This is a genomic window from Ruixingdingia sedimenti, from assembly GCF_031432425.1.
GTDB lineage: Bacteria > Pseudomonadota > Alphaproteobacteria > Rhodobacterales > Rhodobacteraceae > Ruixingdingia > Ruixingdingia sedimenti.
In genome coordinates this window covers 1-55,498 of sequence record NZ_JAVKPH010000009.1, presented here as the reverse complement: position 1 = coordinate 55,498, position 55,498 = coordinate 1, and the positions used below count along the sequence as shown (strand labels likewise).

General features: G+C 69.5%; 55 protein-coding genes (1 of these 55 cut by a window edge). 25 read left to right on the top strand and 30 right to left on the bottom strand.

All coding sequences use genetic code 11. The features are described from left to right. The 3 genes in view from RGD00_RS10005 to RGD00_RS09995 are tightly spaced (at most 3 nt apart) and all read right to left on the bottom strand, a layout consistent with a single transcriptional unit that may run on beyond the window. Nucleotides 1-73: the beginning of an ABC transporter permease gene (locus tag RGD00_RS10005; protein ID WP_310457185.1), read on the bottom strand. The gene continues 1,136 nt to the left of window position 1, outside the view; the window shows 73 of its 1,209 coding nt (coding positions 1-73); its start codon is at nt 71-73; its stop codon lies beyond the left edge, outside the window. Between the two features lies 1 nt (nt 74). Beyond that, nucleotides 75-782 (bottom strand): ABC transporter ATP-binding protein, encoded by a 708-nt coding sequence (locus tag RGD00_RS10000; protein ID WP_310457184.1) that lies wholly within the window; start codon nt 780-782, stop codon nt 75-77. 3 nt (nt 783-785) lie between these two features. Then, nucleotides 786-2,051, bottom strand: a complete 1,266-nt coding sequence (locus tag RGD00_RS09995) for an efflux RND transporter periplasmic adaptor subunit (RefSeq protein WP_310457183.1) — start codon at nt 2,049-2,051, stop codon at nt 786-788. 224 nt (nt 2,052-2,275) lie between these two features. On the opposite strand from RGD00_RS09995, the gene RGD00_RS09990 reads away from it, so the two are divergent. Beyond that, nucleotides 2,276-2,518 carry an HP1242/YdcH family protein gene (locus RGD00_RS09990; protein WP_310457182.1) on the top strand — a complete coding sequence of 81 codons (243 nt, stop codon included), beginning with the start codon at nt 2,276-2,278 and terminating at the stop codon, nt 2,516-2,518. A gap of 88 nt (nt 2,519-2,606) precedes the next feature. Here the strand turns inward: RGD00_RS09990 and RGD00_RS09985 are convergent, their stop codons facing one another. Further along, entirely contained in the window at nt 2,607-3,725 is a 1,119-nt protein-coding gene (locus tag RGD00_RS09985) for an anhydro-N-acetylmuramic acid kinase (protein WP_310457181.1), read from the bottom strand. 64 nt (nt 3,726-3,789) lie between these two features. Between RGD00_RS09985 and tyrS the strand changes: the two genes are divergently transcribed. Next, nucleotides 3,790-5,040 (top strand): tyrosine--tRNA ligase, encoded by a 1,251-nt coding sequence (tyrS, locus tag RGD00_RS09980; protein WP_310457180.1) that lies wholly within the window; start codon nt 3,790-3,792, stop codon nt 5,038-5,040. A 156-nt stretch (nt 5,041-5,196) separates the two neighbouring features. Here tyrS and RGD00_RS09975 read toward each other — a convergent pair whose 3' ends face one another. The 4 genes from RGD00_RS09975 to RGD00_RS09960 form a co-directional block, all read right to left on the bottom strand. After that, the gene (locus RGD00_RS09975; protein WP_310457179.1) at nt 5,197-6,441 is read right to left on the bottom strand and encodes a multidrug effflux MFS transporter; all 1,245 of its coding nucleotides are present in this window, start codon (nt 6,439-6,441) and stop codon (nt 5,197-5,199) included. A gap of 133 nt (nt 6,442-6,574) precedes the next feature. After that, complete coding sequence (locus RGD00_RS09970; RefSeq protein WP_310457178.1) at nt 6,575-7,213, bottom strand: DsbA family oxidoreductase; 639 nt, start codon at nt 7,211-7,213, stop codon at nt 6,575-6,577. A 114-nt stretch (nt 7,214-7,327) separates the two neighbouring features. Beyond that, nucleotides 7,328-7,444 (bottom strand): entericidin EcnA/B family protein, encoded by a 117-nt coding sequence (locus RGD00_RS09965; RefSeq protein ID WP_310457177.1) that lies wholly within the window; start codon nt 7,442-7,444, stop codon nt 7,328-7,330. 53 nt (nt 7,445-7,497) lie between these two features. Next, nucleotides 7,498-9,315 carry an extracellular solute-binding protein gene (locus RGD00_RS09960; protein ID WP_425603401.1) on the bottom strand — a complete coding sequence of 606 codons (1,818 nt, stop codon included), beginning with the start codon at nt 9,313-9,315 and terminating at the stop codon, nt 7,498-7,500. A gap of 261 nt (nt 9,316-9,576) precedes the next feature. Between RGD00_RS09960 and RGD00_RS09955 the strand changes: the two genes are divergently transcribed. After that, nucleotides 9,577-10,350: a 3-hydroxybutyrate dehydrogenase gene (locus RGD00_RS09955; protein ID WP_310457176.1), complete on the top strand. Its 774-nt coding sequence runs from the start codon at nt 9,577-9,579 to the stop codon at nt 10,348-10,350. Between the two features lie 105 nt (nt 10,351-10,455). On the opposite strand, the gene RGD00_RS09950 is transcribed toward RGD00_RS09955, so the two are convergent. From RGD00_RS09950 to RGD00_RS09920, 7 genes are all read right to left on the bottom strand, one after another. Continuing rightward, nucleotides 10,456-11,757, bottom strand: coding sequence for a branched-chain amino acid ABC transporter permease (locus RGD00_RS09950; RefSeq protein WP_310457174.1), 1,302 nt, complete (start codon nt 11,755-11,757; stop codon nt 10,456-10,458). After that, nucleotides 11,754-12,764 (bottom strand): branched-chain amino acid ABC transporter permease, encoded by a 1,011-nt coding sequence (locus RGD00_RS09945; protein WP_310457173.1) that lies wholly within the window; start codon nt 12,762-12,764, stop codon nt 11,754-11,756. The genes RGD00_RS09950 and RGD00_RS09945 overlap by 4 nt, the downstream gene beginning before the upstream one ends. Then, nucleotides 12,764-13,291, bottom strand: coding sequence for a hypothetical protein (locus RGD00_RS09940; RefSeq protein ID WP_310457172.1), 528 nt, complete (start codon nt 13,289-13,291; stop codon nt 12,764-12,766). The genes RGD00_RS09945 and RGD00_RS09940 overlap by 1 nt, the downstream gene beginning before the upstream one ends. Continuing rightward, nucleotides 13,291-13,650 (bottom strand): hypothetical protein, encoded by a 360-nt coding sequence (locus RGD00_RS09935; protein ID WP_310457171.1) that lies wholly within the window; start codon nt 13,648-13,650, stop codon nt 13,291-13,293. Before RGD00_RS09935 ends, RGD00_RS09940 begins: the two co-directional genes overlap by 1 nt. A 4-nt stretch (nt 13,651-13,654) precedes the next feature. Further along, nucleotides 13,655-14,365 (bottom strand): ABC transporter ATP-binding protein, encoded by a 711-nt coding sequence (locus RGD00_RS09930; protein WP_310457170.1) that lies wholly within the window; start codon nt 14,363-14,365, stop codon nt 13,655-13,657. 107 nt (nt 14,366-14,472) lie between these two features. Beyond that, nucleotides 14,473-15,255, bottom strand: a complete 783-nt coding sequence (locus tag RGD00_RS09925; RefSeq protein ID WP_310457169.1) for an ABC transporter ATP-binding protein — start codon at nt 15,253-15,255, stop codon at nt 14,473-14,475. Nucleotides 15,256-15,358: 103 nt separating this feature from the next. Then, a complete protein-coding gene (locus RGD00_RS09920) occupies nt 15,359-16,543 on the bottom strand; it encodes an ABC transporter substrate-binding protein (RefSeq protein WP_310457168.1) in 1,185 nt (394 codons plus the stop codon). A gap of 134 nt (nt 16,544-16,677) precedes the next feature. Between RGD00_RS09920 and RGD00_RS09915 the strand changes: the two genes are divergently transcribed. Continuing rightward, nucleotides 16,678-17,820 (top strand): PQQ-dependent sugar dehydrogenase, encoded by a 1,143-nt coding sequence (locus RGD00_RS09915; protein ID WP_310457167.1) that lies wholly within the window; start codon nt 16,678-16,680, stop codon nt 17,818-17,820. Nucleotides 17,821-18,050: 230 nt separating this feature from the next. Then, nucleotides 18,051-19,430: a class II 3-deoxy-7-phosphoheptulonate synthase gene (locus RGD00_RS09910; protein ID WP_310457166.1), complete on the top strand. Its 1,380-nt coding sequence runs from the start codon at nt 18,051-18,053 to the stop codon at nt 19,428-19,430. A gap of 4 nt (nt 19,431-19,434) precedes the next feature. On the opposite strand, the gene RGD00_RS09905 is transcribed toward RGD00_RS09910, so the two are convergent. Next, on the bottom strand, nt 19,435-20,118 hold the full coding sequence (locus RGD00_RS09905) for a PAS domain-containing protein (protein ID WP_310457165.1): 684 nt from the start codon (nt 20,116-20,118) through the stop codon (nt 19,435-19,437). 170 nt (nt 20,119-20,288) lie between these two features. Here RGD00_RS09905 and RGD00_RS09900 point away from each other — a divergent pair, with 170 nt between their 5' ends. Genes RGD00_RS09900 through RGD00_RS09890 form a run of 3 tightly spaced genes read left to right on the top strand, consistent with a single transcriptional unit; the run spans nt 20,289 to nt 22,362 of the window. After that, nucleotides 20,289-21,200: a YicC/YloC family endoribonuclease gene (locus RGD00_RS09900; RefSeq protein WP_310457164.1), complete on the top strand. Its 912-nt coding sequence runs from the start codon at nt 20,289-20,291 to the stop codon at nt 21,198-21,200. Nucleotides 21,201-21,202: 2 nt separating this feature from the next. Next, nucleotides 21,203-21,841 carry a guanylate kinase gene (gene gmk, locus RGD00_RS09895; protein WP_310457258.1) on the top strand — a complete coding sequence of 213 codons (639 nt, stop codon included), beginning with the start codon at nt 21,203-21,205 and terminating at the stop codon, nt 21,839-21,841. Beyond that, complete coding sequence (locus tag RGD00_RS09890) at nt 21,838-22,362, top strand: gamma carbonic anhydrase family protein (protein WP_310457163.1); 525 nt, start codon at nt 21,838-21,840, stop codon at nt 22,360-22,362. Before gmk ends, RGD00_RS09890 begins: the two co-directional genes overlap by 4 nt. Before the next feature lie 4 nt (nt 22,363-22,366). On the opposite strand, the gene RGD00_RS09885 is transcribed toward RGD00_RS09890, so the two are convergent. Further along, nucleotides 22,367-22,750 carry a hypothetical protein gene (locus RGD00_RS09885; RefSeq protein ID WP_310457162.1) on the bottom strand — a complete coding sequence of 128 codons (384 nt, stop codon included), beginning with the start codon at nt 22,748-22,750 and terminating at the stop codon, nt 22,367-22,369. A gap of 119 nt (nt 22,751-22,869) precedes the next feature. Between RGD00_RS09885 and RGD00_RS09880 the strand changes: the two genes are divergently transcribed. From RGD00_RS09880 to RGD00_RS09865, 4 genes are all read left to right on the top strand, one after another. Further along, nucleotides 22,870-23,904 carry a sensor histidine kinase gene (locus tag RGD00_RS09880; protein WP_310457161.1) on the top strand — a complete coding sequence of 345 codons (1,035 nt, stop codon included), beginning with the start codon at nt 22,870-22,872 and terminating at the stop codon, nt 23,902-23,904. Nucleotides 23,905-24,052: 148 nt separating this feature from the next. Next, nucleotides 24,053-24,751 (top strand): ribulose-phosphate 3-epimerase, encoded by a 699-nt coding sequence (gene rpe, locus RGD00_RS09875; protein ID WP_310457257.1) that lies wholly within the window; start codon nt 24,053-24,055, stop codon nt 24,749-24,751. A gap of 98 nt (nt 24,752-24,849) precedes the next feature. Continuing rightward, entirely contained in the window at nt 24,850-26,610 is a 1,761-nt protein-coding gene (locus RGD00_RS09870) for a SulP family inorganic anion transporter (protein WP_310457160.1), read from the top strand. A 152-nt stretch (nt 26,611-26,762) separates the two neighbouring features. Then, a complete protein-coding gene (locus tag RGD00_RS09865; RefSeq protein WP_310457159.1) occupies nt 26,763-27,548 on the top strand; it encodes a helix-turn-helix transcriptional regulator in 786 nt (261 codons plus the stop codon). A 752-nt stretch (nt 27,549-28,300) separates the two neighbouring features. On the opposite strand, the gene tsf is transcribed toward RGD00_RS09865, so the two are convergent. The 3 genes from tsf to RGD00_RS09850 all read right to left on the bottom strand — a co-directional run bounded on the left by tsf (nt 28,301) and on the right by RGD00_RS09850 (nt 31,239). After that, nucleotides 28,301-29,209 (bottom strand): translation elongation factor Ts, encoded by a 909-nt coding sequence (gene tsf / locus RGD00_RS09860; RefSeq protein WP_310457158.1) that lies wholly within the window; start codon nt 29,207-29,209, stop codon nt 28,301-28,303. A gap of 77 nt (nt 29,210-29,286) precedes the next feature. Beyond that, a complete protein-coding gene (rpsB, locus tag RGD00_RS09855; protein WP_310457157.1) occupies nt 29,287-30,042 on the bottom strand; it encodes a 30S ribosomal protein S2 in 756 nt (251 codons plus the stop codon). Between the two features lie 324 nt (nt 30,043-30,366). Further along, on the bottom strand, nt 30,367-31,239 hold the full coding sequence (locus RGD00_RS09850; RefSeq protein ID WP_310457156.1) for an NAD(P)-dependent oxidoreductase: 873 nt from the start codon (nt 31,237-31,239) through the stop codon (nt 30,367-30,369). Nucleotides 31,240-31,315: 76 nt separating this feature from the next. Here RGD00_RS09850 and RGD00_RS09845 point away from each other — a divergent pair, with 76 nt between their 5' ends. Continuing rightward, on the top strand, nt 31,316-33,775 hold the full coding sequence (locus RGD00_RS09845) for a penicillin acylase family protein (protein WP_310457155.1): 2,460 nt from the start codon (nt 31,316-31,318) through the stop codon (nt 33,773-33,775). 192 nt (nt 33,776-33,967) lie between these two features. Here RGD00_RS09845 and hflX read toward each other — a convergent pair whose 3' ends face one another. The 7 genes from hflX to RGD00_RS09810 form a co-directional block, all read right to left on the bottom strand. Beyond that, a complete protein-coding gene (hflX, locus tag RGD00_RS09840) occupies nt 33,968-35,227 on the bottom strand; it encodes a GTPase HflX (RefSeq protein WP_310457154.1) in 1,260 nt (419 codons plus the stop codon). 25 nt (nt 35,228-35,252) lie between these two features. Then, a complete protein-coding gene (gene hfq, locus RGD00_RS09835) occupies nt 35,253-35,486 on the bottom strand; it encodes an RNA chaperone Hfq (RefSeq protein ID WP_096432537.1) in 234 nt (77 codons plus the stop codon). A gap of 270 nt (nt 35,487-35,756) precedes the next feature. Beyond that, a complete protein-coding gene (locus RGD00_RS09830; RefSeq protein ID WP_310457153.1) occupies nt 35,757-37,274 on the bottom strand; it encodes a potassium transporter TrkG in 1,518 nt (505 codons plus the stop codon). A 3-nt stretch (nt 37,275-37,277) separates the two neighbouring features. After that, entirely contained in the window at nt 37,278-38,654 is a 1,377-nt protein-coding gene (gene trkA, locus RGD00_RS09825; RefSeq protein WP_310457152.1) for a Trk system potassium transporter TrkA, read from the bottom strand. Nucleotides 38,655-38,757: 103 nt separating this feature from the next. Then, nucleotides 38,758-39,240 carry a CinA family protein gene (locus RGD00_RS09820; RefSeq protein WP_310457151.1) on the bottom strand — a complete coding sequence of 161 codons (483 nt, stop codon included), beginning with the start codon at nt 39,238-39,240 and terminating at the stop codon, nt 38,758-38,760. Beyond that, entirely contained in the window at nt 39,237-39,734 is a 498-nt protein-coding gene (locus RGD00_RS09815; RefSeq protein WP_310457150.1) for a phosphatidylglycerophosphatase A family protein, read from the bottom strand. Before RGD00_RS09815 ends, RGD00_RS09820 begins: the two co-directional genes overlap by 4 nt. After that, the gene (locus tag RGD00_RS09810; RefSeq protein WP_310457149.1) at nt 39,731-40,870 is read right to left on the bottom strand and encodes a bifunctional 2-C-methyl-D-erythritol 4-phosphate cytidylyltransferase/2-C-methyl-D-erythritol 2,4-cyclodiphosphate synthase; all 1,140 of its coding nucleotides are present in this window, start codon (nt 40,868-40,870) and stop codon (nt 39,731-39,733) included. The genes RGD00_RS09815 and RGD00_RS09810 overlap by 4 nt, the downstream gene beginning before the upstream one ends. Nucleotides 40,871-41,293: 423 nt before the next feature. On the opposite strand from RGD00_RS09810, the gene dusB reads away from it, so the two are divergent. From dusB to ntrX, 5 genes are all read left to right on the top strand, one after another. Next, nucleotides 41,294-42,286, top strand: a complete 993-nt coding sequence (gene dusB, locus RGD00_RS09805; RefSeq protein ID WP_310457148.1) for a tRNA dihydrouridine synthase DusB — start codon at nt 41,294-41,296, stop codon at nt 42,284-42,286. Next, nucleotides 42,286-43,389: a two-component system sensor histidine kinase NtrB gene (locus tag RGD00_RS09800; RefSeq protein ID WP_310457147.1), complete on the top strand. Its 1,104-nt coding sequence runs from the start codon at nt 42,286-42,288 to the stop codon at nt 43,387-43,389. The genes dusB and RGD00_RS09800 overlap by 1 nt, the downstream gene beginning before the upstream one ends. After that, nucleotides 43,389-44,756: a response regulator gene (locus RGD00_RS09795; RefSeq protein WP_310457146.1), complete on the top strand. Its 1,368-nt coding sequence runs from the start codon at nt 43,389-43,391 to the stop codon at nt 44,754-44,756. Before RGD00_RS09800 ends, RGD00_RS09795 begins: the two co-directional genes overlap by 1 nt. Nucleotides 44,757-44,903: 147 nt before the next feature. Continuing rightward, nucleotides 44,904-47,201 carry a sensor histidine kinase NtrY-like gene (locus RGD00_RS09790; protein ID WP_310457145.1) on the top strand — a complete coding sequence of 766 codons (2,298 nt, stop codon included), beginning with the start codon at nt 44,904-44,906 and terminating at the stop codon, nt 47,199-47,201. Beyond that, the gene (ntrX, locus tag RGD00_RS09785) at nt 47,194-48,609 is read left to right on the top strand and encodes a nitrogen assimilation response regulator NtrX (RefSeq protein WP_310457144.1); all 1,416 of its coding nucleotides are present in this window, start codon (nt 47,194-47,196) and stop codon (nt 48,607-48,609) included. Before RGD00_RS09790 ends, ntrX begins: the two co-directional genes overlap by 8 nt. Here ntrX and RGD00_RS09780 read toward each other — a convergent pair. Then, entirely contained in the window at nt 48,606-49,064 is a 459-nt protein-coding gene (locus RGD00_RS09780; protein ID WP_310457143.1) for a type II toxin-antitoxin system RatA family toxin, read from the bottom strand. The two genes, ntrX and RGD00_RS09780, sit on opposite strands and share 4 nt — an antisense overlap. Before the next feature lie 69 nt (nt 49,065-49,133). Here RGD00_RS09780 and hpt point away from each other — a divergent pair, with 69 nt between their 5' ends. From hpt to RGD00_RS09760, 4 genes are all read left to right on the top strand, one after another. Beyond that, nucleotides 49,134-49,673 carry a hypoxanthine phosphoribosyltransferase gene (gene hpt / locus RGD00_RS09775; protein WP_310457142.1) on the top strand — a complete coding sequence of 180 codons (540 nt, stop codon included), beginning with the start codon at nt 49,134-49,136 and terminating at the stop codon, nt 49,671-49,673. Beyond that, complete coding sequence (locus RGD00_RS09770) at nt 49,670-50,167, top strand: mismatch-specific DNA-glycosylase (protein WP_310457141.1); 498 nt, start codon at nt 49,670-49,672, stop codon at nt 50,165-50,167. The genes hpt and RGD00_RS09770 overlap by 4 nt, the downstream gene beginning before the upstream one ends. Beyond that, nucleotides 50,164-50,343 carry a hypothetical protein gene (locus tag RGD00_RS09765; protein WP_310457140.1) on the top strand — a complete coding sequence of 60 codons (180 nt, stop codon included), beginning with the start codon at nt 50,164-50,166 and terminating at the stop codon, nt 50,341-50,343. The genes RGD00_RS09770 and RGD00_RS09765 overlap by 4 nt, the downstream gene beginning before the upstream one ends. 85 nt (nt 50,344-50,428) lie before the next feature. Further along, on the top strand, nt 50,429-51,319 hold the full coding sequence (locus RGD00_RS09760) for a c-type cytochrome (protein WP_310457139.1): 891 nt from the start codon (nt 50,429-50,431) through the stop codon (nt 51,317-51,319). 188 nt (nt 51,320-51,507) lie between these two features. Here the strand turns inward: RGD00_RS09760 and lipA are convergent, their stop codons facing one another. After that, entirely contained in the window at nt 51,508-52,458 is a 951-nt protein-coding gene (gene lipA / locus RGD00_RS09755) for a lipoyl synthase (RefSeq protein WP_310457138.1), read from the bottom strand. A gap of 146 nt (nt 52,459-52,604) precedes the next feature. Here lipA and RGD00_RS09750 point away from each other — a divergent pair, with 146 nt between their 5' ends. Further along, nucleotides 52,605-53,288, top strand: coding sequence for an aquaporin (locus RGD00_RS09750; protein WP_310457137.1), 684 nt, complete (start codon nt 52,605-52,607; stop codon nt 53,286-53,288). A gap of 60 nt (nt 53,289-53,348) precedes the next feature. On the opposite strand, the gene RGD00_RS09745 is transcribed toward RGD00_RS09750, so the two are convergent. Further along, nucleotides 53,349-53,837: a hypothetical protein gene (locus RGD00_RS09745; protein ID WP_310457136.1), complete on the bottom strand. Its 489-nt coding sequence runs from the start codon at nt 53,835-53,837 to the stop codon at nt 53,349-53,351. A gap of 90 nt (nt 53,838-53,927) precedes the next feature. Between RGD00_RS09745 and moaA the strand changes: the two genes are divergently transcribed. Beyond that, on the top strand, nt 53,928-54,932 hold the full coding sequence (gene moaA, locus RGD00_RS09740) for a GTP 3',8-cyclase MoaA (protein WP_310457135.1): 1,005 nt from the start codon (nt 53,928-53,930) through the stop codon (nt 54,930-54,932). 1 nt (nt 54,933) lies between these two features. Further along, entirely contained in the window at nt 54,934-55,362 is a 429-nt protein-coding gene (locus RGD00_RS09735) for a DUF1810 domain-containing protein (RefSeq protein ID WP_310457134.1), read from the top strand. Nucleotides 55,363-55,498: the final 136 nt, after the last annotated feature.

Genomic DNA, 55,498 nt, shown 5'->3' with positions numbered 1-55,498 from the left:
GAACGGTCAGGAACGACCGCAGCGCGTTGCGCGCGATGGTCTGGGCGGCAAGGCGGATGGTTTCGCGCAGCATCTCAGGCCCCCGTCGTCCGGTCGCTGACCACGCGGCCGTCGGTGAACACCACCAGCCGGCTGGCATAGGCGGCCATGTCGTCCTCATGCGTGACCATGACGATGGTCATGCCCTCGGTGCGGTTGAGTTCCACCACCAGCTGCATGATCTCATGCGAGCGGTGGGTGTCGAGGTTGCCGGTCGGCTCGTCGGCGAGGATCATCATCGGATCGCCCGCCAGTGCCCGGGCGATCGCCACGCGCTGCTGCTGGCCGCCCGACAGCTGCGAGGGATGGTGGCCCTCGCGCCCCTCCAGCCCCACGCGGGCCAGCGCCGCGCGCGCCCGCGCCGCGCGTTCGGGCCGCGGAATGCCCTTGTAGATCAGCGGCAGTTCCACGTTTTCCAGCGCCGAGGTGCGCGGCAGCAGGTTGTAGCCCTGAAAGACGAAGCCCAGATATTCGCGCCGCAGGATTGCGCGCTGGTCGCGGTCGAGCCCCGCGACCTCGACCCCGTTGAAGAGGTACCGGCCCGATGTGGGCCGGTCGAGGCAGCCGATGATGTTCATCGCCGTCGACTTGCCCGACCCGGACGGGCCCATGATCGCGACGAATTCACCCTGCCGGATCGTCAGGTCCACCCCGTCGAGCGCGCGCACCTCTGCCTCGCCGGTGCCGTAGGTGCGGGTGATGCCGCGCAGGTCGATCAGCGGCGGGGGGGCGGCGGCGGTCATGGGTCAGGCCCCGCCGGTCTGTTCGGTGATGACCTGATCGCCCTCGGCCAGATCGCCTTCGAGGATCACCGTGCGCCGCCCGTCGCTGTCGCCGGTGCGCACCGTCACCTCGACCGGCGCGCCCGCGCGCAGCACCCAGACCGACCGCGCGGCGCCGCGGCCCGCGACCGCGTTGCGCTGTGCGCGCGGCATGCGCGGCATGATCATCCCCACCAGCCCCCGCCCGCCGCCCGCCGGGCCGGCCGCGGTTTGCGCGGGCGGCGCATAGCGCAGGGCGGCATTGGGCACCAGCAGCGCCTCGGTCTCTTCGGCCACGGTGATCGTGGCGGTGGCGGTCATGCCGGGGCGCAACAGCAGGTCGGCGTTGCCGACGGCCAGCACGCCCTTGTAGGTCACGACGCCATCGGTGGTTTCGGGGGCAAAGCGCAACTGCACCAGTTCGGCGTCGAAGGCGCGGCCCGAATAGGCATCGACGGTGAAGCGCCCGGCATTGCCGACGCGGACCCGGCCGATGTCGGCCTCGTCGATGTTCACCTGCACCTGCATCCGCGTCAGATCGCCCGCCAGCGTGAACAGCGTCGGCGCCTGCAACGTGGCGGCCACGATCTGCCCCACCTCTGCCTGCCGGTTCAGCACCACCCCCTCGATGGGCGAACGGATCACCGCCTTGTCCAGATCGGTCCGCAGCATGGCGAGGCTCGCCTCCGCCTGCGTCAGGTTCGCCCGGCCCAGTTCGACCGAGGCCTGCGCGCGTTCGTGCGCGGCGCGCGCCATCACCAGATCGCGATGCGTGCCCACCCCGCGCTGGTCCAGTTGCGATTGCGCGTCGAAGGTGAACTTCGCCTCGGCCAGCGTCGCCTCGGCATTGGCCAGTTGCGCGCGGGCGGCATCGACGGAGGCCTGCGCATTGATCAGCTGCGCCTTCAGCCGCGTGTCGTCGAGCCGCGCCAGAACCTGCCCGACCGTCACCTGGTCGTTGTAGTCGACCTCGACCGTATCCAGCCGGCCGGAGATTTCCGACGACACCTCGACGGTGGTCGTCGGCTCGACCGTGCCGGTGGCCGTCACCGTCACCGTCAGCGTGCCGCGCGCCACGGGTTCCGTGACATAGCGCACCGCGGTTCCCGCCTGCCGCCCGGCCATCCAGTACCAGCCCCCCGCGCCCGCCGCCGCCAGCACCGCGACCAGCACCAGCCAGACCGGCCAGCGCCGTTTGCGCCCCGCGCGGCTCAGCGTGCGGGCGATGTCCTCGGTCGTCTCGCGGGGCATGTGGGTCCCTTCCCTGGGTGGCACTCGTCCTTCTACGCGCGGGCGGGCCGTTTCCGTCGCGGCTTTTTCGCGGCCCCAGTCCGCCACGCCGGGCGGGGCCATAGCTGGCAGATCGCCCGCCCTGGCACAAGCGCGGTAACGGGGCGTTCACGGATATGCGAGCCGGGCACTGGCGGGGCGCCATCGGAAGGGCTAGATGACTCGGGATCAAACCGGAGGACATCATGTCGAACACCCCCCATACGCTGGCCGAGGAATTCCCGGGCAAGGCCGATGCCATCCATGCGCTCAAGGTTTCCGACGCGCATTTCGCCCGCCTGCTTGATGAATATGACACGGTGAACGATCAGGTTCACCGCGCCGAAACCAAGATCGACCCGGTGGACCAGCTGGTGGAAAACGAGCTGCGCAAGCGCCGTCTGTCGATCAAGGACCAGATCGCCCGGGCGCTGTCGGCGGCGGCCTGAGCCCGCGCTGCACCCCGTTCGGGGCCGTTTTCGGGCCCGGCGGGGTGCGGCAGATCGTCCCGGCCCGGCGGTCGCCCGCCGGGCCTTTTCAGGCCCGCACGGCCAGCGCCCCGGGCCGGCTGATCTGCCCGCCGCCCACCGCCGCCGCCACCCCGGTGGTGCCGGGCCCGGATGTCGGCAGCCCCCGCGCCACCCGCACCGCCAGATGGGCGAAGGCCTGCGCCTCCAGCATGTCGCCGTCGAAGCCCGCCTCTTCCACCGCCAGCACCGCGACGCCGGGCAGCCTGTCGGCCAGCATCGCCATCAGCACCGGGTTGAGCCGCCCGCCCCCCGTGACCAGCATCACCCCGGGCCGTGCCGGCAGGTGATCGAACCCCGCCGCGACCGCGGCCGCCGCAGCCGCCGTCGCCGTGGCCACAGCATCGGCATCGTCCAGCCGCGCCAGCGCCGCCGCAAGATCGGGAAATGCGTTCCGGTCCAGCGACTTCGGCGGCGAGGCTGCGAAATGCGGATGGCGCAGGAAATCCGCGATCACGCCCCCATCCACCCGCCCCGTGGCGGCCAGCGCGCCGCCCTCGTCGCGCGGCAGGCCCCGGCGCGCCTGCATCAGGTCGTCGATCGGCGCATTCGCCGGCCCGGTGTCGAAGGCCAGCAGCGCGCCCTCGGCCTCCGGCCGGTCGTGGCGCGGGTCCGCCCAGGTCAGGTTGCCCACACCGCCGAGGTTCAGGAATACCACCGGCCCCGTGGCCCGCATCCGCCGCGCCAGCGCGAAATGATAGAACGGCGCCAGCGGCGCGCCCTGACCGCCGAACCGCATATCCGCGGTGCGGAAATCCCAGACCACGGGCAGGCCCAGAACCTCTGCCAGGATCGCGCCGTTCCCGGCCTGATGCGTGCGCCCCGCGCCCGGGTCATGCGCCAGCGTCTGGCCGTGGAACCCCGCCAGTTCCGCCCCCGTGAACCGCGCCAGAAGTTCGGCATGCGCGGCCTCGACCACCTCGGCGGCCGCGGCCACGCCCGGATCGCCCGGCCAGCGGCCAAGGGCGGCGCGGATCACGGCGCGTTCGGCATCGCCATAGGGCCGGTAGGCGGTCGGGCCGAATTCCAGCACGTTTTCGCCGTCGGTCAGCACCATCGCGGCATCGACGCCATCCATCGAGGTCCCCGACATCGCGCCAAGCGCCCAGACCGGCCCTTTCTTCAACATGCGCTTCCCCTCGCCCCCCGCCGCCGCTATACCGGCGCGCAGCCGAAATATGGATGATGACGCCATGACCTACCATGCCAAATCCGATTTCCTGCGCGTGATGATCGAGCGCGGCTATCTGGCCGACTGCACCGATTACCAGGCGCTGGACGAAGCGCTCGTGCAGGGTGTGGTGCCGGCATATATCGGCTATGACGCGACGGCGGCCTCGCTGCATGTGGGGCATCTGCTCAACATCATGATGCTGCGCTGGCTGCAAAAGACCGGGCACAGGCCGATCACGCTGATGGGCGGGGGCACGACCAAGGTGGGCGATCCCTCGTTCCGGTCGGAAGAACGGCCCCTGCTGACGCCCGACCGGATCGACGCCAACATCGCCGGGATGAAGCAGGTGTTCGCCCGCTACCTCAGCTATGGCGACGGGCCGGCGGATGCGATCATGCTCAACAACGCCGAATGGCTCGACAGCCTGAACTACCTCGACTTTCTGCGCGACATCGGGCGGCATTTCAGCGTCAACCGGATGCTGTCGTTCGAATCGGTCAAGTCGCGGCTGGATCGCGAACAGTCGCTGTCGTTCCTCGAATTCAACTACATGATCCTGCAAGCTTATGACTTTCTGGAACTTTATCGCCGCTACGGCTGCCGGTTGCAGATGGGCGGGTCGGACCAGTGGGGCAATATCGTCAACGGGATCGACCTGACGCGCCGGGTGCTGGATGCGGAAATCTGGGGCCTGACCTCGCCGCTTTTGACCACATCCGACGGGCGCAAGATGGGCAAGTCGGCCTCCGGCGCGGTCTGGCTGAACGGCGAGATGCTGAGCCCTTACGAGTTCTGGCAGTTCTGGCGCAACACCACCGATGCCGATGTGGGCCGGTTCCTGAAACTCTACACCGAACTGCCGGTGGAGGAATGCGACCGCCTCGGCGCGTTGCAGGGGGCAGAGATCAACGCCGCCAAGGTGATCCTGGCCAACGAGGTCACGGCGCTGCTGCACGGGGCGGAGGCCGCTGCGGCGGCAGAAGCGACGGCGCGCGAGGTGTTCGAGAAGGGCGGCCTGGGCGAGGACCTGCCGACCCTGACGCTCGCCCCCGACGAACTGGCCGAGGGGATCAGCGTGGCGCAGCTTTTCGTGCGCACCGGGCTGGCGAAATCGGGCAAGGACGCGAAACGCCTGATCGCCGAGGGCGGCGCGCGGCTGAACGACGAACCCGTGCTGGATGCGGGGCAGCTGGTGCGCGCGGGCGATCTGGCCGATGCGCTGAAACTGACCGCGGGCCGCAAGCGCCATGCGCGGGTGGTGATCGGCTGAAGTCAGATGTTGCTGTTGCGTCCATGACGGCGCCGGGGGGCCAGCCCCCCGGACCCCCCGGGATATTTATGGACAGAAAATAAAGAAGCGGCGTGCCCCCTGTCACTTTCTGTCCTTAAATATCCCCGCCGGAGGCTCCCGCACGCGCCGCCTGCACTACAGCCGGGCAGGGGGCCCGGAATGCGGCAGGCGGCCAAGCAGCAGGAAGGCCAGCAGCGCCAGCACCGCCACGCTGGCCGACAGCGGCAGCGCGGTGCCGTCGAAGGCCAGCCCCACCGGCGCCGCGATCAGCACCCCCATCACCGTGGCCAGCGACGAGGTGACAGAGGCCGCCATGCCCGCGATATGGCCCATCGGTTCCATCGCCAGCGCGTTGATGTTGCCGAGCGTCAGCCCAACCATGAAGAACACGCCCACCATCCAGATCATGAACACCGGGAAGGCGAGCCCCGCCGGCACCACCCCGGTCGCCGTCAGCACCGCCATCGTGCCCGACATCGCCACCTGCAACGCCAGCGAGCCGCGCGCCATCCGCCGCATGCCGAGCCGCACCACCAGCGAGGCGTTGATCATGCTCGCCATGCCCGCCAGCCCCGCGATCAGCGCGAACCACAGCGGAAAGCTGTCGCCCCGTCCGTAGGTCTGGTCGAAAAGCTGCTGGACCGAGGACAGCGTGCCGAACATCGCCCCGAACACCAGCCCCTGCGCCGCCACGCTGATGCGCACCACCGGATGCGCCACCACCTCGCGCGCCGAGGCCAGCAGCGCGCGGGGGGCGAGCGGGCGGCGGGCCGACAGCGGCAGCGTTTCGGGCTGGCGCAGCCAGAGCCAGCCGACCGAGACCGCCGCGAACAGCAGGAAGGCGAGGAAGATCGACCGCCAGCCGGCAAAGCCGATGATCACCGCGCCGAGCGCGGGCGACACTGCGGGCACCAGCGCGAAGACGATCATCGCGATCGACATGATCCGCGCCATCTGCCGGCCGGCGTAAAGGTCGCGCAGCATGGCGATGGTGACGATCCGCGGCCCCGCCGCCCCCAGGCCCTGCACCAGCCGCGCGGCCAGGATCGCCTCGAGCGAATCCGCCTGCCAGGCCACCAGCGCGCCCACGCAGTAAAGCGCCGCGCCGCCGATGATCACCGCGCGCCGTCCCAGCCTGTCGGACAGCGGCCCCGCCACGAAGGTGCCGAGCCCCATGCCGAAGACGAAGCTCGTCAGGATCAGCTGTGCCCGGTTGGGGTTGGCCGGTGTCAGTTCGCCGGCGATTTCCGGCAGCGCCGGCAGCATCGCGTCGATGGAAAAGGCGACGGTGGAAAACAGCAGCGCCACCAGCACGACGAATTCGAGCAGCGACAGACGATGCGCGGAGGGCGGGGCGGACTGGGGCGGCGTATGGGTCATGTCAGCCTAGTACGCCGCAAAACGCCCGGGCGCCAGCACCCGCCCGGGGGGGCGCAGGGGTGCGGGGCCGCACAGGTCGGGGGGCAGGTTGGCGCCGGTCCGCACAGCGGCCCGCGACGGGCCATGGCGGCGGCTAGCGCACCGCGGCGAGTTCGTCGATGACCTGGAGCCAGAAGGCGGGCGGTTGCGCGCCGGAAACCACATACTGGTTGGCGACGAGGAAGGTCGGCACCGCGTTCACCCCGCGCTGGCGGGCGTGGCTGTCGCGTGCGGCGATGGCGTCGCGGTCGGCATCGGTGGCCAGCAGGCGCGCGACCATCGCGCCCTCCATCCCCGCCTCTGCCGCGATCCCGGCCAGCACCGCGGCATCGCCGATGTCCCGGCCGTCGCGGAAATAGGCGCGGAACAGCGCCGCGACCACCGCGTTCTGCCGCCCCTCGATCCCCGCCCAGTGGATCAGCCGGTGGGCGTCGAGCGTGTTCGGCTGCACCGCCATGCGGTCGAGGTTGATGTCCACCCCCGCGGCCTCTGCCGCGCGCATCACCTGGGCGTAGATCTCCACCGCGCGGGCCTGGCCGCCGAACTTGGCCTCCAGATAGTCGCGCCGGTCCACGCCGCCGGGGGGCAGGTCGGGGTTCAGCTGGAACGGGTGCCATTCGATGCGGAAGGGATGGCCGGGGCGCTGTTCCAGCGCGCGGTCCAGATTGGCCTTGCCGATCATGCACCAGGGGCAGACCGGATCGGAAAAGATGTCGAGTGTCACCTGCGTCATGCCGGCCCCCATGCCCCTACGCCCACCTGCGGGCCCCGCAACGCCCCGGCCGCTTGTAGCCTGTCGGCCGGGCGACGGCAAATTCCGGCTGAACCCATGCGCCCGGGCGTGCCGTCAGAACCAGCCCTGCACCGTCACCGCCGCGCCCGAAATGTCACGGCCCACGCCGTCCACCGTATTGCATGCGCCAAGCGCCAGCAGCACCAGCGCGGTCCCGATGATCTTCTTCATGTCTGCCTCATGCCTCGTGCGCGGTATCCTCCGCCTGTGGATAATATAGGGCATCATTCGGCATACCACCAGACCTCGGGCTGGAAGCCCTGCCAGTCGCCATAGACCGGCAGATGGTCGGGGTAGCGCAGGCGGCTGTCATGGGCGATGCGGCCGCGGTCGGCGAACCACAGCGGGATGGCATAGCGCCCCGCCGTCAGCGCACGGTCGAGCGCCTGTACCGCGGCGGTGAAATCGGCCGGGTCGGTGGCGGTCAGCATGCGGTCGATCATCGCCTCCACCGCCGGGCTGTCGATCCCGGGCAGGTTGCGCGTGCCGGGCGCCTCCACCCCGAACCGGCCCCAGTAGAGCCGCTGTTCGTTGCCCGGCGACAGCGACACCGCCACCGTCCAGGGCGTCATGTCGAAATCATAGGCGGCGGTGCGCGCCTGATACTGTGCCGGGTCCACCAGCGCCACGCGCGGCGCGATCCCCATCCGGTCGAGTGCCGCGGCATAGATGTTGACCACCGCCCGCATTTCCGCCGCGCCCTGCGGCAACAGGATCTCGAAGGTGAAGGGGGTGCCCGCCGCATCCTTCATCTGCCCCTCCTGCACCGTCCAGCCCGCCTCTGCCATCAGCGCGATGGCGCGGCGGATGCCGGCGCGGTTGGCGGCGGTGCCGTCGGTGGCGGGCAGGGCATAGCCTTCCAGCGCGCCGGGGGGCAGGCTGTCGGCAAAGGGCAACAGCAGGTCGCGCACCGCGCCCGCCGCCGGCCCCGGCCCCCCCGCCAGCGGCGCGTTGGAAAAGACCGAAGCGATGCGGGGTTCCACCGCGCCGTTGAGCGTGGTGTTGATGAACTCGAAATTGAACGCCTGGATCAGCGCCTCGCGCACGCGCCAGTCGGTGAACACGGGGCGGCGGGTGTTGAACGCCAGCCCCGACATGCCCGAGGGCCGCCCGTGCGGAATCTCCGACTTCACCACCGCGCCCGAGGCCACACGGTCGAAGTCATAGGCCGTGGCCCACCGCGCGGCGGAGGTTTCGCGGAAGCTCGTGATCACACCGGCCTTGAACGCCTCGAACACCGCATTCGCATCGGAAAAGTAGTCGAAGCGAATCTCGTCGAAATTGTGCTGGCCCCGGTTGTAGGGCAGATCCTTGCCCCACCAGTCGGGGTTGCGGCGGAAGGTGATGAAGCGTCCGGGTTCCTGCGCGGCCACGACATAGGGGCCCGACCCCATCGGCGGCTCCAGCCCCGAGGCGGCGAAATCGCGCCCATCCCATTGCGCCTTCTTGAGAATCGGCCGCAGGCCGAGGATCAGCGGCAGTTCGCGGTCCGCCACGGCGAAATCGAACCGCACCGACCGCGGCCCCGTCTGTACCACCTGCGCCACCTTCTGCGTCGCGGCATGGAACCGCGGCGCGCCCTTTTCGCCGAGCATGTGGAAGGACCAGATCACATCCTCGACCGTCACCGGACTGCCATCCGCGAATCGCGCCGACTCACGCAGGATGAATTCCACGTGAGTTCGCGCCTCATCCGTGATCACGCTTTCCGCCAGCAGACCGTAGAGCGTGAAGGGCTCGTCCCACGCCCGCCCGAGCAGGGTTTCGACCGTGAAGCTCGCCACCCCCCAGGGCGCGCGGCCCTTGAGGATGAACGGGTTGAGCGAATCGAAGCCCCCTGTTTCGCCAAAGACGATCCGCCCGCCCTTGGGCGCATCCGGGTTCACCTGGGGAAGTGCAATGAAATCAGGGGCTAGCGCGGGTTCGCCATACATCGCGATGCCGTGCCGGGGCGTCGGTTCCGCCGCCGCCGCACAGGCCAGAACCCCCGCCGCCAGCAGGGCCGGGACCAGACGCAGCGCGCCGAAATTCTGCTTTCTCATGTCGGGGACAGTCCTGCAAAGCCGTGTTCGCCTGCCCGCGACCCTAGCCGCCCCGGCGCGGGGGTTCAAACTTTTAGCTTGGAAGCCGCGCACATAGGCGCTATATAAATCTTACTGCTCGATAGGTTTCTTGCCTGTATGAAACCTGCCTCAATACTCAACGCCGGCCTCGTGCCGGCGTTTTTTTTGGCGCTGTGTTCCCCTTGCGCCCCTTCGCGGTGGCGGGCATGGTCGGCCTGATCCGCAACAGGCGAGGGACACATGAGCCTCAGGGGAAAGACCGCGATCGTCACCGGGTCCAATTCCGGGATCGGATTGGGCGTGGCCGAGGAACTGGCGCGCGCGGGCGCCGATCTGGTCGTCAACTCCTTCACCGACCGGCCCGAGGACCACGCGCTGGCCGACCGGCTGGCCCGTGATCACGGTGTCCGCGTCCGTTACATCGGCGCCGACATGTCGAAACCCGACGACTGCCGCGCGCTGGTGGAAAAGGCCGGGGGCTGCGACATTCTGGTGAACAACGCCGGCATCCAGCATGTCGCGCCGGTCGAACTGTTCCCGGCCGCGAAATGGGATGCGATCATCGCCATCAACCTGTCCTCCGCCTTCCACACCACCGCCGCGGCGCTGCCGGGGATGCGGGAAAAGGGATGGGGGCGGATCATCAACATCGCCTCGGCCCATGGGCTGACGGCCTCGCCCTACAAGGCGGCCTATGTCGCGGCCAAACACGGGGTGGTGGGGCTGACCAAGACCGTGGCGCTGGAATGCGCGGGGCAGGGCATCACCTGCAACGCGATCTGCCCGGGCTATGTGCTGACCCCCATCGTCGAGGCGCAGATCCCCGACCAGATGCAGGTCCACAACATGGATCGCGAAACCGTCATCGCCAAGGTGATGCTGGCGCGCCAGCCCTCGGGTCAGTTCGCGACGGTGGAACAGATCGGGGGGACGGCGGTGTTCCTCGCCTCTGCCGCGGCGGATCAGGTGACGGGCACCACGATCAGCGTCGATGGCGGCTGGACGGCGCTGTAGGTTTCAGGCCGGAATCAAAGGGCTACGGCAAGAACCTCATGCGCTGCGCGAAGCTGGACAGGCTTCACGCAGTGCATGAGGAACGCCGCGTAACGGCCTGCCCCTTCACCGTTCCGGCAGCAGCCCCCGCGGGCTGAACCGCAGCACCAGCAGCAGCACCAGCCCCATCACCAGCAGCCGCATATGGGCCGCCGCCTCCAGCAGCCGCGATTTCAGCGCGCCCTCGGCCATGCCCGAGGTGATGAGATCCATCAGCCACAGCCCGATGGGCTCCACCGTCACCCAGAGCCACCAGATCAGGAACCCGCCCAGAACCGCGCCCCAGTTGTTGCCCGACCCGCCGACGATCACCATCACCCAGATCAGGAAAGTGAAGCGCAGCGGCTGATAGGTGGCGGGGGTCAGCTGACCGTCCAGCGTGGTCATCATCGCCCCGGCGATGCCGATCACCGCCGATCCCAGCACGAAGATCTGCAAATGCCGCCGGGTGACATCCTTGCCCATCGCCTCCGCCGCGATCTCGTTGTCGCGGATGGCGCGCATCATCCGGCCCCAGGGGCTGCGCCAGGCGGTTTCCAGCAGCCAGACCAGCGCCAGCAGGACAAGGATGAACAGCCCCGCATAGCACAGCTTGACCACCACCGCCGACCCCGACACCGGGTTGAACCCCCAGTCCGACGCCCAGGACAGGAACCAGGGGTCGCGTTGCAGGTCGACCTCGTAGGGCACGGGGCGGGGCAGGCCGACGACGTTCTTGACGCCGCGGGCCAGCCAGTCCTCGTGCTTCAGAAAGGCGATGATGATTTCGGAAATGCCGAGCGTGGCGATGGCGAGGTAATCCGAGCGAAGGCCGAGCGCCGTCTTGCCGATGGCCCAGGCCGCCCCGGCCGCCAATAGCCCGCCCACCGGCCAGGACAGGATGACCGGCAGGCCGAGCCCGCCCAGAAAGCCGGTGGAGGCGGGGTTCACCGCCTCGATCGCGGCGCGTCCGGGCAGCATCACCACACGGAACACGATCAACCCCACCAGCAGGATCGCCAGCACCACCGCGCCGCGCATCCGTCCCTTGGGCAGCCGCTGCCAGGCCAGCACCGCGGCCACCACCGTCGCCGCCCCCAGCACCAGCCCCAGCATCACGCGCAGGCCCCCCGCCGCCCAGGCCGCCGACACCGGCGGGATGGAGGTCAGCACCACCGCCAGCCCGCCGAGCGCGACGAACCCCATGACGCCGATGTTGAACAGCCCCGCATAGCCCCATTGCATGTTCACGCCGAGCGCCATGATCGCCGACACCAGCGCCATGTTCAGGATCTGCAACGACAGGTTCCAGCTTTGGGCAAAGCCGGTAATGACGAAAAGGGCCGTCACCGCGGCGAACAGCCCGACCGTGCGCATGTCCGCCCTCATACCGATTTCCCCTTGAAAAGCCCCGTGGGCCGGAACAGCAGCACCACCACCAGGATCGCAAAGCTGACCGCGTATTTGTAATCGGTCGACATCAGCTGCACGAGCCCGTCGGGCGCCATGCTGTCGGGCAGCCAGTAGGTCAGCACCTTCTTCCAGGCATAGGTCACGGCGACCTCGGAAAAGGCGATGATGAACCCGCCCCCGATCGCGCCCAAGGGGTTCCCGAGGCCCCCCACCACCGCCGAGGCGAAGATCGGCAGCAGAAGCTGAAAATAGGTGAAGGCGCGAAAGCTCTTGTCCAGCCCGTAAAGCACCCCCGCCGTCGTCGCCAGCGCGGCGGCGAGGATCCATGTCACCGCCACCACCCGTTCGGGGTTGATGCCGGACAGAAGCGCCAGATCCTCGTTGTCGGAATAGGCGCGCATCGACTTGCCGGTGCGGGTGCGGCCCAGAAACCAGAACAGCGCCGCCACTGCCAGCGCCGCGACCAGAATGGTGATCAGCTGCGTGGTGCGGATCGCCAGCCCCTCGGACAGGCCCGTCGCCTCGCGGAACTCGCGCACGCCGATGACGAAGCGGCCGCCGTCGGCGAAGGAAATCTCGTCCACCCCGATGATGAAGCGGACAAGGGCGTTCATCACGAACATCACCCCCATCGAGACGATGACCAGGATCACCGGCGCCGCCCGCACCCGGCGGTAGAAGCGATAGACCGCCCGGTCGGTGCCCAGAACCAGCGCCGCGGTGACGGCGATCCCCACCGGCAGCGCCAGAAGCGCCGTGGGCAGCGGGCCGAGCCCGATCCCCGCCCCCTGCAACGCCCAGGTGACGAGGATCGTCGCCATGGTGCCGAAGGCCATCGTGTCGCCATGGGCGAAGTTGGAAAACCGCAGGATGCCGTAGATCAGCGTGACGCCCAACGCGCCGAGCGCCAGCTGCGCGCCATAGGCCATCCCGGGGATGAAGACGAAGTTGAGGAAGGCCACGAGACCGTTGAGGAAATCCATCATTCCGTCCTCTCTGGCCAGATCGCCTCGACGGTGCAGCGGCCCTCCCGCGTCAGGGCCTTCATGCCGCCGTAAATGATGTCATGGGTGGTCATCGCCGCCTCGCCGGTGATCCGCAGCGACACGAAGCCGGGGCCGAAACCCTCCACCCACCCGCCATACCGCGAGGCCGCGGTTTCCGGCGCGGTATATCTGGCCGTTGCCGGAGAATACCAGAAATGCACGGTATGCTGCCCGTTGCCGTCGGAAAAGCCTTCCACTTCGCGAAGCCCCTTTCCGTCTCCGTTCCCCCAGATCAGCGTGGCGACGCCCCGGTCGCGGTGCCATGTGATCGTGACCGCGGTGCTGCATGAACTCCCTTCGGTCGGGGCGATGCACCAGCTGTCGCCCCGCGACACGGCATCCAGCCTGCATTCGAACCGCCAGGCCGGGGATTCGTTGAAATTCCGCGCCGCCGCCGCCCCGAGCGCCGGCCCGGAACCGGGAGCGCAGAGGACGGCAAGCGCAAGACCGCCGAGAACCCGCATCATTGCACCTCGCAGCGGCCCGAGGCCGTCCAGTCGCGCCCCTCGAACCGCCGCAGGAAGGCAAAGCCGCCATCGCTGCGCCGCCATGACAGCGCCAGAACCGCCCCCGCCGCATCGGTGCCCTGCCAGCTTGCCGTCGCGCCCTGCTGCGTCGGGCGCATCGGCACGTCCTCGGCATGGCTGCGCAGCACGGGCCGCGCGCCCTCGAAATCGCGCAGCCGCAGCGAGGTTTCCTCGTCCCGCGTCGGCGCGCAGCGGTCGCCCCGGCACAGCCGGTCCGGCATGCACCACAGGTCGGCCGCCGCCGCCCGCCCGGCCATCGGCATCAGGCTGATGATCGCGATCAGGATGCACCGCATCGCCTCAGCCCCCCAGAAAGCTGCGCCGGACCTCGGGGTCCGCCAGCAGCGCCTTGCCGGTGTCGGTGAAGCGGTTCGCGCCCTGCACCAGCACATAGCCCATATCCGCGATCTCCAGCGCCTGGCGGGCGTTCTGTTCCACCATCAGGATGGAAATCCCGGTGCGCGCGACCTCGATGATACGGTCGAACAATTCATCCATGACGATGGGCGACACGCCCGCGGTCGGTTCGTCCAGCATCAGCACCGAGGGCTGGGTCATCAGCGCGCGGCCCACGGCGACCTGCTGGCGCTGGCCGCCCGACAATTCGCCCGCCGGCTGGCGGCGCTTGTCGCGCAGGATGGGGAAGAGGTCGTAGACCTGTTCCATCGTGCCGCGGATGTCGTCGCGGCGCAGGAAGGCGCCCATTTCCAGGTTTTCCTCGACCGTCATCGAGGTGAAGATGTTGTGGGTCTGGGGCACGAAGGCCATGCCCTTGGCCACCCGCGCCTGCGGCGACAGGGCGGTGATGTCCTCGCCCGCCAGCCGCACATGGCCCGCGCGCAGCCGCAGCATGCCGAACACCGCCTTCATCGCCGTGGACTTGCCGGCCCCGTTCGGGCCGACGATGACCGCGATCTGCCCGCGTTCGACGGCGAGGGTGCAGCCGTGCAGGATGTCGGCCGCGCCATAGCCGCCGGTCATGTTCTCGCCGATGAGGAAGGGTTCAGCCATGCGCGGTCCCCTTTTTCACCCCCAAGCGGCGCCCCCCCGGCTTCATCTTTTCCCAAATACTCCGGGGGCCGGGGCAGCGCCCCGGGGTCCGCCGCCCCAAGCCACGCTCACCCATTCGCCACCACCTTGTTCTTCAACCCGGTTCCCAGATAGGCCTCGATCACGCGCTCGTCGTTGCGCACCTCGTCCACCGTGCCCTGGGCCAGCACCTTGCCCTCTGCCATCACGATCACCGGATCGCAAAGCCGGGCGATGAAATCCATGTCGTGCTCGATCACGCAGAAGGTATAGCCGCGTTCCCTGTTCAGCCGGATGATCGCATCGCCGATGGTGTTCAGCAGCGTCCGGTTCACGCCCGCGCCCACCTCGTCGAGGAACACGATCTTCGCGTCCACCATCATCGTACGGCCCAGTTCCAGCAGCTTCTTCTGCCCGCCCGAGATATTGGCGGCCTTCTGGTCGGCCAGATGGCTGATGGTCAGGAACTCCAGCACCTCGTCGGCCTTGTCGCGGATCGCGCGGTCCTCGGCGCGCACGCGGCCGGGGTGGAACCAGGCGTTCCACAGCACCTCGCCCGACTGCCGGGCGGGCACCATCATCAGGTTCTCGCGCACGGTCATCGACCCGAATTCATGCGCGATCTGAAAGGTGCGCAGCAATCCCTTGTGGAACAACTCGTGCGGGGGCAGGCCGGTGATGTCCTCGCCCGCCATGAACACCCGGCCCGAGGTGGGCGGCAGCCGTCCGGCGATGACGTTGAAAAGCGTGGTCTTGCCCGCACCGTTGGGCCCGATCAGCCCGGTGATCGAGCCTGCGGCGATTTCCAGCGACGCGCCGTCGACAGCGCGGAATCCGCCGAAATGCCGGTGCAGGTCTTGCACGACGATCATGCGTGGTCTCCCCGTGGACCGGCGTTTCCCCGTGGGGCCGCCCGCCCTGTTTCTGGCAGGACCGGCCCGGGCGCACACCCGGGCCGGTCCCGATGGCAAGGGCTCAGCGTGCGCCGAGGGTCGCGAAGGCGCCGTCCTTGACTTCCATTTCGAGGAAGCTGCCCGCGGCCTCGCCCGGGCCCACCAGTTCCACGGCGGTCGCGCCCACATAGTCGATGTCGCCGCCGCCGGCGAGGATGTCGAACGCCTTCTTCAGTTCGCCGGGCATGATCTTTTCGCCCGGGGCGTTGGCGACATCCATCACCGCGGCCTTGAAGTCGGCCGAACTGGACGACCCCGCCTTCTGCATCGCCAGCAGGATCAGCGCCGCCGCGTCGTAGGATTCGGGCGCATAGGTCGCATCGCCCGGGAAACCCGCGGCCGCGGCCAGTTCGGCGAAGATGCCCACACCCTCGCTGTCCGACCCCGGCTTCTGCCCGAACGACCCGTTGAGATCCGGGCCCACCGCCGAGGTCAGGTCGCCGCCCACCATGCCGTCGGGCAGCACGAAGGTTTCGAACGCGCCGTTTTCCACCGCGGTGCGGATGATGTGGAGCCCGCCGCCGGTGTTGTAGCCCGCGACCACCAGCGCATCGCCGCCCGCCGACGCCAGCGCGCCCACCTCGGCGTTGTAGTCGGCCTTGCCGTCCTCGTGCGCGGCAGAGATCGTCACCTTGCCGCCGGCCTTTTCATAGGCGGCCTGGAAGCTGTCGGCGAGCCCCTTGCCGTAGTCGCTGTTCACATAGGTGACGGCGGCGGTCTTGATGCCGCGTTCCAGCATGATGTCGCTCATCACCTCGCCCTGACGCGCGTCGGAGGGCGCGGTGCGGAAGAAGAGCCCGTCGTCCTCTGCCGTGCTCAGCCCCGGCGAGGTGGCCGAGGGAGAGATCATCACGATCCCGTTCGGCCGCGCGACGTTCTGCAGGATCGCCCCGGTGACGCCGGAACAATCCGCCCCCATGATCGCATTCACCTTGTCCGAGGTGACGAGCCGTTCCGCCGCCGCCGTCGCCGCGGCGGCGTCGACGCAGGTCGAATCGGCCCGGACGGATACCACGGTGCTGCCGTTCAGGAAGTTCCCGGCCTCGTTGGCTTCCTTGATGGCCAGTTCGGCGCCGTTGGCCATGTTGGGCGTGATCTGGTCGAGCGGGCCGGTGAAGCCGAGGATGACCCCGATCTTGACCTCTTCGGCCTGCCCGGCCCCGGCCAGCGCAACCATGGCGGTCGTGGCGAGCATCAGTTTCCGCATTGCGTGTCTCCCTGAATTGTTTGTTAGCCCTGACGCAGCCTAGAGCGGGTGGTTTCGAAAGAAAAGATGTTGCGCGGTTGGCGTTGCGGCAGTTTTGGGCTGGATTGGCGCGCCAAAGGCCCCATCTGTGGGAAATGAGCCTTGGGAACCCCGTTTTCGCCCCCCGCCGCCGGCAGGTGCTGGCCTGTCTCGCGGGCGGCGTCGTCGCCGCGCTGGCCGCGCCCGCGGTGCTGCGCGCCGCGCCCGCGCCGCTGCGGATCGAACCCGTGGCGGCGGGGCTGGCGGAACCCTGGGCGATCGGCTTTCTGCCCGATGGCGGCTTCCTGATCACCGAACGCGACGGCCGGTTGCGCCATTTCGCGGCCCCGGGGGCCGAGGGCCGCGCGGTCGAGGGGCTGCCGCAGGTCGCCGCGCGGGGGCAGGGGGGCCTTCTGGACCTCTGCATCCCGCGGGATTTTGCGCAGACGGCCGAGATCCTGTTCAGCTACGCCGCGCCGCAGGGGGCGGGCGCGGGCACGGCACTGGCCGCCGCGCGGCTCGACCTGCCGGCCGGGCGGCTGGCGGACCTGCGGGTGCTGTTCCAGATGCCGGGCAGCCGGGCGGGGCAGCATTTCGGCGGCCGGATCGCGGAACTGCCGGACGGCACGCTGGCGCTGACCATCGGCGACCGGGGGCAGAGGGACCTTGCGCAGGACCTGACGCGCCACAACGGCAAGCTTCTGCGGTTCACCCGTGCGGGCGGCATTCCCCCCGACGCGCCCTTTGCCGGCCGCGACGACGCGCTGGCCGAAATCCACAGCTACGGCCACCGCAACCCGCAGGGCATGGCGCTCGATGCGGAGGGTGCGCTCTGGCTGTCGGAACATGGCGCGCGGGGCGGGGACGAGGTGAACCGCATCCGCCCGGGCGCGAACTACGGCTGGCCGGCAATCACCTGGGGGCGCGACTATTCGGGCGCGAAGATCGGCACCGGCACCAAGGCCCCGGGGATGGAACAGCCGGCGCATTATTGGGACCCCTCCATCGCGCCCTCGGGCCATGCCGTCTGTTCGGGCCGGATGTTCCCGGACTGGGCGGGCCATCACCTGATCGGCAGCCTGAAATCCGACCATATCGCGCGCCTCGACCCCGCCGCCCCCGGCCCCGGCGGATGGGCGCAGACCCGCATCGCGACGCCGGAAACCGCCCGCGTCCGCGACCTGCGCGAGGCCCCGGACGGCGCGATCTGGTTCCTGTCGGTGGGGCAGGGCGCCGCCTTCCGCATCACGCCGGGCTGATGGCACGGGCGGCGCTGGGGGCTTCGCACCCCCGGACCCCCGCGGGATATTTAACGACAGAAAGTGGATAAGGGGCCGCCCCTGTTCACTTTCTGTCCCTAAATATCCCCGCCGGAGGCCCCCGACATCTCCACCCGCACCACCGCCGGATCATCGCCCGGCCATTCCGGTTTGCACCGGGGGCCAGCGGGGTCTATATGCAAGGCCAGTGACGAAGCCGGAGAGCCGAGATGACCACCGCACCCAAGGGCTGGACCAAATCCGACTGGCGCGACCGCCCGCGCGTGCAGATGCCCGACTATCCCGACGCGGCGGCGCTGAAGGCGGTCGAGGCGCAGCTGGCGAAATATCCCCCGCTGGTCTTTGCGGGCGAGGCGCGGCGGCTGAAAAAGGCGCTCGGGGCGGCGGCGGAGGGGCGGGCCTTCCTGCTCCAGGGGGGCGATTGCGCCGAAAGCTTCGCCGAATTCTCTGCCGACAACATCCGCGACACGTTCCGCGTCATGTTGCAGATGGCGGTGGTGCTGACCTATGGCGCCAAGGTGCCGGTGGTGAAGGTGGGCCGCATGGCCGGCCAGTTCGCCAAGCCCCGTTCCGCCCCGACCGAGGCGATGGGCGGCGTCGAACTGCCGAGCTATCGCGGCGACATCATCAACGGTTTCGACTTCACCGCCGATGCGCGCATCCCCGACCCGCAGCGCATGTTGCAGGCCTATACGCAGGCGGCGGCGAGCCTCAACCTGCTGCGCGCCTTTTCCACCGGCGGATTCGCCGACATCCACCGCGTGCACAGCTGGACGCTCGGCTTTGCCGAACATGACAAGGCCGAACGCTATCGCGAACTGTCGAACCGGATTTCCGACGCGCTCGACTTCATGACCGCGGCCGGGATCACGCCGGAAAACGCGCATACGCTCGCCTCGGTCGAGTTCTACACCAGCCACGAGGCGCTGCTGCTGGAATACGAAGAGGCTTTGTGCCGCATCGACAGCACCACCGGCCTGCCGGTGGCGGGGTCGGGGCACATGATCTGGATCGGCGACCGCACGCGGCAGCCGGACGGGGCGCATGTCACCTTCTGCAAGGGGGTGCAGAACCCCATCGGGCTGAAATGCGGGCCGAGCCTGTCGGGCGACGACCTCAAGCGGCTGATCACCGTGCTGAACCCGGAAAACGAACCCGGGCGGCTGACGCTGATCGCGCGGTTCGGCGCCGGGACTGTGGGCGAACACCTGCCGCGGCTGATCAGGGTCGTGCGCGAGATGGGCGCGAATGTGCTGTGGTCCTGCGACCCGATGCATGGCAACACCATCAAGTCGGCCTCGGGCTACAAGACGCGGCCCTTCGATTCGGTCCTGCGCGAGGTGCGCGAGTTCTTTGCCGTGCACAAGGCCGAGGGCACGGTCCCCGGCGGGGTGCATTTCGAGATGACCGGCAAGGACGTGACCGAATGCACCGGCGGCCTGCGCGCGGTGACGGACGAGGATCTGTCGAGCCGCTACCACACCGCCTGCGACCCGCGCCTGAACGCCAGCCAGTCGCTGGAATTGGCCTTCCTTGTGGCCGAGGAGCTGTCGGCGCAGCGCGGCGGCAGCCGCGTGGCAGTGGGCTGATCCGCTAGTCCCCGCGCCCGACCAGCCGCAGATGCGGGCGGCCGGGGGCGGGGGTGAAGGCGGCGGGCGGTTCGGCCAGCCCCGGCACCGGCGAGGGTACGGGCGAGGGTACGGGCGTGGATACGGGCGCGGGCAGGGGCGCCAGCCCCGGGATCGGCGCATGGGTCGCGCGCAGCAGGCCCAGACGGCGCGGGGCGCGGCCGGCCTGCCCCTCGCACGCCAGACAGGCAAGCGCGCGGTCGGGCGCGCCCGACTGGCCCGTCACCGGCAACAGCAGCAGCCGGGCCGACAGCGCCGGGCGGGCAAGACCCCTTTCGCCCTCGAACGTGAAATCGCCGATGGCGGGGGTGGCGAACACCGATTCCAGCGCGGTGGCGAAACCCGGGCGCGACCCCGGCAGCACCAGCGCCGACAGCGGCATGCCGCGCAGTTCCATCCCCAGAAGATCGCAGGCCCGCATCCCCGCCAGCCGGATCCGCGCATGGCCCGGCGCGATGCGTTCGACCAGCAGCACCCGGTCGAGGATCGCGGCAATGCCGCGCGGGTCGATGTCGGCGCGGCGCGGCAGGCCGCGGGCGGGGCGCAACCCTTCCCAATAGCCGCGAAGCTGCGCGAATTCGGGCGGGGGCAGGGCGTTCATCCCCGCACCGCCCCAGAGCGTGACCACATCGCCGATCCCTTTCCCCATCGCATCCCCCCGCCGCAAGGTTAATCCTGCCACAGCAATCGTTACCCGGGCGTTAACATACACCCGCCCGGCGCAGGGTGGCGGGGATTCTGCGCAATTGGTGAATCCCCGGGGCTTTCGCCCGGGCGCGCGATGTGGTCTGCTGCACCTGCACTGCACGAGGACCGCCCATGACCGCGCTGATGTCGATGACCGGATTTGCCGCCCGCCGCGGGCAGGGCGCGGGGGCGCTTGCCGGACTTGGCTGGGGGTGGGAGGTGCGGTCGGTCAACGGCAAGGGGCTCGACCTGCGGCTGCGCCTGCCCGAGGCGATCGAGGGGCTGGAAACCGCAGCGCGGGCCGAGGCCGCCCGCCGCATCGCGCGCGGCAATGTCACCCTGACGCTGAAGATCAGCCGCGAGGGCGGGGGCGAGGGGCTGCGCGTCAACCCGGCGGGCCTGTCGTCGGCGCTGGCGGCGCTTGCCGTGGTGACGGCGCAGGCGCAGGCGGCGGGGGTGACGGTCGCCGCGCCCACGGCGGCGGAGGTGCTGTCGCTGCGCGGCGTGGCCGAACTGGGCGGGGCGGAGGACGAGGATCAGACGGCCTTGTGCGCGGCGCTGCTGGCCGACCTCGGCCCGGTGCTGGACGATTTCACCGCCATGCGCGCGGCAGAGGGCGCGGCGCTGGCGGGCGTGATCGGCGGGCAACTGGATGCCATCGCGGCCCTTGTCGCCGCCGCGCGGGTGGAGGCAGAGGCCCGGCGCGACCGCATGGGCGATGCCTTGCGCGAAAACCTCGCCCGCGTGCTGGGAAATTCCGACGGCGCCGACCCGGCGCGCGTGGCGCAGGAACTGGCGCTGATCGCGGTGAAGATGGACGTGACCGAGGAACTCGACCGCCTCGACGCCCATGTCGCCGCCGCGCGCGGCCTGCTGGGGCAGGGCGGGCCGGTGGGCCGCAAGCTCGACTTCCTGATGCAGGAATTCAACCGCGAGGCCAACACCTTGTGTTCCAAGGCGCAGGCGGTGGCGCTGACCCGGATCGGGCTTGACCTCAAACATATCATCGACCAGATGCGCGAACAGGTTCAGAACGTGGAATGATCATGCAGCGGCGCGGCCTTCTTCTCATCCTCTCGTCGCCCTCGGGGGCGGGGAAATCGACGCTGGCGCACCGGCTGATGACCTGGGACCCGACGATCCGGTTCTCGGTCTCTGCCACCACCCGCGCCCCCCGGCCAGGCGAGGCTGACGGGCGCGAATACCATTTCCGAACGCGCGACGAGTTCGAGGGGATGGTGGCGGCGGGGCAGATGCTCGAACACGCAGAGGTGTTCGGAAACCTCTACGGCACCCCCCGCGCCCCGGTGGAAGAGGCGATGCTGGACGGCCGCGACACGCTGTTCGACGTGGACTGGCAGGGGGGGCAGCAGATCCGCAACTCCGCCCTCGGGGCCGAGGTCGTGTCGGTGTTCATCCTGCCGCCCTCGATCGCGGCGCTGGAATACCGCCTGCACGCCCGCGCGCAGGACAGCGCCGAGGTCATCGCCGGCCGCATGGCGCGCGCGCGCGACGAGATCAGCCACTGGGCCGAATACGATTACGTGCTGGTCAACACCGATCTGGATGCGGCGGCGGCCGACCTGCGCGCCATCGTCACGGCCGAACGTCTGCGCCGCAACCGACAGCCGGTGCTGGTGGATTTCGTCAAGGGACTGAACCGCGAATTCGAGGAACGCCAATGATCTACGCACTCGACGGCCATGCACCGCGCCTGCCCGCGAACGGCGACGTCTGGGTCGCCCCCGACGCCAATGTGATCGGCAAGGTGGTGCTGATGGAAGGCGCGTCGGTCTGGTTCGGCGCCACCCTGCGCGGCGACAACGAGGAAATCGTGGTCGGCCGGGGATCCAACGTGCAGGAAAACTGCGTGCTGCACACCGACATGGGCTATCCGCTGACCATCGGCGAAAACTGCACCATCGGCCACCGGGTGATCCTGCACGGCTGCACCATCGGCGACGGCGCGCTGGTGGGCATGGGGGCGGTGGTGATGAACGGGGCGAAGATCGGCCGCGGCTGCCTGATCGGCGCCGGCGCCATCGTGACCGAGGGGAAAGAGATCCCCGACGGCGCCATGGTCCTGGGTGCGCCGGGCAAGGTGGTGCGCATGCTGGATGCGGCGGCGCAGGCGGGCATCCTGCGCGGGGCCGCGGGCTATCAGGCGAACATGCGGCGGTTCCGCGATGGCCTTGCCGCGCGCTGAACCCTCAGGGCTGCGTCGGCCCGGGGGCGGGAAATTCCATCAGCGTCAGATCCCGCGCCCCGGCCAGCCGCCGCAACTCCTCCAGCACCATCTGCGGTGCGGGCAGATGCGGCGTCAGCACGCAGGCCGTGCCCTGGAACCGCAGGCCATGCAGCCGTTCCAGCACCTGATGCGCATCGAAACTGGGCCCGAACAGCGGAAACAGCACGCAATCGGGCTGCACCCGCGCCAGCATCGCCGCATCCAGCGCGGCAAAGCGGGTCAGGACCAGCGCGTAATGGGGCACATAGGCCGAAACGATGGATTGCGCGTTGCGCACCTCGATCGCCAGCGCCGTTCCCTGCGTGATCACCACCTCAGCGCGCCCCGAATTGCCATGCCAACCCATCCCGGCGCGCCATTTCCGCAGATCCGTTTCAAAACCCGCGCGGAGGTTACAAAGCACCTTGCCCGATGGCAAGCGGCTCCATCGCCGTCCGGCGGTTGCCCCTGCGTCAGCGTGCAGGCATGAGCGGGCAGACCCCCGACCTGCCGGCCGCGCTGCTGGAGGGCGTGCCGCTGCCGCTGGTGGTTCTGGGCCCCGACGCCCGCATCCGCCGCGCCAACGCCCCCGCCGCCGCGCTGGTGGGGGCGGATGCCGCAGGCCGCCACTACACCACCGCGCTGCGCCAGCCAGAACTGGTCGCCGCGGTCGAACGCGCGCTGGCCGGGCAGGGCGCGCAGCGGATCCGCCTCGTCGTCACCGGGCCGAGCCGCGACACGATCTATCGCGTGCTGGTCACGCCGCTGGCGGGCGAAGGCGTCAGCCTCGCCTTCGAGGACATGTCGGAAATCGAACAGGCCCATGCGATGCGCCGCGATTTCGTCGCCAATGTCAGCCATGAGCTGCGCACGCCGCTGACCGCGCTTCTGGGCTTCATCGAGACGCTGAAAGGCGCCGCGCGCGACGACCCGGCAGCGCGGCTGCGGTTCCTGACGATCATGGAGCGCGAGGCGACGCGGATGAACCGGCTGATCGCGGATCTGCTGTCGCTCGGCAAGGTCGAGGCGGAGGAACGCGTGCGCCCTTCGCAGCGGGTGGATGTCGTGGGGCTGGCCCAGGGCGCGGTCGCCACGCTGCGCGGCGTGGCGGCGGCCGGCGGGGTGGATCTGGCACTGACGGCGCCGGAACGGGTGGAGGTGCCGGCCGACGCCGACCAGATCACCCAGGTGCTGCAAAACCTGATCGAGAACGCGATCAAATACGGCGGCGCGGGCAAACGGGTGGACATCGAGATCGTCCGCACCGACGTGGCGGCCCTCGGCGGCCCGGCGGTACGCATCAGCGTCACCGATTTCGGCGAAGGCATCGCCGCGATCCACCTGCCACGGCTGACCGAACGCTTCTACCGCGCCGACGACCACCGCTCGCGCGAGAAAGGCGGCACGGGCCTGGGGCTGGCGATCGTCAAGCACATCGTCCAGCGCCACCGGGGGCGGCTGAAGATCGAAAGCGAAAAGGGCAAGGGCAGCCGGTTCACGGTGCTGCTGCCGGCGGGATGAGGGGCGGGGATTGGTGGATGAAAGACGCATAATCGGTATTATGTAAAAATTATACCTCTGCAGATCCGCTCGCCCCCCGCAAACCCGGGCTTTACCCGTGCCCCCCTTCGCGCTAGACCGCCGCCATCCCTTGACCCGCGAGGACCGCATGACCTTCGACCGCCGCATCAGGATCGCGCCTTCGATCCTCGCCGCCGATTTCGCCGCCTTCGGGGCCGAATGTCGCGCGGTCGAGGATCAGGGCGCCGACTGGATCCATGTCGATGTGATGGATGGCCATTTCGTGCCCAACATCACCTTCGGCCCGCAGATGTGCCGTGCGATCCGGCCGCATGTGCGCGGCGTGATGGATGTGCATCTGATGATCGCCCCGGTGGACCCCTATATCGAGGCTTTCGCCAGCGCCGGCGCCGATATCATCACCGCGCATCTGGAGGCCGGGCCGCACATCCACCGCACGCTGCAAGCCATTCGTGCCACAGGGAAAAAGGCGGGCCTTGCGATCAACCCCGGCACCGGGATCGACGCCGTGGCGCATCTGCTGGACATGATCGACCTCGTTTGCGTGATGACCGTCAACCCCGGCTTCGGCGGGCAGAAATTCATTCATTCCCAGATAGATAAGATCCGTTCCTTGCGCGCCATGATCGGCGACCGCCCGATCCATATCGAGATCGACGGCGGCATCACCGAGGACACCGCGCCCTTGGTCGCCGCCGCGGGGGCGGATGTGCTGGTGGCGGGCTCTGCGGTGTTCTCGGCCGGGTCGGTCGCGGCGCCCGAGGGCTATGGCGCCCGCATCCGCGCCATCCGCGCCGCCGCAGAGGTCGCACGCGGCGCGCCCTGACACGCCCCCTACCCCAGACCTGCCCCGCAAACATATTCGCATCTTGAAATGTATGTTTCGGATGATATGAAGAAGCTGTCCGCTTAACAGGCGCAGCGATGCAAAAATATTTTCCGATTCTGGACTGGGGCAGGACATATACCCGCCAGACCCTGATGAACGACCTGCTGGCGGCGCTGATCGTCACCATCATGCTGATCCCGCAGTCGCTGGCCTATGCGCTGCTGGCGGGGCTGCCGGCGGAGGTGGGGCTTTATGCCTCCATCGCGCCCTTGGTGATCTATGCCGTGTTCGGCACCGCGCGGGCGCTGGCGGTCGGGCCGGTGGCGGTGGCATCGCTGATGACGGCGGCCGCGGTCGGGCAGTTCACGGCGCAGGGCACGCCCGAATATCTGGGCGCGGCGGTGGCGCTGGCGGCGCTGTCGGGGCTGATGCTGGTGGCGATGGGGCTGCTGCGGCTCGGGTTCATCGCCAATTTCCTCAGCCATCCGGTGATTTCGGGCTTCATCAGCGCCTCGGGGCTGATCATCGCGGCGGGGCAAGTGCCGCATCTTCTGGGGATCGGCGCGGGCGGGCATACGCTGGTGGAACTGGCGCGCAACATCCTGTCGGGGCTCGGCGGCATCAACTGGATCACGCTGGCGATCGGCGCACCGGCCACGCTGTTCCTTTACTGGGCGCGCAGCCGGATGAAGGGATGGCTGCGCGCGCGCGGGCTGGCGGATCTGCCGGCGGGGGTGATCGCGCGGGCGGCGCCGGTGTTCGCGGTGGCGGCGACGACGCTGGCCACCTGGGGTCTGGGGCTGCATGGCCAGGGCGTCGCCATCGTGGGCGAGGTGCCGCAGGGCCTGCCCGTGCCCGCCCTGCCCCCGCTGGACCCGGAATTGTGGCTGCGCCTCGCCGTTCCGGCGCTGCTGATTGCCATCGTCGGCTATGTCGAGACGATTTCGGTTGCGCAGACACTGGCCGCCAAGCGGCGCCAGCGCATCGACCCGGATCAGGAACTGATCGCCCTCGGCGCGGCCAATATCGGCTCTGCGGTGTCGGGCGGGTTTCCGGTCACGGGGGGATTTGCGCGGTCGGTGGTGAATTTCGATGCCGGGGCCGAAACGCCCGCCGCCGGGGCCTATACGGCGGTGGGCATGGCGCTGGCCACGCTGTTCCTGACGCCGCTCCTGTTCTTCCTGCCCAAGGCGACGCTGGCCGCCACGATCATCGTCGCGGTCCTCAGCCTTGTGGATCCGGGCGCGCTGCGCCGCACCTGGGCCTATTCGCGCACCGATTTCGCGGCGATGGCGGCGACGATCCTGGTCACGCTCGGTCTGGGGGTGGAGGCGGGGATCATTGCCGGGGTGGCGCTGTCGCTGCTGCTGCATCTCTACCGTACCTCGCGGCCCCATGTCGCGGTGGTGGGTCAGGTCCCGGGGACGGAACATTTCCGCAATATCGACCGGCACGAGGTCGTCACCGCGCCCGAGGTGCTGACCATCCGGGTGGACGAGAGCCTCTATTTCCCCAACGCCCGGTTTCTGGAGGATACGATCTACGGCGCCGTCGCCCGCAACCCGGCGCTGCGCCATGTGGTGCTGATGTGCCCGGCGGTGAACGACATCGACACCTCGGCGCTGGAAAGCCTCGAGGCGATCAACGCCATGCTGCGCGATTCCGGCGTGGCCCTGCATCTGTCGGAGGTCAAGGGCCCGGTGATGGACCGGCTGAAACGCTCGCATTTCCTGGAGGATCTGACGGGCGAGGTGTTCCTGACCCAGTACGACGCGATGCTGCGGCTGGCCCCCGACCTGACGGCGCAGACCCATGCCGCCACGCGGCGCGACACCGCCCGGCGCAGGACCGGCTGACCGCGCGACATTGCCGCCTCGACAGCCGGCGGGGCGGCGCTGTATAGTCCGCGTCGGGGAAACGGTGATAACCGGCATGCCGACCTTGACCGCTTCGGGCCCCGCGCCCGGAGGGTGGGGCTGTGCCCGGGCGAAAGACAGGACGGAACGCAGTGACCAGTGCTCTGGCCCATATGCAGCGCGTGGCCGAGGCGCGCAGTCCCGAAGAACTGTGGCAACTGCATCTGACCCGTATGGCCGCCTATGGCTTCGACCGCGTGACCTATGGTTTCAGCCGCTTCCTGCGCGACGGGTCCGCCGTCGATACCTCGGACGCGATCTTTCTGTCGAATCACAGCCTCGGCCGGCCCCGGCGCGAAGGCGAGATGAGCCAGCTGATGCGCTCGCCCATGTTCCGGTGGGCGATGCAGAACACCGGCGCGCAATCCTGGCGGTGGAGCGCCGAGCAACGCGCCGCGGGCCTGCTGTCATCGGACGAGATCGCGGCGATGGATCAGGCCCGCGCCATCGGCCTGACCGCGGGCTATACCGTCAGCTTTCCCGACCTCGTGCCCCGCGGCAAGGGCGCCATGGCGCTGACGGCGCGGGCGGGGCTCGATCAGGACGCGGTGGATGCGGTCTGGGCCGAAAAGGGCGAAGAGATCCACACCATCTGCACCGTCACCCATCTGCGCATCACCCACCTGCCCTTCGCCATCCAGCGCCGCCCGCTGAGCCCGCGCCAGCGCGAGACGCTGGAATGGGTGGCAGAGGGCAAGACGACGCAGGACATCGCCCAGATCATGCAGATTTCCCCCGCGATGGTGGAAAAGCACCTGCGGCTGGCGCGCGAGGCGCTGGATGTGGAAACCACCGCCCATGCGGTAGCCAAGGCCGCGATGATGAACCATATTTTCGCCGCACCCCACCCCGCTGCACCGCAGAACATGGCAAGGTAAGGAATCCCTTACTACCCTGACGTAACGTCCTCCTGCATCATGCAACCGTTCCGTGAGTGTTGGCTTGGCCAAGGGAGCAGGCAACGCATCGGCGCGTATTTCAGGCTGGTGCCGCGCAACCGGGCTCGCCCGGGGTCGGACATGCGGCGCATATCGTTGCATGCCCGGCCGCAAAACCTTTCGCGCCTGGTTTCCCCAAATGCAGGCGAAAGGAAGCGGTGCGGCTCTCCCCAGGGCCGCACCGTTTTGGTTTTTGGGGTGGAAAGAGTCCTTAGCGGTAGTTGGCTGCTGTTCAGTTGGATGGGGTAGGACAGGAAAAATCCAGCATCCAAGCCCCGTGTATGCCGTAGGGCCCGCGCCAGTCCACTAGAGTTTCAGCGCTTTCGACGGGTAGCTGGCAGAATCTCGCTGCAGCTTCTAGCATTCTCCTGCGAGGCACTTCCATGTTGTTGGAATAAAAGAAGGTTCCTGCTGTATATGCATATTGCCGACCATTAGTATCGTTGGACGACCGGCGTTTTATATCCACCTGAGCGCATCCTGAAATCAGCAGGCATAGCAGAACGGCACCACTTCGTGTCATAGTCTGCTCCCTTAAAGCCCTTCTTTGTGGCGGCCACACTGACGGCCCACCAACGACCGCTTCGTCCCGCACAGCAGCCACTCCCCCATCCCAAACGAAAAGGCCCCGCATCGCCTGCGGGGCCCCGTCCGTCGCGCCGAGGGGGCCGTGGCCCCCTGCCTCGAAAGGCTCAGCGTGCGTTCATCTTCGCCACTTCGGCGGCGAAATCTTCCTCTTTCTTCTCGATCCCCTCGCCCACGGCGACGCGGGCATAGCCGGTGATCTCGACGCCCGCCTCTTTCGCGGCCTGTTCCACCGTCAGATCCGGGTTGATCACGAACGCCTGGCCGAGCAGCGTGTTTTCCGCCAGGAATTTCTTCATCCGGCCCGGGATGATGTTGTTGTGGATCACCTGTTCGGGCTTCGGCTTGGCGGAAGAGGCGTTTTCTTCCAGCGCCTTGGCGGTCTGCACCTGCAGCTCGCGTTCCACCACCACCGGGTCCAGCGTCGCCTCGGACAGCGACAGGGGCGAGGTCGCGGCGATATGCATCGCGAACTGCTTGCCGATTTCCTGCGCCTTGTCGGCCGGGCCCTTCAGCGCCACCAGCACGCCGATCTTGCCCATGCCTTCGGTCGCGGCGTTGTGGACATAGGACACCACCGTGTCGCCTTCCAGCACATGCATCCGGCGCAGGGTCATGTTCTCGCCGATACGGGCGATGGCGTCGGTCAGCGTCTGTTCCACGCTCTGGCCGTTCAGGTCGGACGCGCGCAGCACCTCCACCGTGTCGCCGGTCTGCAACGCGACCTTGGTCACTTCGCGCACCAGCGTCTGGAAGTCGGCGTTCTTCGCCACGAAGTCGGTTTCCGAGTTGATCTCGACCGCCACGCCGCGCCCGTCGGTGACGGCGACGCCGATCAGCCCTTCGGCCGCCACGCGGTCGGCCTTCTTGGCGGCCTTGGCAAGACCCTTGGTGCGCAGCCAGTCGACGGCGGCCTCGAAATCGCCGGCCACTTCGGTCAGCGCCTTCTTGGCGTCCATCATGCCCGCGCCGGTGGCCTCGCGCAGTTCCTTCACCATCTGAGCCGTAATCGACATCTCGGCTTCTCCTCGATTGGAATCCATCAATGCGGACGGGGGAATACCCCCGCCCGGTAACAGCCCGGCAACGGGCCTCAGCCCTCGGCGGTCTCTTCGACCGGCGCCTCGTCCATCGCGCCGATGTCGATGCCGGCGGCGCCCATCTGCGCCGTCATGCCGTCGAGCGCCGCGCGCGCGACCAGATCGCAGTAGAGCGCGATGGCGCGGGCCGCGTCATCGTTGCCCGGAACGACATAGCTGACGCCCTTGGGCGAGCAGTTGGTATCGACCACGGCCACGACCGGGATGCCGAGCTTGTTGGCCTCGAGCACCGCGAGGTCCTCCTTGCCCACGTCGATCACGAACAGCAGGTCCGGCACGCCGCCCATGTCGCGGATGCCGCCGAGGCTCGCCTGCAGCTTGGCCTGCTCGCGCTCCATGTTGAGCCGTTCCTTCTTGGTCAGGCCCTCGGCGCCCTGCGCCATCAGCTCGTCGATCTGCTTGAGGCGCTGGATCGACTGCGAGACGGTCTTCCAGTTGGTCAGCGTGCCGCCGAGCCAGCGGTGGTTCATGTAGTATTGCGCGCATTTTTCCGCGGCCTCGGCCACCGGCTTCTGCGCCTGGCGCTTGGTGCCGACGAAGAGGATGCGGCCGCCCTTGGCCACGGTGTCGCGCACGACCTTGAGCGCCTGGTCGAGCATCGGCACGGTCTGCGTCAGGTCGACGATATGGATGCCGTTGCGGTCGCCGTAGATGTATTCGGCCATCTTCGGGTTCCAGCGTTGCGTCTGGTGCCCGTAGTGCACGCCAGCTTCGAGCAGCTGACGCATGGAGAAATCGGGAAGCGCCATGTCCTTGTCCTTTCCGGTTTGCGCCGCGGCGGGGGATTTGAGGGCAGCGCCCCAACCGGTGGACCTTTCGGGGATGTCTCCCCCGAGGGCCCGCCCCCGCCTGTGAAGTGTCGCGCGCTTAGCCCGGATCGGGGGGGATTGCAAGGGCGGATCGGAAAGGTTGGCTTCGGATGGTCAGGACAGCGCCGGGGGGCCAGCCCCCCGGACCCCCCGGGATATTTCTGGACAGAAAGTGAGGAAGGCCGGCCGGAGGCGAGACCGCGTTCACTTTCTGTCCTTAAATATCCCCGCCGGAGGCCGCCACCCTTTCCGCCGGGCCAGCCGTCAGCCGAAGGCGCGCAGGCGGCGCAGCAGCGACGAGGTGTCCCATCGCCCGCCGCCCATCGCCTGCACATCCTTGTAGAACTGATCGACCAGCGCGGTCAGCGGCAGGGGCGCGCCGATCTCGTCGGCGGTGGACAGACAGATGCCCAGGTCCTTGCGCATCCAGTCCACCGCGAAGCCGAAATCATAGCGGTCTTCCAGCATCGTGCCGTGGCGGTTCGCCATCTGCCAGCTGCCGGCCGCGCCCTGGCTGATGACCTCGACCACCGCGGCGCCGTCCATGCCGGCCTTTTCGCCGAAGCGCAGCGCCTCGGCCAGGCCCTGGACGGCGCCGGCGATGGCGATCTGGTTCATCATCTTGGCGATCTGGCCCGCGCCGCTGTCGCCAAGGCGGCGGCAGATGCGGGCATAGGCGGCGAGCACCGGTTCGGCCGCCGCATATTGCGCCGCATCGCCCCCGCACATCACCGACAGCACGCCGCCTTCGGCCCCCGCCTGCCCGCCCGACACCGGCGCGTCGACGAAGCCGAGGCCCCGCGCCGCCGCCTCGGATGCCAGTTCGCGCGTGACGCGGGCGGAAACGGTGGTGTGATCGACAAGGATCGCGCCGGACGCCATGCCGGCGAAGGCGCCCTCGGGCCCGGTGCAGACCGCGCGCAGGTCGTCGTCGTTGCCGACACAGGTCATCACGAATTCCGCGCCTTCCGCCGCCGCCCGCGCCGTCGGCGCCTGCGCGCCGCCGTGCCGGGCCGTCCAGGTTTCGGCCTTGGCCGCCGTCCGGTTCCACACCGTCACCGCATGGCCCTTGGCCGCCAGATGCCCGGCCATCGGAAAGCCCATAACGCCCAGTCCCAGAAACGCCACCTTCGCCATGCTTTCCCCCGCCGGTGCTTTGGTCTAAACCCGGTTTGAACCGGGCTTTGCCCGTGACGTCAAGCATGGTTCCCCGATGACGCTTCTGCTCCGCTGGCTTCTGCGCATCTTCACCGGGCTTGTCCTGCTGGCCATTCTGGCGCTGGCGGGGGCCTGGTATTTCCTGTCGCGCTCTATCCCCGACTACAACGCCACCCACCGGGTCGCAGGCCTCACCGCGCCGGTAGAGATCGTGCGCAACAACGCCAACGTGCCGCATATCTTCGGCGAAACGGACGCGGACGTGTTCTTCGGCCTCGGCTTTGCCCATGCGCAGGACCGGCTGTGGCAGATGACCATGCTGCGCCGCACCGTGCAGGGGCGGCTGTCGGAACTCTTCGGCCCGCGCACCGCCAGGATCGACGAGCTGATGCGGCGGCTCGACCTCTACGGGCTCGCGCTGAACTCGGTCGAGGCGCAAGACGCCCCCACGCGCGCCGCGCTCGACGCCTATGCCGCGGGCGTCAACGCCTGGATCGCCAAGGTGAACGAGGGCGCGCTCGGCCGCGGCGCGCCGGAATTCTTCCTGTTCGAGCCCGATATCGCGGTCTGGCAGCCGGCGGATTCGCTGGCGATCATGAAGCTGATGGCGGTGCAGCTGTCCGCGCATCTGGAGGCCGAGGTGCTGCGCGCCCGCGTCTCGCTGCTGATGCCCGACGAACGGGTGCGCGACATCCTGCCCGACGCCCCGGGCGAAGGCGTGGCCGCCCTGCCCGATTACGCCAGCATCGTGCCCGGCGCGCGGCCCAGCCACGCGGCCCTGCGCATCGCCGACGACCCGCTGTCGCCCTTCCCCCGCCTGCCCTTCGCCGGGGCGTCCAATGCCTGGGCGGCCTCCGCCGAACGGGCGGCGGCGGGCGGGGCGCTTTTGGCCAACGACCCGCATCTGGGCTTCACCGCCCCCGCGATCTGGTATCTCGCGCGGCTGGAACTGCGATCGGGCGGCGTCATCGGCGGCACCATCCCGGGCATGCCGGTCGTCCTCAGCGGCCGGTCCGAGGATTTCGGTTGGGCGCTGACCTCTGCCTATGTCGACGATCAGGACGTGATGATCGAGAAGGTGAACCCCGACAATGCCGAGGAATACCTGACCCCCGAGGGCTGGAAACCCTTCACCACCCGCCGGTCCATCATCACCGTCAAGGGCGCGGCGCCCGTCACCGTCACCCTGCGCTGGACGGAAAACGGCCCCGTCCTGCCCGGCAGCCATTACGACCTCGCCAGCATCACCCCCCCCGGCCATGTCACCGCGCTGTCCTGGACGGTGCTGGACGGCGCCGATGCCTCGATGACTGCGGCGATGCGGCTGATGACGGCGCAGAACGTGGCCGAGGGGCTGGCGGCGGGCGAGGGCTTCGTCGCCCCGGCGCAGAACGTGACCATGGCCGACCGGCGCGACATCGCGCTGGTGACGATGGGCCGCCTGCCCCGCCGCGACGCCCGCCATCAAAGCCGCGGCCGCATGCCCGCCCCCGGCTGGCTGGCGGAAAACCGCTGGAACGGCGCCCTGCCCTTCGCCGACAATCCCCGCTTCGTCGCGCCCGCGGGCGGGATCCTCGGCAATACCAACAACAAGACGGTGGACAGGCCTTTCCCCGGCCATGTCTCCTACCTCTGGGGCGATACGCAGCGGATCCAGCGCTGGCTGCGCCTGATGCGCGCGCGCGAGGTGCATACCCGCGACAGCTTCATCGAGGCGCAGCTGGATACCGTCTCGCCCGCCGCGCGCACGCTCTTGCCGCTGATCGGGGCGGAGCTGTGGTTTTCCGGCGATCCCGCGCCCGAGGGCACGCCCGAGCGGCTGCGCCAGCGCGCGCTGGCGATGCTGGCCGAATGGAACGGCGAGATGAACGAACATCTGCCCGAACCGCTGATCCACATGGCCTGGACCCGCGCGTTGCAGGACCGGCTGATCCGCGACGAACTGGGGCCCTTGGCCGACGAATTCACCCATGTCGAGCCGCTGTTCATCGAGCGCGTGTTCCGCAATGTGGAGGGCGCGGGGGTCTGGTGCGACGTGATCCAGTCCTCGGCCGTGGAAACCTGCCCCGAGATCGCCCGCCAGGCGCTGGACGCGGCGCTGATCTGGCTGACGGAACGCTATGGGGCGAACCCCGAAAGCTGGCGGTGGGGCGATGCGCATCAGGCGACGCATGACCACACCGTCCTGGGCGAGGTGCCGCTGCTGCGCCATCTGGTGAACCTGCGGCAATCGACCTCGGGCGGCGACTTCACGCTTTTGCGCGGGCGCACCCGGGGCACGGGGACCAATCCCTTCGCCAATGTCCATGGCGCGGGCTACCGTGGCGTCTACGACTTCGCCGACCCCGACAGTTCGGTCTTCATCATCTCCACCGGCCAGTCGGGCCACCCGCTGAGCCGGTTCTACGACAATCTGGGGGAATTGTGGCGGCGCGGCGAATACATCCCGATGTCGCTCGACCCGCAACTCGCCCGCGCCGCGGCGGTGGGGGTGACGCGGCTGGAGGGGCGGTAGCGGGGATCATGCCGGGACCTGCGGGTGCCACGCCTTTTCTCCCGGCGGGTGGCCGGGCGGATAGCTGCGCCTCCGGCGGGAGTATTTACGGCAAGATGAAGCGGCGCGGCGCCCTGCTGTAGGCCGGGGCGTGGCCGCGGCAGGAACCCCGATGACGGCAGCCGCGCGGATCGGCGCGGGGTCTGGAGGATCTCAGCCCGCCATTTCCCGGAACCGCCGTTCCTGACGGGCCGTCCACAGCACCTCGATGCGCCAGCCCCGGTCGGTTTCCACCTCGGCCGTCACCAGCCCGGTGTCGTGCAGCCAGGCCCGCCGCCGGCCATCGGCGAAGGGCAGCGTCAGGGTCCGCGCGGTGCGGGGTTCGCTCAGCGCGTCGGACATCGCGTCGAAGAGCGCGGGCAGCCCCTCGCCGGTCAGGGCCGATACCGCGAACACGCCCTCGCGGCGGCGGGCCTCTGCCAAAAGCGCCGCGCGCGCCTCGCCCTCGGGCACGAGGTCGAGCTTGTTCCAGACCTCGATCCGCGCCACATCCTCGGCCACGCCGAGGCTCGTCAGGATCTCGGCCACATCGGCGGCCTGTTCGGCGGTCTCGGGGTGGCTGATGTCGCGGACATGGACGATCAGGTCGGCCTCCAGCACCTCTTCCAGCGTGGCGCGGAAGGCGGCGACCAGTTGCGTCGGCAGGTCGGAAATGAAGCCCACCGTGTCCGACAGGATCACCTTGCGCCCCGAGGGCAGCGTGACCCCCCGCATCGTCGGGTCGAGCGTGGCGAACAGCATGTCCTTGGCCAGCACCTCTGCCCCGGTCATGCGGTTGAACAGCGTCGACTTGCCCGCGTTGGTATAGCCCACCAGCGCGACGATGGGGAACGGCACCTTGCGGCGCGCGGCGCGGTGCAGTTCGCGCGTGCGCACCACGCGGTCCAGCTGCCGGCGCAGTTTCACCACCTCGTCGTCGATGGCGCGCCGGTCGGCCTCGATCTGCGTTTCGCCCGGGCCGCCGACAAAGCCGAAGCCGCCGCGCTGGCGTTCGAGGTGCGTCCAGGCGCGGACCAGCCGCGTGCGCTGGTAGGATAGCGCCGCGAGTTCCACCTGCAACACGCCCTCGCGGGTGCGGGCGCGGTCGGCGAAGATTTCCAGGATCAGCCCGGTCCGGTCCAGAAGCTTGACGCCCCATTCCTTTTCCAGGTTGCGCTGCTGCACCGGGCTGACCGGCCCGTCGACCAGCACCAGCCCGACATCGAGCGCGGTCAGCCGTTCGCCCAGATCCGCCACCTTGCCCGATCCGAACAGCGTCGCCGGCGTGGCGCGCGGCAGGCGCACGACCTCTGCCCCCGCGACCTCGAGGTCGGGAAGCGCCGCGGCCAGCGCCACGGCCTCTGCCAGCCGCAGTTCGGGCAGCCGCCGCCCGGGATCGGACTTCAGGTCCGGGTGCAGCACATAGGCGCGCATCGGCCCCTCCGTCCCCTGGGCGGGATCAGTCGTCGCCTTCGTAAAGGCTGATCGGCTGGCCCGGCATGATGGTGGAAATCGCGTGCTTGTAGACCAGCTGCGACTGCCCGTCGCGGCGCAGCAGGACACAGAAATTGTCGAACCAGGTGATGACGCCCTGAAGCTTGACGCCATTGATCAGAAAGATGGTGACCGGAACCTTGGCCTTGCGGACGTGGTTGAGAAAGGCGTCCTGGAGATTTTGCTTGTCGGCGGCCATGTTGTAATTGCCTTTTTTTCGCGCGTCGAGTTTTGCCCCGCGGTGTCCCCCGCCGGTGGCGGCATTATGGATTGCGCCTGCGGCAGTTTCCAGACGGAAAACAACGGCCGCGGGGAGGGCTTGAGGAGGAGGGAAATCGTCCCCCCCGGCCCGACTGGCGAAGGCGCGTGCCTTCGCCATATCCTGCCGGTTCCGCTGCCCCGGCCGGGGGCCCCAATCCCCCGGCCAGCGCCCGCCCCGCCCTGACGTCGATGCAAATGCCCACCCATCCTACCGCCGCCACGCCCCCGGCGCGATCAGCGCCAGCAGCGCCAGCGTCTCGAACCGGCCGATCACCATCGTTGCGGCCAGCACCGCCTGCGCCGCGGCCCCCTGCCCCGACCAGGCCACCGGCGCCTCTGCCGCCACGCCCGCCAGCGGCCCGGTGGTGGTCAGCGCGGCGATGGACAGGATCAGCGCGGTCTCGAACTCCAGCCCCGCCAGCGCCAGCGCGAGGTTCACCGCGCCGAGCGTCAGCGCGAAGAGCATGAAGAAGATGAAGGCCATCCAGGCGCCGTCCTCGCGCAGGTGGCGCAGGCGCGCGCCGCCGCCGCCGACCGAACTGGGATAAGACAGCTTTTCCAGCTCGCGCCGCCCGTGTTCGAACAGCGCATAGACCCGCAGCAGCCGCACCCCCCCGGCGGTGGTCGCCACGCCCCCGCCCATGATGGCAAGGCCCAGAAGCAGCAGCCCCGGCGCCTCCAGCCCCGACCAGATCCGCGCGTCGATCCAGCCCTGCGATTCGAATCCGGTCGTGGTCAGGAAGGACAGCACCGTGAACACCGCGCCCCACAGCACCTCGAGGGCCGATGCCGGATCGTCGGGCGCCGCCCCCTCGATCGCGCCGATCCAGTGGCGCAGGAACAAAAGCGCCGGGATCGCGGTGACGAAACCCGCGGCCAGCCGCACCTCGGGGTCGCGCCAAAGGGGGGGCGCCCCGGCGCGCAGCACCGCGCCCGGCCAGAACCGCCGCGTCACCGCCAGCATCAGGCCCAGAAACACCAGCGCCTCGCCCGGGAAACCCGCGCTGCCCCCGGCCAGCCCCTGCACCGGGGAAATGCCGCTGGTCGAAACCGTCGCCATCGCATGGCACAGCGCGATGAGGCTGCCCTCGCCCGCCAGATGCAGCGCCATCCACAGCGCCACCGTCGCCCCGCCATAGGCCGGCAGGATCACCCGCGCATGGTGCCACAGCCGCTCTGCCGGGTCGGCCACATCGGTGATCTGCCGCCCCGCGCGGATCCCCCGGCCCGCCGCCTGCGGCGACAGCACCTCGAAGCCCCCGAGGTTCACCGGCGCCAGGATCGCCGCCGCGGTCAGCAGGATGAAGAAGCCGCCCATCCAGCCCGCCAGCGCGCGCCACAACTGCACCGGATCGGGCAGCCGCCCCGGCACGGTGTACAGCGTCGCGCCCGTGGTGGTGAACGCGGACACCATCTCGAACCATGCATTGGCGAAGCTCGTGTCCGGCACCGCCTGCGCGAAGGGCACCGCCAGCATCGGCGGCAGCAGAAGATAGGCCCCCAGCATCTGCGCCAGATGCCGGCGCACCACATCGCGCGGGCGCCGATGCGCGGTGGCGATGGCCACCATCACCGCCAGCATCAGGAACAGCGTGCCCGAATAGAAGAACGCCTGCCCCACCCGGTGCTGGTCGAGCGTATAGGCCATCGCCGCCGGCACATACATCGCCGCCGCCCCGACCCCCGCCAGGATCACCAGGAACGGCAGGTTCGCCAGCCCCCCCATTGGTCAGAAGAAGTCGATGGAGACCTGCAACAGCCGCTCCACCTCCGGCACGTCCTTGGCCATCGCGAACAGCGCGATCACATCGCCCACCTCCACCCGCAGCGTGCCGGCGGGGCGGTGGACGGTCTGGCCCTTCATCACCGCGCCGACCAGAACGCCGCCCGGAAAGTCGATCTCGCGGATCAGCCGCCCGGCAAGGGGCGAGGTCGACAGCACCTGCGCCTCGATCACCTCGGCCTCGGCATCGCCGATGGAATAGACGGTGCGCACCCGCCCGTGCCGGATATGCCGCAGGATCGAGGACACGGTGGTCGCGCGCGGGTTGATATAGGCGTCGATGTCCAATGCGGCGACCATCGGCACCAGCGTCGGGTCGTTGACCAGCGCGATGGCCAGCTTGCACCCCGCCTGCTTGGCGCGCACCGACACCAGCAGGTTGGTGCGGTCGTCGTCCGTCACCGCCAGCACCGCATCGGCGCGGTCGATGTCGGCCTCCATCAGCAATTCGCTGTCCATCCCGTCGCCATGCAGCACGATGGTGCGCTCCAGCGCGTCCGCCGCGGCCTCGGCCCGGTGGCGGTTGCGCTCGATCACCTTCACCCGCACGCGGTCGGCGTTGCGTTCCAGCGCCTGCGCCACGGCCAGCCCCACATGGCCGGCGCCGATCACCACCACCCGTTCCTGCCGCCGGGTCGCCTTGCCGAAGATGTCGAGCGTGCGCTTGACGTCCTCGGTATGCGAAAAGACATAGATGTTGTCGCCCGCGAACAACTGGTCATCGGGTTCGGGCGCGAACAGATGCCCCTCGCGCCGCACACCCACCACGATGGCGCGCAGGGTGGAAAACAGGTCCGACAACTGCCGCAGCGGCGTGTTCAGCACCGGGCAGTCGGCATCCAGCGCGATGCCGAGCAACTGCGCCCGCCCTTCCATGAACGCCTCGGTGTCGAAGGCCGCGGGCGCGGCGATGCGCTGCAACGCGGCCTCGGCCACCTCGCGTTCGGGGCTGATGACCACATCGACGGGCAGATGCGTGTCGCGGAACAGGTCGGAATGCAGCGCGTCGAGATAGCTTTGCGCGCGCAGCCGGGCGATCTTGCGCGGCACCGAAAAGATCGCATGCGCCACCTGACAGGTGATCATGTTCACCTCGTCGGAATGGGTGGCGGCGATGATCATGTCGGCGTCCTCGGCGCCGGCGCGGCGCAGCACGTCGGGGTAAGAGGCGAAACCCTCCACCCCCTGCACGTCCAGCGTTTCCTGCGCGCGGCGCACCAGTTCGGCGTTGTTGTCCACCACGGTGACATCGTTCTTTTCGCCGGAAAGATGCCGCGCGATCTGCCAGCCGACCTGCCCCGCGCCGCAGATGATGACCTTCATGCCCCGCGCCCCGCCGTCCTGCGCCTTGTTGTGCCGCGCATCAGAGCGCCCGTTCTTACATGCGCGGCATGCGCGGTCAATCTGGGGCCCGTCCCCCGCCCGGTCAGAGGCTGGCGATCAACAGCGACAGCGCCTCGGCCACGCTGGCCCGGCGCACATCGGCCCGCCCGATGGCACCGAAATCGCGGGTCAGCGTCAGGGTCGGCGCGCCGGGGCGGGCCAGCGCGAAGCACACCCGCCCCTCGGGCTTGAACTCCGACCCGCCGGGGCCGGCGATGCCGGTGATCGACACCGCCCGCGTGGCGGCGGACCGCGCCAGCGCGCCCTCGGCCATCTCGCGCGCGACCTCCTCGGACACCGCGCCATGGGCGGCGAGCGTTTCCGCCCGCACCCCCAGCATCCGTTCCTTGGCGGCGTTGGAATAGGTGACGAAACCGCAGTCGAAAATGTCGGACGACCCCGCGACCTCGGTGATCGCCCCGGCCACCAGCCCGCCGGTGCAGCTTTCGGCGGTGGCCACCCGCACCCCCGCCGCCCGCGCGCGCGCCAGCAGGTCGGCGGCAAGGGTGGCGGGATCCCCGCTCACATCAGCACCCCGTGGGAAACCGCCGCCGCGGCCATCGTCGCGATCCCGGCGAAAAGGCCCGCCCAGAGGTCGTCCGCCATCACCCCCGCCACATCGCCCCGCCGGTCGGCCCGGCCCACCAGCCAGGGCTTCCAGATGTCGAACAGCCGGAAAAAGACGAAGGCCGCGACCCAGCCGGGATAGGAAAAATGCCAGTTGTCGAGCCCCATCATCCAGAACCCGAACGATGGCGCACACAGCGCCAGCCACTGCCCCGCCACCTCGTCGATCACATATTCCTGCGGATCCTCGCCCATCCGCCCGCGCAATTCGCGTTCCACCGCCCAGAAGCCCCATCCGGTGGCGGCAAGCGTCGCCGCCGCCAGCAGGGGGAAGCTGCCGATGCCATGGATCACGAGGCCGAGCCCGATGGCGATGGCCGAGGCCCAGGTCCCCGGCGCGGGGCGCAGATGGCCGGCGTAAAAGAAGGTGGCGATCAGGCGCGATACGGTCATGCTTTCACCAGCGTTGCGGTTGCGATGGCGGCGATCCCCTCTTCCCGCCCGGTGAAGCCGAGCCGTTCCGAGGTCGTCGCCTTGACAGACACCCGCCCCGCATCGACACCCATGATCGCGGCCAGCGCCGCGCGCATCGCATCGGCATGCGGGCCGATCTTCGGGCGTTCGCAGATCAGCGTCACATCGCAATGGGTTATAGCGAACCCCCGCGCCCGCGCCAGTTCGGCGGCATGCGCCAGAAAGACGCGGCTTTCCGCCCCTTTCCACTGCGGGTCCGAGGGCGGGAAATGCCGGCCGATGTCGCCCTCGGCCAGCGCGCCATAGATCGCGTCGGTCAGCGCATGCATGCCCACATCGGCATCCGAATGGCCCAGAAGCGCGCGGCCGTGCGACACCTTCACGCCGCACAGGACCACGTGATCGCCTTCGGTAAAGGCATGCACGTCGAAACCGTTGCCGGTGCGGATGTCGATCATGGCCCCTGCCCCCCTTGCGGCGATCAGCGCCTCGGCCCGGGCGAAATCCCCCGGCCAGGTCAGCTTGATGTTGTCCTCGTCGCCCGGCACGATGGCCACGTCAAGCCCCGCCGCCCGCGCGACCGCGACATCGTCCGCCGCCCCGCCCTTGTGGGCGCGATGGGCAGCGAGGATATCGGCGAACCGGAACGCCTGCGGCGTCTGCGCGCGCCACAGCCCCTCGCGGTCCTGCATGCCCGCGACCCGGCCCCCCGCGCCCCGCCACAGCGCATCCGTCACCGCCAGCGCCGGCGCCGCACCCGGCGCCTCGGCCAGCGCCGCCACCAGCCGCGCGATCAGCGCGGGGGAAACCAGCGGCCGCGCCCCGTCATGGATCAGCACAAACCGCGGCGGATCGCCCGCCAGCGCCTCCAGCCCCGCGCGCACCGACGCCTCGCGCGTGGCGCCCCCGGCTACCACGGCGACACCGGGCGGGGAAAGCGCCGTGTCCTCGGGGTGCAGGACCAGCAGAACGCGCGAAATCCCCGCCGCCCGGAACGCCGCCAGCGTATGGTCGATCACCCGCGCGCCCGCGAGCGGCCGCCACTGCTTGGGCAGGCCCCCGCCCGCCCGGCTGCCGCGCCCCGCGGCGACGATGAGTGCGGCGCAATCTTCCATCCCGGCCCCCTGCTGCGGCCCCGGTTCTAGGCCGCGGCACCCGGGCTGGCAACCACCCGGCGGCACCGCGGGCGGAAAGGACAGCAGCCTCCGGCGGGGATATTTAGGGACAGAAAGTGAATACGGTCACGCTTCACCCGCCCCCGTTCACTTTCTGTCCATAAATATCCCGGGGGCGCCGGCTGGTGCGCCACTGGTTCGAGAACCAGCCGGCGCGGGGCTGGCCCCCGGCCCTGCCCTCGACACGCACAACGACCGCCGGTATTCCGCCCGCAACGCAGGCATCGCCGCATTGATCTGCACAAATTCCGGGCATATCCGGGTTCGGCCCGCAGGGGGCCGAAAGTTGCATTGCGCAAAAGCGGGCGGCAGCCTAGGCCGGAACCGGAAGGGCGCACAGGAATTGGGCACGGGAACAGCACGGTGACGATCCGACTGGCAGACGAGACACTGGACCCGCCGGTCTTTCTGGCCCCCCTGGCCGGGATCACCGACCTGCCCTTCCGCCGCATCGTGGCGCGGTTCGGCGCGGGGCTGCTGGTATCCGAAATGGTGGCCAGCCAGGAGGTCGTGCAGGGCCGGGCGCTGGCGCGCGCACGGGCCGAACTGGGGCTGGCCGAAGGCGGCACCCCCACCGCGGTGCAGATCGCGGGGCGCGAGGCGCACTGGATGGCCGAGGCCGCGCGGTGGGCAGAGTCGAACGGCGCCCGCATCATCGACATCAACATGGGCTGCCCCGCCCGCAAGGTGACGAACGGCTGGTCCGGTTCCGCGCTGATGCGCGAGCCCGACCACGCGCTGCGGCTGATCGAGGCGGTGGCGGGTGCGGTCTCGGTGCCGGTGACGCTCAAGACCCGGTTGGGGTGGGACCACGACAGCCTCAATGCCGCCGACATCGCCGCGCGGGCGGTGGGCGCGGGGGTGGCGATGGTCACGATCCACGGGCGCACGCGCTGCCAGTTCTACAAGGGCCGCGCCGACTGGGCCGCGATCGCCCCCGTCGTGGCGGCGGTCGCCGTGCCGGTGGTGGCGAATGGCGACATCCTGGACGCCGAGGATGCGCGCGCGGCGCTGGCGGCATCCGGCGCGGCGGGGGTGATGGTGGGGCGCGGCGCGCAGGGGCGGCCCTGGGCGCTGGCCGAAATCGCCGCCGCCCTGACCGGCGCGCCCGCCCCGCAGATCCCGCAGGGCGCGGCGCTGGCGGAACTGGCCTGCGAACATCACGCGGCGATGCTGTCCTTTTACGGCGCCGACCTCGGCCTGCGCATCGCGCGCAAGCATATGGGCTGGTACATGGAGGCCGCCGGCGCCGACCCCGCCGCGCGCGCCGCGATCCTGACCGCGGCGGATGCGGCGGCGGTCCACCGCCTCTTGCGCCACGCGCTGGCCGACGCGCCGCGGAGGGAGGCCGCCTGATGCCCCCCCCCGTCACCACAGTCCCCGGCGCCATCTGGGCCTCGCTGCCGGTGCCGGCGCTGATGGTGGACGCCGGGGACCGCATCCACGACATCAACCCGGCGGCGGAACAGTTCCTCAACGCCTCGGCCAAGGCGCTGCGGGGGGTGCCGGTGTTCGACCGGCTGGCCATCGACGCGGCGATGGACCAGGCCTTCGCCCGCGTCCGCCGGGCGCAGGCGGCGCTGTTCATCAACGACGCCGACGTGACCACCGGCGAACGCCCGCCCGTGCAGTGCAACCTGCAGATCGCCCCCCTTCAGGACGAGCCCGACACATTGCTGCTGCTGATCACCCCGCGCGAACTGTCGGACCGCCCGGGCCGGGGCGCGGGCGTGCAGCGCGCCGCGAAATCGGCCATCGGCATGGCCGAGATGCTGGCGCACGAGATCAAGAACCCGCTCGCCGGCATATCGGGGGCGGCGCAGCTTCTGTCGATGAACCTCTCGCCCGGGGACCGCGAACTGACCGACCTCATCGTCGAGGAAACCCGCCGCGTGGTGAAGCTGCTGGAACAGGTGGAACAGTTCGGCAACCTGCGCCCGCCGGACCGGCGCGCGGTGAACCTGCACGACGTGCTGGACCGCGTGCGGCGTTCGGCGCTGGTGGGGTTCGCCACCCGGATGACGGTGATCGAGGATTACGACCCCTCGCTGCCCCCGGCCTGGGCCGACCCCGACCAGCTGGCGCAGGTGTTCATCAACCTGATGAAGAACGCAGCAGAGGCGGCCGGCCCCGGCGGCGGCACGATCCGGCTGCGCACCTTCTATGACCACGCGCTGCGCCGGCGCAACCCGGACGGCACCGGGGCGGCGCTGCCGCTGAACATCGAGGTCGTCGACGACGGCCCCGGCATCCGGCCGGACATCGCCGCCGACATCTTCGAGCCCTTCGTCAGCGGCCGGTCCAACGGCACGGGCCTGGGCCTTGCGCTGGTGTCCAAGATCATTTCCGAACATGGCGGCTGGATCGCGGTGGATTCCGTGCCCGGGCGCACCCTGTTCCGTATATCGCTGCCGCTGGCGCCCCCGGGCACGGCGCGGGCCGAAAGGGAGGCTGACTGATGGACGGCACGGTTCTGGTCGCGGACGACGACCGCACCATCCGCACGGTGCTGACCCAGGCGCTGACGCGCGCGGGCTGCAAGGTGCATGCGACTTCCTCGCTGGTCACGCTGATGCGGTGGGTCGAGGAGGGCAAGGGCGATCTGGTGATCTCGGACGTGGTGATGCCCGACGGAAACGGGCTGGACCTGCTGCCCCGGATCCTGAAGGAACGCCCCGGCCTGCCGGTGATCGTGATTTCGGCGCAGAACACGATCATGACCGCGATCCAGGCGGCAGAGGCGGAGGCCTACGACTATCTGCCCAAGCCGTTCGACCTGCCCGACCTGATGAAACGCGCGGCACGCGCGCTCGACCGCAAGCGGCGCGGCCCGATGCCCAGGGCGGCCGCCCCCGCGCCCGAACCGGCGCAGGATCTGCCGCTGGTCGGGCGCACGGCGTCGATGCAGGCGCTCTACCGTCTCGTGGCGCGGGTGATGAACACCGACATGCCCGTCCTGATCACCGGCGAATCCGGCACCGGCAAATCCCTGATCGCCCGCGCGATCCACGACTTTTCCGACCGCCGCAACCTGCCCTTCGTGGTGGCGCAGGCCGCCGACCTGCAAGGTGCCGACGGCCCCGCGGCCCTGCGCGCCCGCGCCCGGGGCGGCAGTCTGGTGTTCGACGAGGTGGCCGACTACGACGACGAGACCCAGGCCCGCATCGTGCGGCTGCTGGACAGTTTCGGCGACGGCGCGCCGCGGGTCATGGCCACCAGCCAGGTGAACCTTGCCGAACGGATGGAGGCCGGCAGCTTTCGCAGCGACCTTTACTATCGCCTTGCCGGCGTGACCATCGCGGTGCCGGCGCTGCGCGAACGGGTGGATGACGTGCTGCTGCTGGCCGAAAGCTTTCTCGCGCGCGGCGAGCGCGACTTCGGCCCCCGCCGCCTGACGCCCGAGGCGCGCGACATGTTGCGCGCCTACAGCTGGCCCGGCAACGTGCGGCAGCTGGAAAACACCATCCGGCGGCTCTTCGTCACCTCGACCGAGGAAGACATCACCCGGGCCGAGGTCGAAGCCGTCCTCGGCAGCCAGCCCGCGATCGAGCCGCTGAAATCCGGGGGCGAGGGCGAGCGGCTGTCCACCGCCGTCGCGCGCCACCTGCAACGGTATTTCGACCTGCACGGCGGGCAACTGCCGCCGCCCGGGGTCTATGCCCGCATCCTGCGCGAGGTCGAACTGCCCCTGATCGAGATCGCGCTGGACGCGACCGGGGGCAATCAGGCGAAATGTGCCGATCTGCTCGGCATCAACCGCAATACCTTGCGCAAGAAGATCACCGATCTGGATATTCGCGTGACACGCCGGCGCAAGTTGATGTAAACCCGCAACACAGGGCGTTGCATCCCTGCGCCAGGGCCCGGGCCACCCCCAGATACGGGGGCTGCGGGCGCCCCGCGCCATGGATGCTGCGTCACAGGGCGCGCGGGACTGTTGCCCGTCTGCGCCGGAATTGGGGCGGGGATTTCGTTGGAGCGCGCGGCGCGGTCGAGCACATGGATACGTCTGAACCGCCTGCGCCGTCTGCGCCGGTTCCAGACGGCGGCCACGCTCGGGCTCGTGCTGCTCGGCCCGGTGCTGGTGGTGGCGACCTTCCTCGCGCTCGGGCCGTTCAACCGGGGGCCGGGGGCCTCGGGGCTGCGGCTGATCCTGCTGGCGGATCTGGTCTATGTGCTGGTGGTGGCGGCGCTGGTGATGGCGCGGGTCGCCCGCATCGTCGCGGCGCGGCGCAGCCGGTCGGCGGGGTCGCGGCTGCACCTGCGGCTGTCGGGGCTGTTCGCGCTGTTCGCGCTCGGCCCCGCGGTGCTGATGGCGGTCTTTGCGGGGCTGACGATCAATATCGGGCTGGAGGGCTGGTTTTCCGACCGGGTGCGCAGCGCGCTCGGCGCCTCGCTGGCGGCGGCGGAGGCGTATGAGGACGAACACCGCCGCGACCTGATCGCCGATACCGAGGCGCTGGCGGCCTATCTCAACCTCGCCCGGCAGGCGTCTTTCTTTCTTGCCGACGGCGATCTGCGCCAGTTGCTGACCCAGGGCCAGGGCCTCGTCCAGCGCGGCCTGCGCGAGGCCTATGTCATCGACGGCACCGGCGAAATCCGCGCCCGCGGCGACAAATCCTACCTGTTCGACTACGAACGCCCCTCGGCCGACGCCATCGCGCGCGCCGAACGCGGCGAGACCGTGCTTTTGCCGGATTGGGACAACAACGAATTCCGCGCCCTGATCCGGCTGGAGGCCTATGTCGACCGCCTGCTCTACATCACCCGCAGCGTGGACGGTAATCTTCTGGGTCTGCTGGACGACACACAGGAAACCGTGCGGCTTTACCATCAATTGGAGGCCGAACGCGGCCGGGTGCTGTTCGAATTCGGCCTGCTCTATCTGGGCTTCGCGCTGATCCTGGTGCTGGCGGCGGTCTGGCTGGGCCTTTGGTTCGCAGAACGGCTGTCGCGGCCCGTGGGGGCGCTGGCGGGCGCGGCGCAGCGGGTGGGCGCGGGCGATCTGGACGTGCGCGTGACGGAAACGGAAGGCGAAGAAGAATTCGTCACCTTGGGGCGTGTTTTCAACAAGATGACGCGTGAACTTAAAGTGCAGCGCGACGCCCTGGTCGAGGGCCACCGCCAGACGGAACGCCAGCGGCGGCTGTTCGATTCGGTGCTGTCCTCGGTCACGGCCGGGGTGATCGGGCTCGACCCCGGGGGGCGGGTGGATTTCGTCAACCGGTCCGCCCTGCGGCTACTGGACCTGACCGAGGGCGACCACCACGGGCATGACCTTGCCATCGCGGTGCCGGAATTCGGCGCGCTGCTGGACCGCCTGCGCGACGGGTCGGCCGAAACGGTGCAGGAGGAAATCCGCCTCATCCGCCGCGGCAAGATGGAAAGCCTGCTGGTGCGCATGGCGATCCGCCATTCCGGCAGCGGGCGGCTGGAAGGCTATGTCGTCGCCTTCGACGATGTGACCGATTTGGTCAGCGCGCAACGCATGGCCGCCTGGGGCGATGTCGCCCGCCGCATCGCGCATGAGATCAAGAACCCGCTGACGCCGATCCAGCTCTCGGCCGAACGGATCCGCCGCAAGTTCGGCCGGCAACTGACTGAAGAGGAATCGGAATCCCTCGACCAGATGGTCGATGTGATCGTCCGCCAGACGGGCGACCTGCGCCGCATCGTGGATGAATTCAGCCGCTTTGCCCGCATGCCCGAACCGGACAGGCGCGAGGAGGATCTGGCCCGCCTGCTGCGCGAGGCGGTGCTGTTGCAGGAAAGCGGCCAGCCCGGCGTGCGGTTCGCAACGCAGATCCCCGAAGGGCCGCTGCTGCTGGATCTGGACGCCACGATGATCGGCCAAGCGCTGACGAACCTTATCAAGAACGCCGGGGAAGCCATTGAAACCTTGCAGGAAAGTGGCGCACCAGAAGGCCACGCGCCGGAAATCCGCGTCCGGATGACCACCGGCGCCGACTGCGCCGAAATCCGCATCATGGACAACGGCATCGGCCTGCCCGAGGACCGCGCGCGCCTGTTCGAACCCTATGTGACCACGCGCGCCAAGGGCACCGGGCTCGGCCTGCCCATCGTCAAGAAGATCATCGAGGAACATGGCGGCAGCCTTGTTCTGGAAGACGCCGAAATCTTCGGCGGCGCCGCGCGGCCCGGGGCGATGGCGGTGATCCGCCTGCCCCTGCGCGACCGCCCCGCCCCCCGCGGCCGCGGCCGCACCGACAAAGCAGAACGGCCCGCAGGCCGGGAGGAACAAGATGAGTGACATCCTGATCGTCGACGACGAACGCGACATCCGCGAACTGATCTCGGACATCCTGCGCGACGAGGGCTACCAGACCCGCCTTGCCGCCAATGCCGATGACTGCATCGAGGCGCTGAACGCCGCGCCCCCGGCGCTGATGATCCTCGACATCTGGCTCAAGGACAGCCGGATGGACGGGATCGACATCCTGAAAACGGTGAAACGCGACAACCCCGGCATCCCGGTGGTCATCATCTCCGGCCACGGGAATATCGAGATCGCGGTGGCGGCGATCAAGCAGGGCGCCTATGACTTCATCGAAAAACCCTTCAATATCGACCAGTTGATGGTCGTTGTCGGCAGGGCGATGGAGGCCAGCCGCCTGCGCCGCGAAAACGCCGACCTGCGCAAGCGCGACCTGACCACGGCGGACCTGATCGGCACCTCGGCGGCCTTCAAGGCGTTGAAGGCGCAGCTCGACAAGGTGACGAAATCGAACGGCCGGGTGATGCTGACCGGCCCTTCGGGGGCGGGCAAGGAAATGGCCGCGCGCTATATCCACGCCAATTCCGGCCGCGCCGCGGGGCCCTTCGTGTCGGTTTCCGCCGCGACGATCGAACCCGAGCGGATGGAAGAGGTGCTGTTCGGACGCCAGACCGCCGGTCGCGGTGTCGAAAAAGGGCTTCTGGAACAGGCACATGGCGGGGTTGTTTACCTTGACGAGGTGGCCGACATGCCGCCCGGCACGCAATCCAAGATCCTGCGCGTGCTGGTCGAACAGCAGTTCGCCCGCGTCGGCGGGGCCGACAAGGTGCGCGTGGACCTGCGGGTGATCTCCTCGACCTCGCGCGATCTGCGCAGCGAAATCGCGTCCGGCCGCTTCCGGCAGGAGTTGTACGACCGGCTCAACGTGGTGCCGATCCCGGTGCCGGGGCTGGAGGAACGGCGCGAGGACATACCCGCCCTCGCCCGCCATTTCATCGACATGTTCCACCGCGCCCAAGGCCTGCCGCAGCGCGACCTGAGCGCCGAGGCAGAGGCGATGTTGCAGACGATGGCCTGGCCCGGCAACGTGCGCCAGCTGCGCAACCTGGTGGAGCGGCTGTTGATCCTGGGCGAGGATACCGGCCCGATCGAGGCGCGCGAACTGCCCGGCGAAACCGAGGGCGTGGCAGAGGACGGCCGCGTGATCCTCAGCGGCGCGCTCGCCACCCTGCCGCTGCGCGAGGCGCGGGAACTGTTCGAACGCGAATACCTGCTGACCCAGATCAACCGTTTCGGCGGCAACATCAGCCGCACGGCGAATTTCGTCGGCATGGAACGCAGCGCCCTGCACCGCAAGCTGAAATCGCTCGGCGTCGTGACCTCGGCCAAGGCCGGGGGGCGGGTGGCGCAATACGGCGAGGAAGAGGACGAGGGGGAGGACTAGCCCCCCGCCCCGTAAAGCGCCTTCGCCCGCGTCTCGAACGCGCGGACGATGCGCTGCATCGCCTCGTTGAACACGACGCCGATGATGCCTTGCAGGATGGCGTTGCGGAATTCGAAATCCACGAAGAACGTGACCTCGCACCCGCCCTGCGGCAGGTCGCGGAAGGACCAGTTGGACCGCATGTATTTGAAAGGCCCGTCAAGGTATTCCGTGTCGATCTTCATCTGTTCCGGCCAGAGCGTGACGCGGCTGCCGAAACGTTCGCGGAACACCTTGAAGGAAATCACCAGATCGGCCTCCATCACCTCGGACCCGTCGGGGCGCGGGGTGCGCGAACGGATGCGCGCCGCCGCATTCCACGGCAGGAATTCGGGATAGCGCGCCACATCGGCGACCAGATCGTACATCTGCCGCGCGGTATAGGGCAGCGCGCGGGTTTCCTTGTGCGTGGGCATGGGGCCTGCCGGGATGGTGACTTGTGCCGGGCTTTTGGGTAAAGCTGACGCGGAAATCAAGGGGAACTCATGTCGCACAAGCCCTATGTCATCGACCAGATGATCTCTGCCAAGGCCATCGCGGCCCGGGTCGAGGCGCTGGCGCGCGAGATCACGGACCATTACGCCGGCACCGACAAGCTGGTGGTGGTGGGCCTTCTGCGCGGGTCCTTCGTGTTCATCGCCGATCTGGTGCGCGAGATCGACCTGCCGGTGGAGGTGGATTTCCTCGAGGCGTCATCCTATGGCGATGCCATGCATTCGTCGCGGGAAGTCCGTATCCTCAAGGACTTGCGGGGCGAGATTGCGGGCCGCGACGTGCTGGTGGTCGAGGATATCGTGGATACCGGCTTCACCCTCAGCCATGTGGTGCGGCTGTTGCGGTCGCGCGAGCCGCGGCGGCTGGAGGTCTGCGCGCTGCTCGACAAACCCTCGCGGCGCGAGGTCGACATCCGCGCCACCTGGACGGGGTTCGAGATCCCGGACGAATTCGTCGTGGGCTATGGCATCGACTACGGCCAGCGCAACCGCAACCTGCCCTATATCGGCAAGGTGAGGTTCACGGAATGACGGTGCTGCCCGACCGGCTGGCGCCCGGGCTGGCGGTCGTGTTCTGCGGCACGGCGCCGGGGCGGGTGTCGGCGGCGCGGGGGCATTACTATGCGGGGCCGGGGAACCTCTTCTGGCCGATGCTGGCCGAGGCCGGGCTGACGCCCCGCCGCCTGCGGCCCGAGGAGGACGCGCAGGTCACGGCCTACGGCATCGGGCTGACGGATCTGGCCAAGGATGCGTCGGGCGGCGACCATGAAATCCCCCGCGCGGCCTATGACGTGCCCCGCCTGCTGGCGGCGGTGGGGGCGGTGCGGCCCCGGGCGCTGGCCTTCACCAGCCTGACCGCCGGGCGGCTGGTTCTGGGGCGCCGGGCGGGCGCGGGGATGCAGGCGCGCTTCGGCCCCCTGCCCGGTACGGTGGTTTGGGTGCTGCCCTCGCCTTCGGGCCGGGCGCGGGGGCGGTTCGATGCGGGGCCGTGGCGGGCGCTCGGGGATTGGGTGAGGGCGGCATGAACCTGAACTGGCTTTTGCGCATGGCGCGATGGGCGCGGCATCCGCCCTCCTGGGGGCGGGTCAAGCTGGTGGTGGCGGTGGTGGTGCTGTGCCTGTTGCTGGTCGCGGTGGAACGGATCTGGGGCTGGCCCGACTGGCTGACCACCAACGGGCGGGGCCGCCCCGTGCGCTTCTGACGACCATGTGAGCCGCCCCCCGCCTTGCCAGCCCGGCCCCGCTTTGCCAGACTGCGCCCGCATGGGCCACCGGAGGGGCAGCCAGATGAAACGCATCGTGATCGGTCTTGCCCTGCTGGCGGTGGCGGGGGGCGCGCTCGCCTGGGTGCTGTCCGCCGCCCGCCCCCTGCCCGCCGACGCCTTCGCCGGGCTGACGGGCGATGCGGCGCGGGGCGAGCATGTGTTCACCGCCGCCGGCTGCGCCTCGTGCCACACCGCGCCGGGGGCGAGCGGCGAGGCCAGGCTGGTGCTGGCGGGCGGCCAGCGGTTCGCCTCGCCCTTCGGCACCTTCCTGGCCCCCAACATCTCGTCCGACCCGACCCATGGCATCGGCGGCTGGTCGGTGGCCGATCTGGGCAATGCCCTGCTGCGCGGCGTCTCGCCCGAGGGCGCGCATTACTACCCGGCCTTCCCCTACGGCTCCTACACGCGGATGGAGGCGCAGGACGTGGCCGACCTGCACGCCTGGCTCGCCACCCTGCCCGCCGACGCGACGCCGAGCCTGCCGCACGAGATCGGCTTTCCCTTCTCGATCCGCCGCGCGGTGGCGGGGTGGAAATGGCTCTACCTTGATGCCGACTGGGTGGTGGCGGGCAACCTGACGCCCGAGGAAACCCGCGGGCGCTATCTGGCAGAGGCTTTGGGCCATTGCGGCGAATGCCACACGCCGCGCAACGCGCTCGGCGGGCCCGATACCGCGCGCTGGCTGGCGGGCGCACCCAACCCGGCGGGCGAGGGGCGCATCCCGGGCATCACCCCGGGGCAGCTGGACTGGTCGGCGGAAGAGATCGCCAGCTATCTGGAAACCGGCTTCACCCCCGATTACGACAGCGTCGGCGGGCATATGGCCGCGGTGGTGGAGAATTTCGCCAAACTTCCGCCCGAGGACCGCGCCGCCGTCGCCGCCTACCTCAAGCGCGTGCCGCCGGCGCCCTGACGTCGGCGGTTGCGCGGGTGACGAGGGCGCGCCGGGGGCCAGCCCCCGGACCCCCGGGATATTTAGAGACAGAAAATGAAGAGCGCGTTTTCCGCTCGGGCAAGCGTGTCGGGCTTCATCTTGCCTGAAATACTCCGGGGGTCCGGGGGCTGGCCCCCGGCCCTGTCCCCTCCACCCTCACCGGCGGTTCAGCCCCGGGCCAGCTTCGCCGCACGCGCCACGCGCAGGCGGGCGAAATCCTCGCCGGCGTGGTAGGACGACCGGGTGAGGGGCGTGGCCGAGACCATCAGGAAGCCCTTGCCCCAGGCCGCGCTTTCGTAGGCGGCGAATTCCTCGGGCGTCACGAAACGGTCCACGCGGTGGTGTTTCGGCGTCGGTTGCAGGTACTGGCCGATGGTCAGGAAATCGACATCCGCCGCGCGCATGTCGTCCATCACCTGGAGCACGCCCTGCCGGTCCTCGCCCAGACCCACCATGATCCCCGATTTGGTGAAGATCGCGGGATCGAGTTCCTTCACCCGCTGCAATAGCCGCAACGAGTGGAAATAGCGCGCGCCGGGGCGCACCTCGGGGTAAAGGCCGGGGACGGTTTCGAGGTTGTGGTTGAACACGTCCGGCTTCGCCGCCACCACCGCCTCCACCGCCGCGGGCGGGCAGCGCAGGAAATCGGGGGTCAGCACCTCGATCGTCGTGCCCGGGCTACGGTGGCGGATGGCGCGGATGGTCTGGGCGAAATGATCGGCCCCGCCGTCTTCCAGATCGTCGCGGTCGACCGAGGTCACGACCACATGTTTCAGCCCCAGTTGCGCCACCGCATGCGCGACCCGCCCCGGTTCGAACGCGTCGAGCGTCTGCGGCTTGCCGGTCGCCACGTTGCAGAAGGTGCAGCCGCGGGTGCAGATCTCGCCCATGATCATCATGGTGGCGTGGCCCTGGCTCCAGCATTCGCCGACATTGGGGCAGCCGGCCTCTTCGCAGACCGTCGTCAGTTTCTGGCTGCGCAGGATCTCGCGCGTGTCCTTGTAGCCCTGCGAGGTGGGCGCCTTGACGCGGATCCACGCGGGTTTCTTCGGTTGCGCCTGGTCGGGACGGTGCGCCTTTTCGGGGTGCCGCTGGTCGGGGAGCCGGAAGTCGCGCAAGAGAGATTCCCCTTTGTCTGGGTGCCTGTCCCTAGATAAGCTCGATTTCGCCCGCAAGCAATGCAGGCCGTCAGAGCCACCACAGCAGGACGCGGGCAGACAGTGAAACCATGGGATCGCGGGCACGACCCGCGACGGGGGACGACATGAAGAAGATGATTGCCGAGGGTCTGGGGACCTTCATCCTGGTATTTTTCGGGGCCGGTTCGGCCGTATTGATGGGGGCGCATATCGGCATGCACGGCATCGCCATCGCCTTCGGCCTGTCGATCGTGGCCGCGGCCTATGGGCTCGGCGCGATTTCGGGGGCGCATCTGAACCCGGCGGTGTCGCTCGGCGCGCTGGTCGCGGGGCGGATGTCGGCGGGCGCGTTCGTGCAATATGTCATCGCGCAGGTGGCGGGCGCCATCATCGCGGCGGCGGTGATCTGGCTGATCGCCTCGGGCAAGGCGGATTATGCCGTGACGGCGAACGGGCTCGGCCAGAACGGCTATGGCGCGGGCTACAACGGCGAATACGGCCTCGGCGCGGCGCTGGTGTTCGAGGTGGTGGCGACCTTCGTCTTCGTCACCGTGATCCTGGGGGCGACCGGGCCGGGATCCTCGGCCGGTTTTGCCGGGCTGGCGATCGGGCTGACGCTGGCGGGGATCCATCTGGTGGGGATCAACGTCACCGGCGTGTCGGTGAACCCGGCGCGGTCCATCGGGCCGGCGGTCTTTGCCGGGGGCAAGGCGCTGGCGGACCTGTGGGTGTTCATCGTGGCGCCGCTGGCGGGCGGGGCGCTGGCTGGGATCGTCCATGCCGCCGGGCTGACGCGCGCCGACGACTGATCCTGCGGCAACCGGAAACCGGGGGCCGGGCGGCGACGCCCGGCCCTTTCCGTTCCGGCCTCAGCGCGCCAGCACCGTGAGTTCCGGCAGCGCCGTCAGGGCCAGGTCCAGCGCCCGGAAGGCCGCGAGCGACAGTTGCGAGGCCCCGCCCGCCGCGGGCCGCAGGTCCACCTGCACGCTGGCCCCGCCCGCCGTGCGCACCGTGCCCGGGCGCGGCGCCGTCACCAGCGGCGTGGCCAGCCAGAAACCCTGTTCGGCCGGGTTGCCCAGACTGACCACCGTCTTGCCGAGCACCGTTCCACCCGCGGGCGCGGCCCGGGCGGCGGCGCGTTCGGCCTCTGTCGTGCGGTCGAAGGCGGCGGCGGCCCGGGTCTGCGGGGCGACCGGCATGGTGCTGGCGGGCCGGGCCCGGGGATGGGCCGTGCCGCCCGTCGCCTCGGCGGCGGCGGGCGCCCCGGGCGCGGCCTTCTGCCACGGCAGCCGCAGGTCGCCGCAGCCTGCGAGCGGCAGGACCACCAGCGAAACAAGGAGGATCGGGCGAAGCGGCATCATGCCCCCACGATACCGGCCCCCGCCGCGCGCCGCAACCGCGCCGTGATCACGCTTGTGGCGGGCGGGCGAAGCGCCTAGATTTCCCGCATGGAAGCGCCGCTTGTCGATCCCTTCGCCCGCGCGATCAGCTATCTGCGCGTTTCGGTCACCGACCGATGCGATTTCCGCTGTGTCTATTGCATGGCGGAACACATGACCTTCCTGCCCAAGGCCGACCTGCTGACGCTGGAAGAACTCGACCGGCTCTGTTCGGCCTTCGTGCGCATGGGCGTGCGCAAGCTGCGCGTGACGGGGGGCGAGCCCCTGGTGCGCCGCGGCATCCTGACCTTCTTTCAGGCCATGGCGCGGCATCTGGACGCCGGGCGGCTGGAGGAGTTGACGCTGACCACCAACGGCAGCCAGCTGGCGCGTTTCGCCGCCGATCTGGCGGCCTGCGGGGTGCGGCGGGTGAACGTGTCGCTCGACACGTTGGACGCGGCGAAATTCGCCGCCATCACCCGGTGGGGGCGGCTCCAGCAGGTGATGGAGGGGATCGCGGCGGCGCAGGCGGCGGGGCTGCGGGTCAAGATCAACACCGTGGCGCTGAAGGGCGTGAACGAGGACGAGCTGTTCACCCTCGCCGACTGGTGCGCGCGCGAGGGCCACGACCTGACCTTCATCGAGGTCATGCCGATGGGCGATCTGGGCAACGAGGACCGGCTTGACCAGTACTGGCCCCTGTCGGACCTGCGCGCACGGCTGGCGGAACGCTACACCCTGCTGGATCTGGCCGAACGCACCGGGGGTCCCGCGCGCTATGTGCGCGTGGTGGAGACGGGGCAGAAGATCGGTTTCATCACGCCCCTCACCCACAATTTCTGCGAAAGCTGCAACCGGGTGCGGCTGACCTGCACCGGCGAATTGTACATGTGCCTCGGGCAAGAGGACATGGCCGACCTGCGCGCCCCCCTGCGGGCCAGCGCCGGGGATGGCGTGGTGGAACAGGCGATCCGCGCCGCCATCGCGCGCAAGCCCAAGGGCCACGATTTCGACTATTCCCGCCGCCATGTCGCGGGCCGGATGTCGCGGCACATGAGCCATACCGGGGGTTAGGATGCCCGGGCTTGGCCGTTTCATCGCCGCGCAGGACCCGGTGATGGATGCGGTGATGGCCGAGTTGCGGGCGGGGCGGAAGGCCACGCACTGGATGTGGTTCGTGTTTCCGCAGCTGGCATCGCTCGGCCGGTCGGGGACGGCGCGGTTCTACGGGCTGGCCGATCCGGCAGAGGCGCGGGCCTATCTGGCCCATCCGGTGCTGCGCGCGCGGCTCTTGGCGGCGGCGGAGGCGCTGCTGGCGCATCGGGGGCTGACGGCGCAGGAGATCCTCGGGCCCACCGACGCGATGAAGCTGCGGTCCTGCGCGACGCTGTTCGCGGCGGCAGGGGATGCGGAGGTGACGGGGCGCATGGAGGCGCTGCTGGCGCGGTTCTACGATGGTGTGCCCTGCCCGTTGACGCAGAAGGGGCTGGCGCAGGACGGATAGACCGCCGCTATGGCTGGCGAAGGCGCGTGCCTTCGCCATATCCTGCCGGTCCCGCTTGTCCGGCCGGGGGCCCGAAGCCCCCGGCCAGCGCCCGCCCCGCCCATGGCGGGCGCTTCTCGCCCGCCGGGGCAGGCGC

Bases quoted from the DNA above. Each gene is read 5' to 3' on its own strand.
- RGD00_RS10000 (WP_310457184.1), bottom strand. From the start codon at position 782: ATGACCGCCGCCGCCCCCCCGCCGCTGATCGACCTGCGCGGCATCACC.
- RGD00_RS09995 (WP_310457183.1), bottom strand. From the start codon at position 2,051: ATGCCCCGCGAGACGACCGAGGACATCGCCCGCACGCTGAGCCGCGCG.
- RGD00_RS09990 (WP_310457182.1), top strand. From the start codon at position 2,276: ATGTCGAACACCCCCCATACGCTGGCCGAGGAATTCCCGGGCAAGGCC.
- RGD00_RS09985 (WP_310457181.1), bottom strand. From the start codon at position 3,725: ATGTTGAAGAAAGGGCCGGTCTGGGCGCTTGGCGCGATGTCGGGGACC.
- tyrS (WP_310457180.1), top strand. From the start codon at position 3,790: ATGACCTACCATGCCAAATCCGATTTCCTGCGCGTGATGATCGAGCGC.
- RGD00_RS09975 (WP_310457179.1), bottom strand. From the start codon at position 6,441: ATGACCCATACGCCGCCCCAGTCCGCCCCGCCCTCCGCGCATCGTCTG.
- RGD00_RS09970 (WP_310457178.1), bottom strand. From the start codon at position 7,213: ATGACGCAGGTGACACTCGACATCTTTTCCGATCCGGTCTGCCCCTGG.
- RGD00_RS09965 (WP_310457177.1), bottom strand. From the start codon at position 7,444: ATGAAGAAGATCATCGGGACCGCGCTGGTGCTGCTGGCGCTTGGCGCA.
- RGD00_RS09960 (WP_425603401.1), bottom strand. From the start codon at position 9,315: ATGAGAAAGCAGAATTTCGGCGCGCTGCGTCTGGTCCCGGCCCTGCTG.
- RGD00_RS09955 (WP_310457176.1), top strand. From the start codon at position 9,577: ATGAGCCTCAGGGGAAAGACCGCGATCGTCACCGGGTCCAATTCCGGG.
- RGD00_RS09950 (WP_310457174.1), bottom strand. From the start codon at position 11,757: ATGAGGGCGGACATGCGCACGGTCGGGCTGTTCGCCGCGGTGACGGCC.
- RGD00_RS09945 (WP_310457173.1), bottom strand. From the start codon at position 12,764: ATGGATTTCCTCAACGGTCTCGTGGCCTTCCTCAACTTCGTCTTCATC.
- RGD00_RS09940 (WP_310457172.1), bottom strand. From the start codon at position 13,291: ATGCGGGTTCTCGGCGGTCTTGCGCTTGCCGTCCTCTGCGCTCCCGGT.
- RGD00_RS09935 (WP_310457171.1), bottom strand. From the start codon at position 13,650: ATGCGGTGCATCCTGATCGCGATCATCAGCCTGATGCCGATGGCCGGG.
- RGD00_RS09930 (WP_310457170.1), bottom strand. From the start codon at position 14,365: ATGGCTGAACCCTTCCTCATCGGCGAGAACATGACCGGCGGCTATGGC.
- RGD00_RS09925 (WP_310457169.1), bottom strand. From the start codon at position 15,255: ATGATCGTCGTGCAAGACCTGCACCGGCATTTCGGCGGATTCCGCGCT.
- RGD00_RS09920 (WP_310457168.1), bottom strand. From the start codon at position 16,543: ATGCGGAAACTGATGCTCGCCACGACCGCCATGGTTGCGCTGGCCGGG.
- RGD00_RS09915 (WP_310457167.1), top strand. From the start codon at position 16,678: ATGAGCCTTGGGAACCCCGTTTTCGCCCCCCGCCGCCGGCAGGTGCTG.
- RGD00_RS09910 (WP_310457166.1), top strand. From the start codon at position 18,051: ATGACCACCGCACCCAAGGGCTGGACCAAATCCGACTGGCGCGACCGC.
- RGD00_RS09905 (WP_310457165.1), bottom strand. From the start codon at position 20,118: ATGGGGAAAGGGATCGGCGATGTGGTCACGCTCTGGGGCGGTGCGGGG.
- RGD00_RS09900 (WP_310457164.1), top strand. From the start codon at position 20,289: ATGACCGCGCTGATGTCGATGACCGGATTTGCCGCCCGCCGCGGGCAG.
- gmk (WP_310457258.1), top strand. From the start codon at position 21,203: ATGCAGCGGCGCGGCCTTCTTCTCATCCTCTCGTCGCCCTCGGGGGCG.
- RGD00_RS09890 (WP_310457163.1), top strand. From the start codon at position 21,838: ATGATCTACGCACTCGACGGCCATGCACCGCGCCTGCCCGCGAACGGC.
- RGD00_RS09885 (WP_310457162.1), bottom strand. From the start codon at position 22,750: ATGGGTTGGCATGGCAATTCGGGGCGCGCTGAGGTGGTGATCACGCAG.
- RGD00_RS09880 (WP_310457161.1), top strand. From the start codon at position 22,870: ATGAGCGGGCAGACCCCCGACCTGCCGGCCGCGCTGCTGGAGGGCGTG.
- rpe (WP_310457257.1), top strand. From the start codon at position 24,053: ATGACCTTCGACCGCCGCATCAGGATCGCGCCTTCGATCCTCGCCGCC.
- RGD00_RS09870 (WP_310457160.1), top strand. From the start codon at position 24,850: ATGCAAAAATATTTTCCGATTCTGGACTGGGGCAGGACATATACCCGC.
- tsf (WP_310457158.1), bottom strand. From the start codon at position 29,209: ATGTCGATTACGGCTCAGATGGTGAAGGAACTGCGCGAGGCCACCGGC.
- rpsB (WP_310457157.1), bottom strand. From the start codon at position 30,042: ATGGCGCTTCCCGATTTCTCCATGCGTCAGCTGCTCGAAGCTGGCGTG.
- RGD00_RS09850 (WP_310457156.1), bottom strand. From the start codon at position 31,239: ATGGCGAAGGTGGCGTTTCTGGGACTGGGCGTTATGGGCTTTCCGATG.
- RGD00_RS09845 (WP_310457155.1), top strand. From the start codon at position 31,316: ATGACGCTTCTGCTCCGCTGGCTTCTGCGCATCTTCACCGGGCTTGTC.
- hflX (WP_310457154.1), bottom strand. From the start codon at position 35,227: ATGCGCGCCTATGTGCTGCACCCGGACCTGAAGTCCGATCCCGGGCGG.
- hfq (WP_096432537.1), bottom strand. From the start codon at position 35,486: ATGGCCGCCGACAAGCAAAATCTCCAGGACGCCTTTCTCAACCACGTC.
- RGD00_RS09830 (WP_310457153.1), bottom strand. From the start codon at position 37,274: ATGGGGGGGCTGGCGAACCTGCCGTTCCTGGTGATCCTGGCGGGGGTC.
- trkA (WP_310457152.1), bottom strand. From the start codon at position 38,654: ATGAAGGTCATCATCTGCGGCGCGGGGCAGGTCGGCTGGCAGATCGCG.
- RGD00_RS09815 (WP_310457150.1), bottom strand. From the start codon at position 39,734: ATGACCGTATCGCGCCTGATCGCCACCTTCTTTTACGCCGGCCATCTG.
- RGD00_RS09810 (WP_310457149.1), bottom strand. From the start codon at position 40,870: ATGGAAGATTGCGCCGCACTCATCGTCGCCGCGGGGCGCGGCAGCCGG.
- RGD00_RS09800 (WP_310457147.1), top strand. From the start codon at position 42,286: ATGCCCCCCCCCGTCACCACAGTCCCCGGCGCCATCTGGGCCTCGCTG.
- RGD00_RS09795 (WP_310457146.1), top strand. From the start codon at position 43,389: ATGGACGGCACGGTTCTGGTCGCGGACGACGACCGCACCATCCGCACG.
- ntrX (WP_310457144.1), top strand. From the start codon at position 47,194: ATGAGTGACATCCTGATCGTCGACGACGAACGCGACATCCGCGAACTG.
- RGD00_RS09780 (WP_310457143.1), bottom strand. From the start codon at position 49,064: ATGCCCACGCACAAGGAAACCCGCGCGCTGCCCTATACCGCGCGGCAG.
- hpt (WP_310457142.1), top strand. From the start codon at position 49,134: ATGTCGCACAAGCCCTATGTCATCGACCAGATGATCTCTGCCAAGGCC.
- RGD00_RS09770 (WP_310457141.1), top strand. From the start codon at position 49,670: ATGACGGTGCTGCCCGACCGGCTGGCGCCCGGGCTGGCGGTCGTGTTC.
- RGD00_RS09765 (WP_310457140.1), top strand. From the start codon at position 50,164: ATGAACCTGAACTGGCTTTTGCGCATGGCGCGATGGGCGCGGCATCCG.
- RGD00_RS09760 (WP_310457139.1), top strand. From the start codon at position 50,429: ATGAAACGCATCGTGATCGGTCTTGCCCTGCTGGCGGTGGCGGGGGGC.
- RGD00_RS09750 (WP_310457137.1), top strand. From the start codon at position 52,605: ATGAAGAAGATGATTGCCGAGGGTCTGGGGACCTTCATCCTGGTATTT.
- RGD00_RS09745 (WP_310457136.1), bottom strand. From the start codon at position 53,837: ATGCCGCTTCGCCCGATCCTCCTTGTTTCGCTGGTGGTCCTGCCGCTC.
- moaA (WP_310457135.1), top strand. From the start codon at position 53,928: ATGGAAGCGCCGCTTGTCGATCCCTTCGCCCGCGCGATCAGCTATCTG.
- RGD00_RS09735 (WP_310457134.1), top strand. From the start codon at position 54,934: ATGCCCGGGCTTGGCCGTTTCATCGCCGCGCAGGACCCGGTGATGGAT.